This is a genomic window from Pseudomonas fluorescens (genome assembly GCF_001648775.1).
Taxonomy (GTDB): domain Bacteria; phylum Pseudomonadota; class Gammaproteobacteria; order Pseudomonadales; family Pseudomonadaceae; genus Aquipseudomonas; species Aquipseudomonas fluorescens_M.
Map to the genome: position 1 here is coordinate 286,889 of NZ_LVEJ01000023.1, position 57,362 is coordinate 344,250.

The following is a 57,362-nucleotide window of genomic DNA, read 5'->3' on the forward strand; positions in this document are numbered from 1 at the left end:
CGGCGGCAAACTCGCCGACAAAGGCATGGCCGCCACGCTGATCGGCGTGTTCATCGCCATGGCCGTGGTCTCCACCGTGCTGACCTGGACCAGCGTCGCGCTGATCCCCACCGAAATCACCCTGTTCCTCTGGGCCACCGCATGTTTCGCCGCCGTGCCGGCGCTGCAAGTCAATGTGGTGACCTTCGGCAAAGCCGCACCGAACCTGGTTTCGACCCTGAACATCGGCGCGTTCAACGTCGGTAACGCCCTCGGCGCCTGGGTCGGCGGCAGCGTCATCGCCCACGGCTACGGCCTGACCAGCGTGCCGCTCGCCGCTGCCGCGCTGGCCGTGCTCGCCCTGCTGGTGACCCTGATTACTTTCCGTCAGAACGGCAATGCCGATCTGGCCCCCGCTACTCACTGATTAACTTTCACTTACGAGGGTTGTAGACATGGCAACTATTTTTGATCCGATCAAACTCGGCGACGTCGAACTGGCTAACCGCATCATCATGGCCCCGCTGACCCGCTGCCGCGCCGACGAAGGCCGCGTACCGAACGCGCTGATGGCTGAATACTACGTACAGCGCGCTTCCGCCGGCCTGATCCTCAGCGAAGCCACTTCGGTAACGCCAATGGGTGTCGGCTACCCGGACACCCCGGGCATCTGGTCCAACGACCAAGTGCGCGGCTGGGCCAACGTGACCAAAGCGATTCACGCTGCCGGCGGCAAGATCTTCCTGCAACTGTGGCACGTCGGCCGGGTTTCTCATTCGTCGTATCTGAACGGTGAAGCGCCGGTGGCACCGAGCGCGATCCAGCCGAAAGGCCACGTCAGCCTGGTGCGCCCACTGGCCGACTACCCAACCCCACGTGCACTGGAAAGCGCTGAAATCGCCGACATCGTCGACGCCTACCGCACCGGTGCCGAAAACGCCAAGGCCGCCGGTTTCGACGGCGTGGAAATCCACGGCGCCAACGGTTACCTGCTCGACCAGTTCCTGCAAAGCAGCACCAACCAGCGCACCGACAACTACGGCGGCTCGCTGGAAAACCGTGCGCGCCTGCTGCTGGAAGTGACGGACGCCGCGATCGAAGTCTGGGGCGCTGGCCGTGTCGGTGTGCACCTGGCACCGCGCGCCGACTCCCACGACATGGGTGATGACAACCTGGCGGAAACCTTCACCTACGTCGCACGTGAACTGGGCAAACGCGGCATCGCGTTCATCTGCTCCCGTGAGAAAGAAGGCGCCGACAGCCTCGGCCCGCAACTGAAAGAAGCTTTTGGTGGCCCGTACATCGCCAACGAACGCTTCACCAAGGCCAGCGCCAACGAGTGGCTGGCCAGCGGCAAGGCTGACGCTGTGGCGTTCGGCGTGCCGTTCATTGCCAACCCGGATCTGCCGGCGCGTTTGCAGGCGGATGCGCCGTTGAATGATGCGCGTCCAGAGCTGTTCTATGCCAAGGGCCCGGTGGGTTATATCGACTATCCGACGCTGTAATAGGCAACACGCAGAAACGCGAAAGCCCCCGACTTGTGAGAGTTGGGGGCTTTTTTGTGTTCGGCGGGAGAGTGATTGTGCGGCTAAATACGTAGCCCCTCACCCCAGCCCTCTCCCAGGGGAGAGGGAGCCGATCGGGGGATGTTCGAAACCTGAGGTCGGCTGGATTTTTCAGGTCGGTGTATCTCGCAAGAACACCCCGGTCAGCCCCCTCTACCTCTGGGAGACGGTTAGGGTGAGGGCAAGCGGCTCACACTCATTCACACAGAAGACACAAATTCCCTACAAAATGCGTAGCTCGCTACGTTTAAACTCCCCGCCGCGAACGTATGGATCAGTGCAGGCCGATTGACATAACCTGTGCCAATTACGCATTTTGTTTCATTTGCGCAGGCTGGGGCTCAAGCGCAGCATATCCAACCCTGTATCGACCCAACGCTCGGCCTCGGCATGCAGCTCAAAGCTGTCCGGCGCCAGAAGCCATCCATACAGCAGGCCATCGATGTAAGCGTGAATGCTGATGGCCGCGCGGGCAGTGTCGAGATCTTCCGGCAACTGGCCGCGATTCACCGCATTACGCAGGGTCAGCCCGATGCGCTCATTGCATTCGAGACTGGCCACCCGGCGCTGCTGGCGCAAATCGCACATTTCATCGGTGAACTCGCACTTATGAAACAGAATTTCGTTGATACGCCGGGTTTTCGGGTCCAGCGCAACTTGATGAAACAAATGAATCAGCAATTTGCGCATGCAGCCCAGCGGATCAAGTTCGTCTTCGCTCTCGCTGGCCTTGGCCAACTCATCCAGCGGCTCGTGCAAGCTGTCGAGCATGGCCTGCACCAAATCGGCCTTGTTGCTGAAATGCCAATAGATGGCGCCGCGGGTGACGCCGGCCATTGTCGCAATGTCGGCCAAGGTCGTACGCGCAACGCCCCTTTCATAAAAGGCTTTCTCCGCCGCTTCCAGAATCTGGCTACGGGTTTCTTGAGCTTCCTCTTTGGTACGACGGACCATGGCAGTAAAACCTCAAACAGGATGTTTCAGGGATGGCTGAATATCCGCTGAATAAAGTGGGGGCGATCTCTCATGAATCGGCTCCCCGGCCTACAATTTCAAACCTTGCGACGAGTTTTGTAACAGGGTGGGTACGACGCCAAGGTGTTTACAAACAACCATGAACGTAAGTATATTCCTTAGCAAGCTACTTATCCACCCGGTACCCTTTTTTTACCCTTCCACACTTCTTGTGCGCTTTTCGCGCGCCTGACCCGAGGATCTTCATGCAATTCAAGCCAGCTGTTACCGCTCTGGTCACTGCCGTCGCCCTGGCATCGCTGCTCAGCGGATGTAAAAAGGAAGAAGCGGCACCGGCCGCTCCACCGCCTCAGGTCGGCGTCGTCACCCTGCAACCACAAGCGTTTACCCTCACCTCCGAACTGCCGGGCCGCACCAGTGCGTACCGCATCGCGGAAGTTCGACCGCAGGTCAACGGCATCATTCTCAAGCGTCTGTTCAAGGAAGGCGGCGATGTCAAAGCCGGCCAGCAGCTGTATCAGATCGATCCGTCGGTCTATGAAGCGACCCTGAAAAGCGCCGAAGCCAATCTGCGTTCGACCAAGTCGATCTCCGATCGCTACAAGCAATTGGTCGATGAGCAGGCCGTCAGCCGTCAGGAATACGACACGGCCGTGTCCAACCGCATGGAATCGGAAGCGTCCTTGCAGAGCGCGCAGATCAACGTGCGTTACACCAAGGTTTACGCGCCGATCTCCGGTCGCATTGGCCGCTCTTCGGTCACCGAAGGCGCACTGGTCAGCAATGGCCAGGCCGACGCGATGGCGACGATCCAGCAACTGGACCCGATCTACGTTGACGTTACCCAGTCTTCGGTTGAACTGCTGGAACTGCGCCGCGAGCTGGAAAGCGGCCGCCTGCAAAAATCCGGCGACAACGCCGCCGCGGTCAAACTGACCCTGGAAGACGGCAGCCAGTACAAGCTCGACGGTAAGCTGGAATTCTCCGAAGTCACGGTCGACCCGACTACCGGTTCGGTGACCCTGCGCGCAGTGTTCCCGAACCCGGATCACACCCTGTTGCCGGGCATGTTCGTCCGCGCCCAGTTGCAGGCCGGGGTCAACGCTGCCGCCATTCTGGCACCGCAGCAAGGCGTGACCCGTGACCTCAAAGGCACCCCGACCGCGCTGGTCGTTGGCGCCGATAACAAGGTCGAACTGCGTCAGCTCAAGGCCAGCCGCACGGTCGGCAGCCAGTGGTTGATCGAAGATGGCCTGAAGGCCGGCGATCGTCTGATTACCGAAGGCCTGCAATACGTGCGCCCAGGTGTTCAGGTGAACCCGACCGAAGCCACCAATGTCGCGAAAAAGAACCCGGCACCCGCTCAGGCAGCTGATAAAGCCTACGGCGGCAAAGGGGAGTAACTCATGTCAAAATTCTTCATCGACCGTCCGATTTTCGCCTGGGTAATTGCCCTGGTGATCATGTTGGTCGGGGCACTTTCGATCCTGAAATTGCCGATCAACCAATACCCGAGCATTGCGCCACCGGCCATTGCGATCTCCGTGACCTACCCGGGCGCCTCGGCGCAAACCGTGCAGGACACCGTGGTCCAGGTGATCGAGCAGCAGCTCAACGGTATCGACAACCTGCGTTATGTGTCCTCGGAAAGTAACTCCGACGGCAGCATGACCATCACCGCGACCTTCGAGCAAGGCACCAACTCCGACACCGCGCAGGTGCAGGTTCAGAACAAGCTGAACCTCGCCACCCCGCTGTTGCCGCAGGAAGTGCAGCAACAAGGTATCCGTGTCACCAAGGCAGTGAAAAACTTCCTCCTGGTGATCGGCGTGGTATCGCGTGACGGCAGCATGACCAAGGACGATCTGTCCAACTACATCGTGTCGAACATGCAGGACCCGATCTCGCGCACCGCCGGTGTCGGTGACTTCCAGGTCTTCGGTGCCCAGTACGCGATGCGCATCTGGCTCGACCCGGCCAAGTTGAACAAGTACAACCTGACCCCGGCGGATGTCAGCTCGGCGATCACCGCGCAGAACGTCCAGGTGTCTTCCGGTCAGCTCGGTGGTTTGCCGGCGCTGCCAGGCCAGCAACTCAACGCGACGATCATCGGCAAGACGCGTCTGCAGACTGCCGAGCAGTTCAAGGCGATTCTGCTGAAGGTCAATCAGGATGGCTCGCAAGTGCACATCGGTGATGTCGCCGATGTCGGTCTGGGTGGTGAGAACTCGACCATCTCGGCGCAGTTCAACGGCAAGCCGTCTTCCGGTCTTGCGGTAAAACTGGCCAACGGCGCCAACGCCCTCGACACCGCCAAAGCCCTGCGCAAGACGATTGACGAGCTCAAGCCGTTCTTCCCGGAAGGCATGGAAGTGGTGTTCCCGTACGACACCACGCCGGTGGTGACCGAATCGATCAAGGGTGTGGTTGAAACCCTGGTCGAAGCGATCGTGCTGGTGTTCCTGGTGATGTTCCTGTTCCTGCAGAACTTCCGCGCCACCGTCATCACCACGATGACTGTGCCGGTGGTATTGCTGGGGACGTTCGGCATCCTCGCCGCGTTCGGTTTCAGCATCAACACCCTGACCATGTTCGGTATGGTGCTGGCCATCGGCTTGCTGGTGGATGACGCCATCGTCGTGGTGGAAAACGTCGAGCGGGTGATGAGCGAAGAAGGCTTGTCACCGAAGGAAGCGACCAAGAAATCCATGGGCCAGATCCAGGGCGCACTGGTCGGTATCGCCCTGGTGCTGTCGGCCGTATTGCTGCCGATGGCGTTCTTCAGCGGTTCCACCGGTGTGATCTACAAGCAGTTCTCGATCACCATCGTTTCGGCCATGGCCCTGTCGGTGATGGTCGCACTGATCTTCACCCCGGCCCTTTGCGCGACCATGCTCAAAGCGATTCCGAAAGGTGAGCACGGCACGCCGAAGAAAGGTTTCTTTGGCTGGTTCAACCGGACCTTCGACAGTGGTGTCAGAAAGTACGAGCGCGGCGTTGGCAACATGCTGTCGCGCAAGGCTCCATACCTGCTGGCGTACCTGCTGATCGTGGTTGGCATGATCTGGCTGTTCACGCGCATTCCAACCGCGTTCCTGCCGGAAGAAGACCAGGGCGTTCTCTTCGCCCAGGTGCAGACCCCGGCCGGTTCCAGTGCTGAACGTACGCAAGTCGTGATCGACGAAATGCGTTCCTACCTGCTGGAGAAAGAGTCGGGCGCGGTCGCCTCGGTGTTCACCGTGAACGGCTTCAACTTCGCCGGTCGTGGGCAGAGCTCGGGTCTGGCGTTCATCATGCTCAAGCCGTGGGACGAGCGTGATGCGAGCAACAGCGTGTTTGCCCTGGCACAACGTGCGCAGCAGCACTTCTTCACCTTCCGCGACGCGATGGTGTTTGCCTTCGCCCCGCCAGCGGTACTGGAGTTGGGTAACGCCACCGGTTTCGACGTGTTCCTGCAAGACCGTGCCGGTATCGGTCACGACAAGCTGATGGAAGCGCGCAACCAGTTCCTCGGCATGGCCGCGCAAAGCAAGGTGCTCTACCAGGTGCGTCCGAACGGCCTGAACGATGAGCCGCAATACCACCTGGAAATCGACGATGCGAAAGCCCGCGCCCTCGGCGTGAGCATTTCCGACATCAACAGCACCCTGTCGATCTCCTTCGGTAGTAGCTACGTCAACGACTTCATCGACCGTGGTCGGGTGAAGAAGGTGTACGTGCAAGGTCAGGCCGGTGCTCGCATGAGCCCTGAAGACTTGAAGAAGTGGTACGTGCGCAACAGCGCCGGGACCATGGTGCCGTTCTCCGCATTCGCCAAGGGCGAGTGGATCTACGGCTCGCCGAAACTGGCGCGTTACAACGGTGTAGAAGCAATGGAGATCCTTGGTTCTCCGGCGCCGGGTTACTCCACCGGTGAAGCGATGGCCGAAGTCGAAGCGATTGCCAAGAAGCTGCCGGCCGGTGTCGGTATCTCCTGGACCGGTCTGTCCTATGAGGAACGTCTGTCGGGTTCGCAGGCGCCGGCGCTTTACGCGCTGTCGCTGCTGATGGTGTTCCTGTGTCTGGCGGCGCTGTACGAGAGCTGGTCGATTCCGATCGCCGTTATGCTCGTGGTACCGCTGGGGATCATCGGTGCGCTGCTGGCCACCAGCCTGCGCGGTCTGTCCAACGACGTGTACTTCCAGGTAGGTCTGTTGACGACCATCGGTCTGGCGGCTAAAAACGCCATTCTGATCGTCGAATTCGCCAAGGAACTGCATGAACAAGGGCGCAGCCTGCGCGATGCGGCGATCGAAGCGTGCCGCATGCGTCTGCGACCGATCATCATGACCTCGCTGGCCTTCGTCCTCGGTGTTGTACCGTTGGCGATCTCCACTGGCGCCGGTTCAGGCAGTCAACATGCGATCGGTACGGGCGTGATTGGCGGTATGCTCACGGCCACGATCCTGGCGATCTTCTGGGTCCCACTGTTCTTCGTTACGGTTTCGTCCATGGGCCAGCGTAAAATCGCTGACGAGGATGAAACGACTGAAACTCCTAAAGAGGCTGGCCAATGAGCAAGTCGCTACTCTCCATCGCAGTCGCCGCCTTCGTGCTGAGCGGTTGCTCGCTGATACCTGATTATCAGCAGCCTGAGGCTCCGGTCGCAGGCCAATACCCACAAGGGCCGGCGTACTCGCCGGCCCAGGCTCCGGCGCAGGCCGCTGCCGAGCAGGGCTGGAAGCAGTTTTTCCATGACCCGGCGCTGCAACAGCTGATCCAGGTGTCGCTGGAAAACAATCGCGACCTGCGTGTCGCGGCGCTGAACATCGACGCTTACGCGGCTCAATACCGCATCCAGCGTGCCGACCTGTTCCCGGCGGTTTCGGCCAATGCCAACGGCAGCCGTCAGCGGGTTCCGGCCCGTGCCTCGCAGACCGGTGATTCGACCATCACCAGCTCCTACTCGGCCACCGTCGGCATCAGCGCCTACGAACTCGACCTGTTCGGTCGCGTTCGCAGCCTGAGCGAGCAAGCGTTGCAACAATACTTCGCTACTGAAGAAGCGCGTCGCAGCACCCAGATCAGTCTGGTCGCCAGCGTTGCCAACGCTTATCTGACCTGGCAAGCGGACAAGGAACTGCTCAAGCTGACCCAAGACACCCTCGGTGCCTTCGAAGAAAGCTACAAGCTGACCAGCCGCAGCAACGAAGTCGGTGTCGCGTCGGCGCTGGATCTGGCGCAGTCGCGCACTTCGGTGGAAAACGCCCGTGCACAACTGGCGCGTTATACCCGCCAGGTCGCGCAGGACGAAAACAGCCTGACGCTGCTGCTCGGCACCGGTATTCCGGCCAATCTGCAAGCGGCCAAACCGCTGTCCGATGACCTGCTCAGCGACGTCCCGGCCGGTCTGCCTTCGGACCTGCTGCAACGTCGTCCGGACATTCTGCAAGCCGAGTACAACCTGAAAGCGGCCAACGCCAACATCGGCGCGGCCCGTGCTGCGTTCTTCCCGAGCATCAGCCTGACCGCCAACGCGGGCAGCCTGAGCCCGGACCTGTCCGGCCTGTTCAAGGGTGGTTCGGGGACGTGGCTGTTCCAGCCGCAGATCAACCTGCCGATCTTCAACGCCGGCAGCCTGCGCGCCAGCCTCGACGCCGCCAAGATCCAGAAGGACATTGGCGTGGCGAACTACGAGAAGTCCATTCAAACGGCCTTCCAGGAAGTCGCCGATGGCCTGGCCGCCCGCCAGACCTACACCGAGCAACTGCAAGCGCAGCGTGACTTCGTTCAGGCCAACCAGGATTACTACCGCCTGGCCGAACGTCGTTACCGCATCGGTGTCGACAGCAACCTGACCTTCCTCGATGCCCAGCGTCAGCTGTTCAGCGCGCAACAAGCGCTGATCACCGACCGCCTCGCGCAGCTGACCAGTGCGGTCAACCTGTACAAGGCCCTGGGCGGTGGCTGGAATGCGCAAACCGCGCAGAACGAACCGCTGAAAGAAGAAGCACCGAAGATGAAGTTGTTCTGATCATCTGCTGAATACAAGAAGCCCACCGCTTGGTGGGCTTTTTGTTGCCTGTTAGAAAGGTGTGTTGTCTGGGCTGGCCCTTTCGCGAGCAGGCTCGCTCCGACAGGGGAGCGCATTCCAAAGGTGGGAGCGAGCCTGCTCGCGAAGAGGCCCTCACAGACACCATAAAATCCAACTGAATCTTGCGTTCGATAATCGCCCAAAACCCGCTTTTGCCAATTGAATCCAAACATCCGCCCACCGCACCATTCGATCAACAAAACCAATAACAACAGGTTCGACACCATGCTCCCGCGCCCCGCTCCGTCCGGCTGATCGCCCCGCTTCACCCCCTGAACTCATCGCATTTCTGCACCGCAAAAAAACGGCCGCAGCGCCCCCGTTCGCCTTAAAAAAACAAGAGAGCCCCCCGCCATGACAACCTCCCCTGCGCCCTACGCATTCCCCGGCCTGATCGCCCTGGCCCTGGCTGGCGCGGCGCTGCCCGCTGCGGCTGAAGAAGCCGGTTTCATCGAAGGGGCGAAGGTCAACCTCAACCTGCGCAACTTCTACATCAACCGCAACTTCACCAACCCGACCAAGGCGCAGGGCAAGGCTGAAGAGTGGACGCAAAACTTCATCCTCGACGCCAAGTCCGGCTTCACCCAGGGCACCGTCGGTTTCGGTATGGACGTGCTCGGTCTGTATTCGGTGAAGCTCGATGGCGGCAAAGGCACGGGTGGCACGCAGTTGCTGCCGCTGGACCATGACGGCCGCCCGGCCGACAACTTCGGCCGCACCAACGTCGCCTTCAAGGCCAAGCTTTCCCAGACCGAAGTGAAGGTCGGCGAGTGGATGCCCGTGCTGCCGATCCTGCGTTCGGACGACGGTCGCTCGTTGCCGCAAACCTTCCGTGGCGGGCAGATCACCTCGAAGGAAATCGACGGCCTGACGCTCTACGGCGGCCAGTTCCGCGCCAACAGCCCACGTGACGACAGCAGCATGAGCGACATGTCGATGACCGGCAAAGCGGCGTTCACCTCTGATCGTTTCAACTTTCAGGGCGGTGAATACGTGTTCAACGAAAAACGCACACAAATCGGCCTGTGGAATGCTGAACTCAAAGACATCTACAGCCAGCAATACGTCAATCTGATCCACAGCCAGCCGCTCGGCGACTGGACGCTGGGCGCCAACCTCGGTTTCTTCTACGGCAAGGATGACGGCAGCGCCCGCGCCGGCGACCTCGACAACAAAACCTGGTCGGGCATGTTCTCCGCCAAATACGGCGGCAGCACCTTCTATGTCGGCCTGCAAAAACTCACCGGCGACAGCGCGTGGATGCGGGTCAACGGCACCAGTGGCGGTACTTTGGCCAACGACAGTTACAACGCCAGTTACGACAACGCGCAGGAACGCTCCTGGCAATTGCGCCATGACTACAACTTCGCCGCGCTCGGCATCCCCGGCCTGACCCTGATGAACCGCTATATCAGCGGCGACAACGTGCACACCGGGACCGTCACCGACGGCAAGGAATGGGGCCGCGAGTCGGAACTGGGCTACACCGTGCAGAGTGGCGCGCTGAAGGACCTGAACGTCAGATGGCGCAACTCGACCATGCGCCGGGACTTCAGCAACAACGAATTCGATGAGAACCGCTTGATCGTCAGCTACCCGATCAGCCTTCTCTGACCACCGACATTCCCCTCCTGTGGGAGCGAACCTGCTCGCGAAAGCGGTGCATCCGTCAACATCTCTGTTGGATGTGAAGCCGCCTTCGCGAGCAGGCTCGCTCGCACATTTGATCTCCTACCGGCAGTTAATTGCCATCCGTCAGGAGAAGTGGTGATTTGCCGGCCGGCGGGTAGAGTGGCAAAACCTGAAGGACTCAGGCGCTTCACCCTTCCCGCTTCCGTCGTCGTAGTCGGTCCTCATGTTGTGAACCAGGTTGTCATCGGAAGACACCGCCGATCACCGGAGGACCCCCTCATGATCTCTCGTCTCACCGCAGCACCCGACTGGGACGCCAAGGCGTACCAGCAGTTTTCCCGTCTCAGGCAACGCCCGGTCAATGAATTGCTCGACCGTGTCGACCTGCAAAACCCTCAACGCATTTACGACCTGGGCTGCGGCACCGGCATTGCCACGCAATTACTGGCCAAGCGTTGGCCAAGGGCGCAGTTGCTGGGCATCGACAGTTCCGCGCAGATGCTTGAAGAAGCACGGTGCCTGCCGATCAAGGCCTTATGGAAACAGTGCGACCTGCTCGACTGGCAACCTGAGCATTCGGCAGATTTGCTGTTCGCCGCCGCCGTGCTGCACTTTATCGACGGCCATCAGACGCTGCTGCCGCGCCTGCTCGGCCAGCTCAACCCGGGCGGTTGCCTGGCGGCGCACATGCCCGACTGGCGTGATGCGTTGTGGTATCGGCTGATGCTCGACACTCTCGAAGACGCCGGCCCGGGCGGCACGCCGTTGGGCACACCGCAACTGCGCCAGCGCATGGCGGCGCGGCCGTTGTTGGCGCTGGAGGATTACTACCGTTTGCTCGCGCCAATGACCACGTCGCTGGATATCTGGGAAACCGAGCAGTTGCAGGTGGTCGACGGCAAATCGCCGATTTATGACTGGGTGAAGGTCTCGGCGCTGCGGCCGGTGATGCAGGCGCTGGATTCAGCGGAGCAGGCGCGGTTTATCTATCACTATCTGATGCGGGTGCATAAGCATTATCCGCAGGAGGCGGATGGGCATACGTTGTTTGCGTTCAAGCGGATATTTATTGTCGCCAGGGTTTGAATGAGTTGTGCTGATTGATGTGCAACGGCGTCTGCCCCCTTCGCGAGCAAGCTCGCTCCCACATTGGAATGCGTTCCCCTGTGGGAGCGAGCTTGCTCGCGAAGATGTCAGCTCAGGCGCCGTCACTCCCGGGATTCGACACCCAACTCATCCCATACCGACTCGGCCAAATGAAACGTCGCATTCGCCGCCGGTATCCCGCAGTAGATCGCACTCTGCATGATCACTTCCTTGATCTCGCCCCGGCTCACCCCGTTATTCGCCGCCGCCCGCAAATGCAGTTTCAGTTCACCTTCGCGGTTCATGCCGATCAGCATCGCGATGGTGATCAGGCTGCGTGTGTGCCGAGGCAAGCCCGGACGTGTCCAGATATCGCCCCAGGCATGCCGGGTGATCATCTCCTGAAACTCCGAGTTGAACTCGGTCAACGTGGTCAGGCTGCGATCGACATGCGCATCACCGAGTACCGCGCGGCGCACTTGCATGCCGTCGTCGTAACGTTGTTTCTCGTCCACGAAAATCCCCTTATCAAGCCTTAAGAAACGCCAACACGCGATCGCTGAAAGCCGCGCCAGCCTGCACATTCGACAGATGCGCCGCATAGAACTCGGCGTACTCGGCACCGCGCACGTGTTCCTGAATGAAATGCCCACCGGACGGCGGCGTCACCGCATCTTCAGTGCCGGCAATCACCAGCAACGGCACATTGATCGACGCCAGTTGCTCACGGAAATCGGCATCACGCACCGCCGCGCAATTGGCCGCGTAACCTTCAGGCGAAGTCGCTGCGAGCATGTCAGTAATCTGCTTGGCAGTTGCTGGATGGGCTGCAGAAAAGTCCGGGGTAAACCAGCGGGCAATCGACGCATCGCGCAGCGCAACCATCGCCGCCGCGCCGTCACGCAGCACGGTTTCGATGCGTGGATTCCACACCGACGGATCGCCGATTTTTGCCGCCGTGTTGCAGACGATCAGCTTGTTCAACCGATGCCCGGCGTTGATCCCCAGCCATTGGCCGATCAAGCCGCCCATCGACAATCCGCAAAAATGCGCACGCTCAATGTGCAGCGCATCGAGCAAGCCGAGGACGTCGTGACCGAGTTGCTCGATGCTGTACGGCCCCGGCGTGACCAGCGATTGGCCGTGCCCGCGAGTGTCAAAACGCAGCACACGAAAGTGCTCGGTAAACGCCGGCATCTGTACGTCCCACATGTGCAGATCAGTGCCCAACGAATTGGACAACACCAGCACCGGCGCATCGACCGGGCCTTCAATTTGATAGTGCAGTTCGCCATCGGCGAGTTGAACGAAAGCCACAGCCCTCTCCTTTCAGACAGACAATGCGTTGTGTTCGGCCACCGCGCGCTCGACCCAGGTTTTGGCCTGACCGAGGTAATGGGCGGGGTTCAAAAGATCATCGAGTTCAGCGCTGCTCAACTCGGCGGTGACCTTGGGTTCGTCACCGAGCACGGCGCGCAAATGGCGTTGCTCGGCCACTGCGCGTTTGCAGCATTGTTCGAGCAGATGATGCGCGGTGTCGCGGCCGACCCGTTGCGCGAGCACAATGCTCACCGCTTCGGCGAGCACCAACCCTTGAGTCAAATCGAGGTTTCGGGCCATGCGCACGGCATCGACTTCCAGACACTCGGCGAGCAATTTCGCCTGTTGCAACGAACCGGAAACCAGGCAGCAAATCTCCGGCAGAGTTTCCCACTCGGCATGCCACAAGCCGAGGCTGCGTTCATGCTCTTGCGGCATCGCACTGAACAGCGTCGAAACCAGACCGGGCACACGTGTCGCTGCGCCAATCAACACCGCTGCGCCGACCGGATTGCGTTTGTGCGGCATGGTCGACGAGCCGCCCTTGCCCGGCGCTGAAGGTTCGAACACTTCCGCAGCTTCAGTCTGCATCAACAGGCTGATGTCGCGGCCGAATTTGCCGAGGCTGCCGGCGATCAAACCGAGCACCGCGCCGAACTCGACCACGCGATCACGCTGGGTGTGCCACGGTTGTTCGGGCAAGCTCAGTTGCAGTTCTTCGGCCAGCGCCTGGGCAATCGGCAAGGCCTGTTCGCCAAGTGCTGCGAGCGTGCCGGATGCGCCGCCGAATTGCAGCACCAGCAGACGCGGCTTGAGTTCGCGCAGACGCTGACGGCTGCGAGTCACCGCGCCCAACCACCCGGCGATTTTCATGCCGAGGGTGACCGGCGTCGCGTGCTGCAGCCAGGTACGCCCGGCCAGCGGCGTCGCAGCATGACGTTGTGCTTGAACAGCGAGAGAGTCAGCCAGTTGCGCCAGATCGCTTTCAATCAACTCCAGCGCCTGACGCAATTGCAGCACCAGCCCGGAATCCATCACGTCCTGACTGGTCGCGCCCAAATGCACATAACGCTCGGCTTCTGCGTCGCTGGCAGCAATCTGTTTGCCCAACGCCTTGACCAGCGGAATCGCCGAATTGCCGGCCGTGGCAATCGCCTCGCCCAGTGCCGCGAAGTCATACAGTCCCGCAGCGCACGCCGCCGCGATGGGCGCGACGGCAGACGCCGGAATCAAACCCACCCGTGCCTCGGCGCGGGCCAACGCGGCTTCAAAGTCGAGCATCGCCTGCACGCGGCCCTGATCGCAGAACACTTCGCGCATATCGCGGGCAGTGAAGTAGGCATCGAACAATTGATTGCCCGGTCGCTGAGTCATAAACAGTCCTTGCCGGCGCGGGCCATCACGGCCCGCGCGCATCGGGTTAGAGATCGTGGTGCAAGTACGCCGCCTGTTTCGGCAAGCGCAGGCTGAACAGGAACGCGATCGCCATCATGGCCGTCACGTACCAGTAGAAGGAGTTTTCCATGCCGATGTTCTTCAGGCTCAGCGCGACGAACTCCGCCGAACCGCCGAAGATTGCATTGGCCACCGCGTAGGCCAGACCAACGCCAAGGGCGCGCACCTCAGGCGGGAACATTTCGGCTTTCACCAGGCCGCTGATCGAGGTGTAGAAACTGACGATCGCCAGCGCCACGGTGATCAGCACAAATGCGAGGAACGGACTGCTGACGCTTTTCAGGCTCAACAGAATCGGCACGGTGAACAGCGTGCCGAGCGCGCCGAACCAGAGCATCGAATTACGTCGGCCGATCTTGTCGGCAAGCATGCCGAACAGTGGCTGCATGCACATATACAGGAACAGCGCGCCGGTCATGATGTAGCTGGCGGTCTTGGCGTGCATGCCGGCAGTGTTCACCAGGTACTTCTGCATGTAGGTGGTGAAGGTGTAGAAAATCAGCGAGCCACCGGCGGTGTAACCGAGCACGGTGATGAACGCGGCTTTGTGATCGCGAAACAGTGCGCTGATGCTGCCGGCGTCTTTGTGTCCGCGGGTTTCCTTGTTGGTGGTTTCTTTCAGCGAACGACGCAGGAACAGCGAAATCAGCGCCGCCACTGCGCCGACCACAAACGGAATCCGCCAGCCGTAGGCGCGCAGATCGTCTTCAGTGAGGAACTGTTGCAGGATTACCACCAGCGACACCGCCAACAGTTGCCCGCCGATCAGGGTCACGTACTGGAACGAGGCGAAAAATCCGCGCTGGCCCTTGAGCGCGACTTCGCTCATGTAAGTCGCGGTGGTGCCGTACTCGCCGCCGACCGACAGGCCTTGCAGCAAGCGTGCGAACAGCAGCAGCACCGGCGCCCAGACACCGATGTCCTTGTAGGTCGGCAGGCAGGCGATCAGCAACGAGCCAAAGCACATCATCAGAATCGAGATGAGCATCGAGTTCTTGCGCCCGTGCTTGTCCGCCACCCGGCCGAAAATCCAGCCACCGATCGGCCGCATCAGGAAACCGGCGGCGAACACGCCGGCGGTGTTGACCAGTTGCACCGTCGGGTTATCGGAAGGGAAAAACGCCGGGGCGAAATAGATCGCGCAAAAGGCGTAGACGTAGAAGTCGAACCATTCGACGAGGTTGCCGGACGAGGCGCCGACAATGGCAAAGATGCGCTTGCTGCGCTCTTCACCCGTGTAATGAGAGGTGGTGGTTGTCATTGTTTTTCACTCGATAGGGACAGTGAGAGTCTAGACATACTTTGCAACAGTCCCGTTCCACAGTTCCATCTGCAACACAGTTCTCCCCTGTGGGAGCGAGCCTGCTCGCGAAGAGGGAGTGTCAGACGACATTTATGTTGGCTGACCCACCGCTTTCGCGAGCAGGCTCGCTCCCACAGGGGATGGTGGTGATCTATTAATAATCGAAGAACACGGTCTCGGCGTCGGTGCCCTGCAAAATCACATTCCACTGGTAAACACCCGAGGCGTCCTTCTTCGCCAGCAACGTACTGCGGCGTTCAGCCGGGACGCATTCGAGCAACGGATCATCAACGTTGGCCGGCTCGCCCTCAAAGTAGATCCGCGTCAGCAAGTGCTTGACCAAGCCACGGGCGAACACCAACACCACCAGATGTGGCGCCTGGGTCGAGCCCTTCAAGCCTTCAACCGTACCCGGCTTGATCGTGGTGAAACGAAACCGCCCTTCAGCATCCACCGGCACCCTGCCAAAGCCTTCAAAATTCGGATCGAGCGGTTTGTCCTGCTCGTCTTCCGGGTGGTCATACTTGCCGGCAGCATTCGCTTGCCAGACTTCAAGCATGGCGTCGTTGACGACATCGCCATTGCCATCCACCACTTGCCCGGTGATCGCCACGCGCTCGCCGAGGGTTTGCTCGACGGTGAGGTCTTCGCGGTTCAGCCAGGTCAGGCCGATGTGGTAATACGGCCCGACGGTGTGGGACGTGGTCGCAGTCAGCGTCATCTTATTTCTCCATCGGCGTGGCTTCACGCCCGCGCAGCACGATGTCCCAGCGATAACCGAGGGCGTAGGACGGAATGGTTTTTTCCAGATCGAAACTGGCGATCAGGCGTTCCTTGGCCGAGGTGTCCGGCACGCAGTTGTAGATCGGGTCGTACGCCAGCAGCGGATCGCCCGGGAAGTACATTTGCGTGACCAGACGGGTGAGGATGCTCGGCCCGAACAGCGAAAAGTGGATATGCGCCGGGCGCCAGGCGTTGTGGTGGTTGCCCCACGGGTAGGCGCCGGGTTTGATGGTCTGGAACTGATACCAGCCGTCAGCATCGGTGACGGTGCGGCCGGTGCCGGTGAAGTTCGGGTCCAGCGGCGCGTCGTGCAGGTCGCGCTTGTGGTTGTAGCGGCCGGCGGCGTTGGCCTGCCAGATCTCCACGAGAATCCCCGGCACCGGCAGACCGTTTTCATCGAGCACGCGACCGTGAATGATGATGCGTTCGCCCTGTGGCTCGCCCTCATGCTGGGCAGTCAGGTCGTTGTCGGTGTCGCCGACACGCTCGGCGCCGATGGTCGGCCCGGTGATTTCCGACAGCGAGTGCGGCAGAAACACCAACGGCTTCGACGGCGAGCGCAGGTTGGTGGATTGATACGTCGGGTGCAGGTACTCAGGCTGAGTGCCTTCCTGCGGACGACGGTAACCAGGCTTGTCAGACATGTTGCTTTCCTCTGTTCTTTTTCGTCACGGCTTGCGTCAGACGCGTTCGATGGCCAGGGCCAGACCTTGGCCGACACCGACGCACATGGTCGCCAGACCTTTCTTGCCACCGGTCTTTTCCAGCTGATGCAGCGCGGTCAACACCAAACGCGCGCCGCTCATGCCCAGCGGGTGACCCAAGGCAATGGCGCCACCGTTCGGGTTGACCTGCGCGGCGTCATCCGCCAGGCCCAGTTCACGCAGCACCGCCAAACCCTGGCTGGCAAACGCTTCGTTGAGTTCGATCACGTCGAAATCGCTGACGGCTACGCCAAGGCGCTCGATCAATTTGCGTACCGCCGGCACCGGGCCGATGCCCATCACCCGAGGTGCGACTCCGGCGCTGGCCATGCCGAGCACTTTGGCGCGGGCGGTCAGACCGTGTTTTTTCACCGCTTCGGCAGAAGCCAGAATCAGCGCGGCGGCACCGTCGTTGACGCCGGAGGCATTGCCGGCGGTGACGGTTTTGTCCGGGCCGTTGACCGGCTTCAATTTTGTCAGCGCTTCAATCGTGGTGTCGGCGCGCGGATGCTCGTCCTGGCTGACCACGGTTTCGCCCTTCTTGTGCGCGATCCGTACTTCGACGATTTCTTCAGCGAAGTAGCCGGCAGCCTGCGCGGCGTCGGTGCGTTGCTGACTGCGCAGGGCAAACGCATCTTGGTCTTCGCGCGAGACTTTATAGTCGTCGGCAACGTTGTCAGCGGTCTGCGGCATCGCATCGACGCCATACTGCGCCTTCATCAACGGGTTGATGAAACGCCAGCCGATGGTGGTGTCTTCCAGTTTCATGTTGCGCGAAAACGCCGCGTCAGCCTTGCCCATCACGAACGGCGCGCGCGACATCGACTCGACACCCCCGGCAATCGCCAGCTCCATCTCGCCGCTGGCAATCGCACGGAACGCGGTGCCGATCGCGTCCATGCCCGAAGCGCAAAGGCGATTGAGGGTCACACCCGGCACCGTCTCCGGCAGGCCGGCCAGCAACAGCGCCATGCGCGCGACGTTGCGGTTGTCTTCGCCGGCCTGGTTGGCGCAGCCGAGGAAGACTTCGTCGATGGCGTTCCAGTCCACGGAGGGATTGCGTTCCATCAGGGCCTTGATCGGCACGGCGGCCAGGTCATCGGCGCGAACGGCGGACAGTCCGCCGCCAAAACGGCCGATCGGGGTGCGAATCGCGTCGCAGATATAAACGTCACGCATCATGCTTCTCCCGGTGCCTGGCCGTGGGCGGCGGCGGTGCGCGCTTCGAGGTCGCGCAGTGCGGTCAGTTCGACGTCGGTCGGCTCCGCGGTGGTTTCGACGTTGTCAGCAAAACGAATCGCCCAACCGGTGGCCGCCACCACTTGCTCGCGGGTCACGCCCGGGTGCAGTGCGCTGACCACAAATTCATGGGTGCCCGCTTCCGGTTCCATGATGCACAGGTCGGTGATGATCCCGACCGGCCCGGCGCCCGGCAGGCCCAGACGTTTGCGCGAATCGCCGCCCTCGCCGTGACCGACCGAGGTGATGAAATCGAGCTTGTCGACAAACGAGCGCGCCGACTGTTTAAGGATGATCAACACGCTTTTCGCCGAACCGGCAATCTCCGGCGCGCCACCGGCACCCGGCAGACGGACTTTCGGCGAGAAGTAATCGCCGACCACAGTGGTGTTGATGTTGCCGAAACGGTCGACCTGCGCGGCGCCGAGAAAACCGACGTCGATGCGCCCGCCCTGCAGCCAATAGCGAAAAATCTCACCGGTGGGTACCACGGTGTCAGCGGTTTCCGCCAGTTCGCCGTCACCGATGGACAGCGGCAGCACGCTCGGCTTGGCGCCAATCGGGCCCGATTCGTAGATCAGCACCACGTCGGGCGATGAGGTCAAGCGCGCGAGGTTGGCGGCTTTCGACGGCAGGCCGATGCCGACGAAGCACACCGAGCCGTTCTTCAGGCGACGGGCCGCGGCGACGGTCATCATTTCATTGGTGGTGTAAGTCATTACTTGGCCTCCGAAGCAGCGGCCAACTTGGCCTGGAACTCGCTGAAGTCAGCGCAGCCATGGATGTATTCGTTGATCCACGCGGTAAACGTCTGACGGTCGCGGGCGATCGGATCCCACGCCTGATAGAAACGATTGTCGCGCTCGTTGTAACCATGGGCGTAGGACGGATGCGCGCCACCGGGCACGTGGCAGACCGCGCTCAAGGCCCAGGTCGGCAACACGCAGGAGTTCATCGGTGCGTTGAGGTTATCGACGATTTCTTCGACGGTGACGATGCAGCGCTTGGCGGCCAGTGCGGCTTCTTTCTGCACACCGAGGATGCCCCACAGCAGCACGTTGCCCTGGCGGTCGGCTTTCTGTGCGTGGATCACGGTGACGTCCGGACGCACCGACGGTACGGCCGCCAACACTTCACCGGTGAACGGGCAGGTCACGGTTTTGATCAGCGGATTGACCTTCGGCAGGTCAGAACCGGCGTAGGCGCGCAGCACCGCGAACGGCAGGCCGGATGCGCCGGCGACGTAGGCATTGGCGAGGTCGGCGTGGCTGTGTTCTTCGATTTCCAGCGCGTGCGGCCACTGTTTCTCGACCGCGTCGCGCAGACGGTGCAGCGAACCCACGCCCGGGTTACCGCCCCAGGAGAAGATCAGTTTGCGTGCACAACCGGCACCGATCAGCTGGTCGTAGATCAGGTCGGGCGTCATCCGCACCAGCGTCAGATCTTTCTTGCCCTGACGAATGATTTCATGACCTGCGGCCGTAGGGATCAGGTGAGTGAAGCCTTCGAGCGCGACGGTGTCGCCGTCGTTGACGAATTGCTTCACCGCGTCGTGCAGCGAAAGGATCTCAGCCATGGAGCGGGCTCCCGTTTTTGTAATGAATCGCCAGTGATAAAAAGGCGCGAGGTTCAGCGCCGGAGTCACTGAAGATTAAGCCTGGGAAATGTGCCAAACAATCCGATAATCGACTGAGTGTTCGTTTATCGAACAGATTGTTATTTCCCTAACAATCAAGATCAAAGGCTTCGCCAGCAAGGCCGCTCCCACATTTTGAAATGCATTCCAATGTGGGAGCGAGCTTGCTCGCGAAGGGGCCAGAACATTCAAAGAAAATTCTGACAGTAGTACTCAAGTCGCATCCGCATGGCTGACCATACCTTTGATCAGCACCGCCGTGGTGGCCAACGCCGCCGGAATCACCAACGCCGTCAGCACCTGCTCGAAATTCCAGCCAAGCCCCAGCAACGTCGCGCCCATCCACGCCCCGAGAATCGCGCCGAAGCGACCAATTCCCAACATCCACGACACGCCGGTCGCCCGCCCCTGCGTCGGATAAAACCGCGCCGCCAGTGATGGCATCGCCGATTGCGCGCCGTTGACGCACATCCCCGCGACCAGTACCAAAGTCGCCAACAAGGTGATGTTGCCCAGGCTCTGCCCCACCGCGTAGGCAAACACCCCGGCCAGCAGGTAGAACGAGCCGATGACCTTGTGCGGATTGAAGCGATCCATTGCCCACCCTACCGCGACCGCACTCAACACCCCGCCGAACTGGAACAACGCACCAATGAACGCGGCTTGTTCCATGCTCGCGCCACTGTCGCGCATCAGCGTCGGCAGCCAACTGGTCAGCAGATAAACAATCACCAGGCCCATGAAATAAGTCAGCCAGAGCAGCAAAGTGCCGGTGCTGTAGGTGCCAGAGAAGATCACTGCGAACACATTGCGCGCCTTGACGGTTTTCTGTTCCGGCACGCTGAAGCTGGAGGCCTGAGCGACAGTGACCGGATCAATCGGCGCCAGAGTCTTGCGAATTTTGTCAGTGCCACGGTTACGCACGACCAGATAGCGCGCCGATTCCGGCAGCCAGAACAGCAGCACCACGGCGAGGATCAACGGCAGAATCCCGCCGATCATCAGCAGACTGTGCCAGCCGAACGCCGGAATCAGCTTGGCGGAAATAAACCCGCCGCCGGCCATGCCGAGGTTGAAACCGCAGAACATGCTGGTCACCAACAGCGATTTCTTGCGCTCCGGGGTGTATTCCGAGAGCAGCGTGGTGGCATTGGGCATCCCCGCGCCCAGACCCAGGCCAGTCAAGAATCGCAGTACCAGCAGTTGTTCAACGTTAGAGCTGTAGGCCGACGCCAGACTGAACGCACCGAACAAAACCACGGCGCCGACGAGGACGACTTTTCGCCCGAAGCGGTCAGCCAAAGGGCCGGAACCGAGTGCACCGAAAACCATGCCGATCAACGCGGCGCTCATCACCGGGCCAAGGCTGGCGCGGTCGATGCCCCAGTCCTGCGACAGCGCCGGGGCAATGAAACCCATCGCAGCGGTGTCGAGGCCATCGAGGAATACGATCAGGAAACACAGAATCACCACCCGCCACTGATAGCGCGAGATCGGTTGGGCATTGATGAAGGTCTGCACGTCGAGGCATTGACCTACAGCGGACTGAGGCTGGTTCATTATTTTTATTCCACGCAAAAAACGCAGTCGAACGGCGACCGGCCACAGCGCGGCACGGTCACAAGAATAGAAGGTCTGGATCAGGCGTTGCGGTGAACCCGGCAACAGGGGATGGGGCTGAGACAGTCGGGGAGCGTGCGCATGGTGAGTTGCCTCTTGTCATTATTATGGGAGTCAAACATCCGGCGGGCTCATTCACAATCTGCGCCGGATGACGCTGCCGCGACATTAATGATCCGGGGGTTTTAGCGTCAATTCGATAAACGCAACACTGTGCGTTTATCGAACAGCTTCATCAGGCGAACAGTTGCGCACTGAGGTCGCGGCTGGCGCTGAGCAGGCCCGGCAGGAAGCGCTGCTCAAGCTCGGTGCGGCTGACACGACCGGCGTGGGTGCTGACGTTGAGCGCCGCGACCACTTGGCCCGAGGCGTCATAGACCGGCACGGCAATCGAGCGCAGGCCCTGTTCCAGTTCCTGATCGACAATGCACCAGCCCTGCTGCCGCACTTCTTGCAGGCATTCGAGCAACGCCTCGGGGGTGTGAATCGTGCGGCTGGTCTTGGCCACCAGTTCCGCGTGGTCGAGGTATTCACCCAGCGACGTATCGTCGAGCGCCGCCAGCAGGATGCGCCCCATCGACGTGCAATAGGCCGGCAGGCGTCCGCCCACCGACAGGTCCACCGAAATCAACCGCTGTGTGGTCGCCGAGCGAGCGATATAGAGTATGTCGTCACCCTCGAGCGTGGCCATGTTGCAGGCTTCGTGCAGTTGCTCACTCATGCGGTCCAGGTAGGGCTGGGCGGAAACGGCCAGCGGCGTCGACGACAGATAAGCGTGGCCGAGGGTCAGCACTTTCGGCAGCAATGAATAGGTGCGGCCGTCGGTCGTGGCGTAGCCGAGTTTGATCAACGTGTGTAGGCAACGGCGCACGGCAGCGCGGGGAATTTCCGTGCGGTGGCTGATCTGCGCGATGGTCAGGTGCCGTTTGCGCTCCTGGAATGCCTGCACCACCGCCAGACCACGGGCCAGTGAGGTCATGAAATCCGGATCGCCGGTCAGCGCCTGAATCCGCTTGGCCGGCGAGGCGACGATAGGCGGCGCCACGGAGGTGAAGGAGTTGCGCATTTGATCGTTCATTTATTGTCCTTTTATCCGGCACGGATCAACGGCTATACAAACGGCTCGCGGGCAGATGCACAAGCATCCTGCCAGCAACATTGGGCGATTATCGAACGCTCGACCGATTATCGCAATTGCGTCGATGGTTGCCCTTTCCCTCCGTTGCAGACGCGCGTTCAACTTTGCAAGACGGTTTAGTTGATCGACTAAATGGCGCCAAAAACACAACGCGACCAAGTAAACGTTTGCCTGCATTTGAACTACTCATGAAAGTTGCGAGTAACAAAACAATCACACATCCGGAACCGTTTTTAACTTGGCAAAGATAGTCATTCCTGAATCGACCGCTATAATGCGTTCAGTGGGACCGCGTTTTTAAACGCTGCGGTCGCCACCTGCTGACGCGATGTCCATCGCCGACAGCCCGGCCAGCGCCTGATGCTCATCATTCATGCAACACCAGCGCTGGCTAAACAGGACCCTGAAGCTGCGTCAGTTTTAATCTGGTGCTGCAGCCGCCTGTAACACGGAAGTCTTGATCGCCCCGCCGATGTCGTCGATGCCTGTTCAGGCGTTGCGCTTGGGTCGGGTTCGTTCAATTGATTCGTTGCAGTGCGTTTCACCAGACATTTATCTCAACTCATACAGGTAGCACTGTGACGAAAGACGAACTGCGCGCGGAACTTGAGCGCCAGGAACAACGTTACAAGGAAGTTTACGGCGGGGAAGTCACCACCTACGCCGCGCAACCCGAACCGGAACGCAAGGCATGGCGCAAACGCCCTACCGTTCAGGATCAGGTCTTCAAGCAAGAAATCGAAAAGATCGAAAAGGAACTCAAAGCCGAAGAGCCGTGAGCCACGGTTTTTGAAGCTTTCGAGGGTTCGCGTCCGCACCGGTTACAAGCGCGGTGTCAGGAGCAAGCCTTGCGCGCCCGCTACCCGCGGGCAGCGGCGATCCCCTGCTCAGCAGGCATCAGGGACGCTTCCTACACGTTTCACAGATATTTCAGACAAGCGTTTGAGCCTTTGTCGCGGCCATAAAAATGGTCGCCAAAAAAGTATTTTTCTATACAAATCAAACAGTTGAAAAACCCTGCGTCACGCTTGGTTTTAATGCGCTGCAACAAATTAAATCGAAGAAGTGTGTAACCGATGAGCAGGTAGGGGATCGATTTCCAGTCTTTTCTGGCATAATCGCGCCCCCTTACGACCGGGTCAGAAAACCTTCATGATCGATTTATTCAGCGGACTGGATGCTTGGGTGCTTGTGAGCCTCTTGCTCGCCCTGACGTTTGTCCTCGCCTTCGAGTTCATCAATGGATTTCATGACACCGCTAACGCGGTAGCCACTGTTATCTACACCAAAGCCATGCCGCCTCACCTGGCGGTGTTCTTTTCCGGTGTGTTCAATTTCCTCGGCGTGCTGCTGGGCGGCGTTGGCGTGGCGTATGCCATTGTCCATTTGCTGCCGGTTGAGCTGCTGATCAATGTGAACACCGGCCATGGTCTGGCGATGGTGTTCTCGTTGCTCGCCGCGGCAATCGCCTGGAACCTGGGCACCTGGTACTTCGGTATCCCGGCTTCCAGCTCGCACACGCTGATCGGTTCGATCCTCGGTGTCGGCCTGGCCAACGCCCTGATCAACGACATTCCGTTGGCCGATGGTGTGAACTGGCAGAAAGCGATCGATATCGGCGCCTCGCTGGTGTTCTCGCCGATGGCCGGCTTCCTGATCGCCGCGCTGATCCTGATCGGCCTGAAGTGGTGGCGTCCGCTGTCGAAGATGCACAAGACACCGGAACAGCGCCGCAAGATCGACGACAAGAAGCATCCGCCGTTCTGGAACCGTCTGGTCCTGGTGATCTCGGCCATGGCCGTGAGCTTCGTGCACGGTTCCAACGATGGCCAGAAAGGCATCGGCCTGATCATGTTGGTGTTAATCGGTATCGTCCCGGCGCAGTTCGTCCTCGACCTGAACAGCACCACCTATCAGATCGAACGCACCCGCGATGCGACCCTGCACCTGAGCCAGTTCTACCAGCGCAATGCCGATTCGCTGGGTGAATTCCTGGCCCTGGGCAAAAGCGTTGAAGGCGACCTGCCGGAGAAATTCCGCTGCAACCCGCAGCAGACCGAACCGACCATCAGCGCCCTGCTGCACACCCTTAAAGGCGTAGCGGACTACCACTCATTGTCGTCGGATAGCCGCATCGAAGTGCGTCGTTACCTGCTCTGCCTGGACGACACCGCGAAGAAGGTTGGCAAGCTGCCTGGCCTGGAAGCCCGTGAAAAGGCTGACCTCGACAAGCTGCGCAAAGACCTGACCACCACCACTGAATACGCGCCGTTCTGGGTGATTCTGGCGGTCGCACTGGCCCTGGGCCTGGGCACCATGGTCGGCTGGAAACGTGTGGTACTGACCATTGGCGAGAAGATCGGCAAGCAAGGCATGACCTATTCCCAGGGCATGTCGGCGCAGATCACCACTGCCAGTTTGATCGGTATGGCCAACATCTTCAGCCTGCCGGTGTCGACCACTCACGTGCTGTCTTCGGGCGTGGCGGGCACCATGGTCGCTAACAAGAGCGGCCTGCAGGGTGGCACGGTGCGCACCATTCTGTTGGCGTGGGTGCTGACCTTGCCGGCAACTGTGGCGCTGTCGGCTGGTTTGTTCTGGCTGGCGTCGAAGGCGCTGGGTAGCTGATAGATAGCGGCACTTGAGAAAGGCGCGATTCGAGAGGATCGCGCCTTTTTTTGTGTTTGGGGGTTGGGATTGGGATTGGGATTGGGGGCATATCCGTTTTTGCGGGTGCTGCCGCTGGCGGTTTCGCTCTTACAGCGACTCACTTTTCCAGACGCCGGAGTGCCGGCCCAGCGAAAAGTAAGCAAAAGGCTTGGCCCCTGGCGTACGGCACTTCGCTGAGGCTCAGTGTTCCCTCGCTACGGTGTCCATCCGGGGGCATCGCCTACGGTTGGCTTCGCTGCACCTCCTCTCGATGTATGCGGCTACGCCGCACGGCGCTGCGCGCCTACCCCCCGGATGAACACCTTCGCTCGGCCTGCCGATAGGGGCTGAAGATCAAAAGCCGGAGCCAGATCAAGAGCAAATGCCAGATCAAGAGCCCCTCACCCTAGCCCTCTCCCGGAGGGAGAGGGGACTGATCGAGGTGTTTGGGGGAGATACGCCGACGTGCGATACCGCGTTGAACTCAGATTTTGAAGCTTTGAAGCAAGAGCCCCTCACCCTAACCCTCTCCCGGAGGGAGAGGGGACTGACCGAGGTGTTTGGGCGAGCTGCACCGACTGGCGATACCGAGTTGAATGCACATTTAGAAAAGCCCACCATCGGCTCCCTCTCCCTCGGGAGAGGGCTGGGGTGAGGGGCAAACCCACCACAAAAACAAAAGCCATGCGCGCCCCGCTTTTCACCACTCAATAGGCCGAGTGTCAGCTCGCCTGCTCTTGATCTTGATCCACGGGCGACGTCGGAAGGCTGAGCGGAGGGATTGATCCGGGGGTGGGAGCGCAGCGACCGTTTGGCGCAGCCAAATGCATCGAGAGGAGGTGCAGCGCAGCAAACCGGAGGCGATGCCCCCGGATCAATCCCGCAGCGAAGGAACCCCGAGCCCCAGCGAGCGGGCCGGACGTAGGAGCAAGCGTTTTTTGCTTACTTTTTTTGGCGTTTGAAAAAAAGTGAGTCGCCGTAAGGGCGAAACCGCCAGTGGCAACACCCGAAAAAACGGATATACACCCAACCCCCCAAGAACATGGTCGGCCCAAAGGCCGCCAAGTCACAAAAAAAAGGGGCAACCGAAGTCGCCCCAAAATGCCTTGCGTGCTCAACAATCCAGAAGAATCACTTCTTGCGCTTATTCGCATCCTTCCAGATAAAAAATCCAAACCCTGCAAAAAACAGAACCATGAGACCTACAGTCAGGACCCCGGCAAACACCACGTTATCGAAAAACATGACTGGCCTCCTGGCCCCTGCTCTGCTGCGATGGGACTAAGTTACCAAACACACAGGCGCACAAATTGACCGGGATCAATACCAGCAACGAAGGGGAGTAAAGGAGGAAAATTAAATGACCTGCATCAACGATGCAGGGGGAGATCAACGCTTTTTCGGCTTGTTTTTCGACTTTTTCCTGGTTTTTCCCAACGGCATTGCCTGCTCGAAGGCCTGACGCACTTCGTTCAGGCGCTTCTCGTTAAGGTCATGCACGCGTTTGGCGCGCTCAGTGCTGAGGTCGATCAGTTTGTCGTCTTGGCTCATAACGTTCAGTACATCGCTTGAGAGATCACAACTGCCGCATCACCGGCAGGACTGCGCCAATAATGCGGCCTGGCGCGAGCGCTGACCAGCCACTGGCGTAACGGTTGTTCAACAATTGATGTACCACTGGCCGGATTTCCCCGCACAATCGGCGCCCTGCACCCAACCCCGAGGATGTCTGCCGTGTCGTTGCATCAGGATCTGCCACCGCTGCTGACCCTGCGTGCCTTTGAGGCCGTGGCGCGGCATTTGAGCTTTATCAAGGCTGCCGATGAATTGTCGGTCACGCAAAGTGCGATCAGCCATCAAGTGCAGAGACTCGAAGCCTTTCTTGACCTGCGCTTGTTTGTACGGCGCACCCGCGCGATTGATCTGACGCCCGCAGGCACAGCGTATTACCGGCAAATCGAACCCGCCCTCAGCGCCATCGCCGCGGCCACCCGGCAACTGCGCGCGGAACAGCCGACCTCGCTGCGCATCGGTCTGCTCGCCTCGTTTGCCACCCTGTGGCTGGCGCCGCGACTGGCTGATTTCAACGCAAAACACCCGCAGATCCACGTCGAACTGTGGCCGGCTGTGCAACTGGCCGATGTCGATGGCGGCGAAGTCGATCTGGCGATCCGCTATGGCAAGGGTGGCTGGCCGAAAGTCCAGGCCCGGCGCTTCATGAGCGAAACCCTGACACCGGTGTGCAGCCCGGCCTTCAAGGCCAGTGGCGTAAAAAACGGGCCGCTGCTGATGGCCAAGTCGCACCAGCCGTTCGAATGGATCGACTGGCAACACCACAGCGGCATCGATCTGACGCATGCCCCGAGTGTCATGCTCCACGACTACAACATCGTCGTTGAGGCCGCCGTCGCCGGTCAGGGCATTGCCATGGGCAGGCAACGCCTGATCGAGCGCCGGCTCAGGGAAGGCGCACTGGTGCCGGCCTTCGACACGCCGCCGCTGGTGGGCGATATCGGTTATTGGCTGGTCACCGCCGAGCACACGCCAAACCCGGCAGTGACCAGTTTCACCCGCTGGCTGGAGGTCACGGCCGACGTATGAGCGATTTCGATTCGTCGGATTAAATCTATCCGTTTGTCGCCCCCGGCGCGCCGCGACATGCTCAAGCCTTCATTCCGGAGGACTTGCCATGACCGACTCTCTCAGCCAACGCGTGCAGCAACTGGGCCTGCGCCTGCCTACTCCAAGCCAGCCGATTGCCAACTACGTCAATCACGTGGTCAGCCAGAATCAATTATTCATTTCCGGGCAGATCCCGCTGCTCGACGGCAAACCGGCGTTCCTCGGCCGACTCGGTGAAGCGCTCAGCGACGACGAAGGCGTGCAAGCCGCAGAGCTGGCGGCCCTGGGTTTGCTGGCCCAGCTCAGTGACGCACTGGGCGATGACCTGACGAAACTGGTGCGGATCATTCGCTTGGGTGTGTTCATCGCCAGCACCGCTGATTTCCAGCGCCAAGGCGTGGTCGCCAACGGCGCCTCGAACCTGTTGGTCAACGCCCTCGGCGACAAAGGCAAACACGTGCGCACCGCCGTCGGTGTGGCGAGCCTGCCGGCTGGTGTGGCGGTGGAAATCGATGCCATTTTCGAGCTGCAACCGTGAACATCGCCGATGTCATGACCCTGCGCAACGCCACGCCCGGCTGCGCGCAGGTCATCCACTTCAACCATGCCGGCGCCTCGCTGCCGAGCCAAGCCACGCTGGATAGCGTGATTGCGCAACTGCAACGCGAAGCACACGAAGGGCCGATGGAGATTGCCGACGGCCAGGTGCAACAACGCGCCCGAATCGCCGCCGCAGCCTTGCTCAACGCCCAGCCTGAGGACATCGCGTTCGCCAGCAGTGGCTCGGCGGCGTGGAGCCAGGCGTTCAATGCGTTGCCGGCCTGGCAACCGGGTGACCGGATACTCGTCGGGCGCCATGAATGGGCCGGCAATCTGGCCTGCATCGCGGAAGCGGTGAAGGCCGGCGCGCGGCTGGAAGTGATTCCTTGCGATAACCACGGCGCGGTCGATCCACGGGCGTTGGCCCAGATGATCGACGCCGATGTGCGCCTGATTGCCCTGACCTGGCTGCCGGCCAATGGTGGCCTGATCAACCCGGCGGCCGAGATCGGCGAGGTTGCGCAGCGCCACGGCATCCCCTACTTCATCGACGCCGGTCAGGCACTGGGGCAGTTGCCCTGCGACGTTCAGGCGTTGCGCTGCGATGTGCTCAAGGGTGCCGGACGCAAATTTCTGCGGGGCCCGCGCGGCACCGCGCTGATGTATATCCGCCCGGCATTTCTGCAGCGTTTGTTGCCGCTGCAACGCGATGTATTGTCGGCGCCGTGGGACGGCCAGCGCTTTGCCTTGCGCCATGACGCCCGACGTTTCGAAACCAGTGAAGTGTCGCTGGCGTTGCTCGCCGGACTGGCCAATGCCCTGGAGGAGCATAACCGGATCGGCGCGGAAGCGATTCGTCGGCGCATCGAACATCTCAGCCGATTGTTGCGCCAGCGCCTGCCAGCGGTTCCCGGGCTGACCTTGCGCGACCTCGGCGCGGCGCACCGACAATCCGCGCTGATCGCCTTCACGCTCGAAGGTTGGGACAGTCTGGCGTTAAAACAGGCGCTGGCCACACGGCGCATCAACATTGGCGCCAACGGCATCGCCTACACCCCGCTGGACATGCACGCCCGAGGGCTGCACAGCATCGCGCGGGTGGCGGTGAGTTATTTCAACACGGAAGAGGAAATCGACGGATTGCTGGCCAATCTGCTGGAACTGGCCGGGCAGCCTCAGATTTCGATATCGACCCACAAGCCCTGACGCGGCTGGTCTTCCATCAGCGGCACCACCGGCACGGTGTTGTCGGCATTGAGTTCGGTGCCGGGCACCGCCAGGTGTTCTTCCGGGTCTTCGTCGGCTTCGCGGCGGCGGCGATCACGCTCCTGTTGGCGACGCTGTTCTTCGCGCGCCAGCAGTCGGTCCTCTTCCGGATCGCGCTTTTGCAGGTCGATCGTGCTTTCGTTGGAGCTTTCCTGCACCGGCACCACCGGAGGAATATCCGGCCGCTGGCGGATCGGATCCTGCTGGGAAGTGATCGGCACAGCGCTCAGGGGGAGCATCGGTGGCAACATATAAGGGGTCTCCTGTCAGCAGGCTATCGGCTTGGGCGATGATGGCTTGAGCCGCCGGTCGCAAACTTGTGACCGGGTTGGCACTCACAGGTGCCCTGCTCCTTGGTAAAACCGACGCATGACCTAATCTTCCCTGTGCAGTTAAAAGCCGGGTGCGACTCCTAATCCTTTGGCCTCGGGCCCTCATTCCGTTAAGATAGCCCGCTTTTTCAAGGTGGGAGTCAGGCAGCATGGCGCAGCAGTATCAACCGGGGCAACGCTGGATCAGTGACAGCGAAGCAGAGCTTGGTTTAGGCACCGTTCTGGCACAGGACGGCCGCTTGTTGACCGTGCTTTACCCGGCCACTGGCGAAACCCGCCAGTACGCGCTACGGAATGCGCCCCTGACCCGCGTGCGGTTCTCGCCGGGTGACAGCATCACCCACTTCGAAGGCTGGAAGATGACCGTGCAGCAAGTCGACGACGTCGACGGGCTGATGGTTTATCACGGTCTCAACGGGCAGAACGAAGCCGTCACCCTGCCGGAAACCCAACTGTCGAACTTCATTCAATTCCGTCTGGCCAGCGACCGTCTGTTCGCCGGGCAGATCGACCCGTTGGCGTGGTTCTCGCTGCGTTACAACACCCTCGAACACACCAGCCGCCAGTTGCAATCGTCGCTCTGGGGCCTGGGTGGCGTTCGCGCTCAGCCAATCGCACACCAATTGCACATCGCCCGCGAAGTCGCCGACCGTATCGCGCCGCGCGTACTGCTGGCGGACGAAGTGGGTCTGGGTAAAACCATCGAAGCCGGTCTGGTGATCCATCGCCAACTGCTCTCGGGCCGCGCCAACCGCGTGCTGATCCTCGTCCCGGAAAACCTCCAGCACCAGTGGCTGGTGGAGATGCGCCGCCGCTTCAACCTGCAGGTCGCGCTGTTCGACGAAGAGCGCTTTATCGAAAGCGATGCCGCCAACCCGTTCGAAGACACCCAACTGGCGCTGGTGGCGCTGGAATGGCTGGTCGACGACGAGAAGGCCCAGGACGCATTGTTCGCCGCCGGTTGGGACTTGCTGGTCGTCGACGAAGCGCACCATTTGGTCTGGCACGAAGAAAAGGCCAGCGCCGAATACTCGCTGGTCGAGCAACTCGCCGAAGTCATCCCCGGCGTGCTGCTGCTCACCGCCACCCCGGAACAACTCGGTCAGGACAGCCACTTCGCCCGTCTGCGCCTGCTCGATCCGAACCGTTTCCATGACCTGGCCGCGTTCCGCGCCGAGAGCGACAACTATCGCCCGGTGGCCGAAGCCGTTCAGGAACTGCTCGACAAAGGCCGTCTCTCGGCCAAAGCGCACAAGACCATTCAGGGTTTCCTCGGCAACGAAGGCGAAGCCCTGCTGACCGCGGTCAACGATGGCGACACCGAGGCCAGCGCGCGCCTCGTGCGCGAATTGCTCGACCGCCACGGCACCGGTCGCGTGCTGTTCCGTAACACCCGCGCCGCCGTGCAAGGGTTCCCGCAGCGCAAACTGCACCCGTACCCGCTGCCGTGCCCGGACGAATACCTCGAACTGCCGCTGGGCGATCACGCCGAGCTGTACCCGGAAGTCAGCTTCCAGGCGCAGCCGGACGCCAGCGAAGAAGAGCGTTGGTGGAAATTCGACCCGCGCGTCGAATGGCTGATCGATCAGCTGAAAATGCTCAAGCGCACCAAAGTGCTGGTGATCTGTGCCCACGCCGAAACCGCGATGGACCTGGAAGACGCCCTGCGCGTGCGTTCCGGCATCCCGGCCACGGTGTTCCACGAAGGCATGAACATCCTTGAGCGTGACCGCGCCGCCGCTTACTTCGCCGACGAAGAATTCGGCGCACAAGTGCTGATCTGCTCGGAAATCGGCAGTGAAGGTCGCAACTTCCAGTTCGCTCATCACCTGGTGCTGTTCGATCTGCCGTCGCACCCGGACTTGCTCGAGCAGCGTATCGGTCGTCTCGACCGGATCGGCCAGAAGCACATCATCGAACTGCACGTGCCGTACCTGGAAACCAGCCCGCAAGAGCGCCTGTTCCAGTGGTACCACGAAGCACTCAACGCGTTCCTCAACACCTGCCCGACCGGCAACGCCTTGCAGCACCAGTTCGGCCCACGCCTGCTGCCGCTGCTCGAAGAAGCCGACGACAGCGAGTGGCAAGCGCTGATCGACGAAGCGCGCACCGAGCGCGAGCGTCTCGAAGCCGAGCTGCACACCGGTCGTGACCGTCTGCTGGAGCTCAACTCCGGTGGTGCTGGCGAAGGTGAAGCGCTGGTCGAGGACATCCTTGAGCAAGACGATCAGTTCGCCCTGCCGATCTACATGGAAACCCTGTTCGACGCGTTCGGCATCGACAGCGAAGACCATTCGGAAAACGCCCTGATCCTCAAGCCGAGCGAGAAGATGCTCGACGCCAGTTTCCCGCTGGGCGACGACGAAGGCGTGACCATCACCTACGACCGCAACCAGGCGCTGTCGCGCGAAGACATGCAGTTCATCACCTGGGAACACCCGATGGTGCAGGGCGGCATGGACCTGGTGCTGTCCGGTTCGATGGGCAACACCGCCGTCGCGCTGATCAAGAACAAGGCGCTGAAGCCGGGCACCGTGCTGCTGGAACTGCTGTATGTCAGCGAAGTGGTGGCGCCGCGTTCGCTGCAACTGGGCCGTTACCTGCCGCCGGCCGCCCTGCGCTGCCTGCTCGATGCCAACGGCAACGACCTGTCGGCTCGCGTCTCGTTTGAAACCTTGAACGATCAACTGGAAAGCGTGCCGCGTGCCAGCGCCAACAAGTTCATCCAGGCCCAGCGTGATCAGCTGACGCCACGGATCAATGCCGGTGAGGACAAGATCGCCCCGCGTCACGCCGAGCGCGTGGCCGAGGCCCGTCGCCGTCTGGCGGCCGACACCGACGAAGAACTGGCGCGCCTGACAGCGTTGCAAGCGGTCAACCCGACCGTGCGTGACAGTGAACTGGTGGCGTTGCGTGAACAGCGCGAGCAGGGTCTGGCGATGCTGGATAAAGCGGCGTTGCGTCTGGAAGCGATTCGGGTGTTGGTGGCGGGCTAAACCGCCCTGCTCCAGTGCTAAAAACAAGAAGGCCCGCAGTGATGCGGGCCTTTTTATTTGCCTGTTATTCATTAGTTGATGCTGATGGCTCCTTCGCGAGCAAGCTCGCTCCCACAGGGATTGTGTTCACGCTGGAGATCCACTGTGGGAGCGAGCTTGCTCGCGAAGACGGCTATGCAGTCGCTACTGCAACTTCTGGCTCAACCACAGCAACCAAACCTTCCTTCATCCGCTGCGCATCGCGCACAAAACACCGCGCCGCCAGAAACAGAAACACCATGGTCAAAAACAGCGCCACCGGAATCAGGTACATCGCATCATGCAGCCCGACCGCCTTGAACGCCTCGGTCATCTGCTCAGCCCCCGCCGACATCATCGCCGTGTGCGCGAAATGGTCGGACAAACCACCGACCACCACCGGCCCCAAACCGCCACCGAGCAAATACAATCCGGCAAAGAACAACGCCATCGCCGTCGCCCGCAAACGCGGTTCGACCACGTCCTGAATCGCCGTGTACACGCAGGTGTAGAAGTTATAGGCAAACAGCCAACCGACACTGAACACCGCGACAAACACACCGATCTCGATACGCCCGGCATGCAGCGCCCACGCCGTGCACAGCGTCGAGATAATCAGGCTGAACGCCGCAAACAACAGCCGCCCATTGGCCACGCGCTGGTGAATCTTGTCGGCAATCCAGCCGCCCAACGTCAAACCCACCAGCCCGGTCACGCCGACAATCACACCCGTGGCCACCGCCGCTTCCTGCAGTGGCATAAGGAAGTAGCGCTGCAGCATCGGCACCAGAAACGAGTTGCAGGCATAGGTGGCGAAGTTGAAGCACAACCCGGCCATCACCAGCCACAGGAAGGTCGGCACCGCGAGAATTCGCCGGATCGGCTTGTCGACCTTCTCCTGGGAAACCTGCACGGTTTCCGCCGCGCCGCGCTTCGGCTCTTTAATGAAGAACATGAAGATCGCCAGGATCAGCCCCGGCACCGCTGCAATGAAGAACGGCGCGCGCCAGCTGTCGAAGGCCTTGACCATCGCACCGATGGTAAAGAACGCCAGCAACAGGCCCAGCGGCAAGCCGAGCATGAAAATGCCCATCGCCCGCGCTCGCCGATGCGCCGGAAACAGATCGCCAATCAGCGAATTGGCCGCCGGTGCGTAACTGGCCTCGCCGATGCCGATGCCCATGCGCACGATCAGAAAGCTCCAGAAACTGCCGACAAGACCGTTGACGGCGGTCAGCGCACTCCACGTCGCCAGGCCCCAGCCCATCAGTTTGCTGCGCGAACCGGTGTCGGCCATCCGCCCTAAAGGCAAGCCGGCAATGGCGTAAACAATGGTGAACGCGGTGCCGACGATCCCCAACTGAAAGTCACTGAGGTGCCACTCCATGCGGATCGGTTCAATGATGATTGCCGGAATGGTGCGGTCGAAGAAGTTGAACAGGTTGGCGAGGAACAGCAGGAACAGAATGCGCCAGGCATTCGCCGCTTGGGTCGAGTTCTGCATGGGTCCGTCTCTTTTATTGTTATAGGGCTTCACTGCCAACGCATCCGAGCCCGGAACCTGCAATCTAGTCAGCCCGTCGGAAGCTGTCTGTGATCATTCGTCTGCCTGATATAGGCTCATGCCACTGTAACGAAACGTAAGCCCTTGATAAGTCTGCAATCCCCGAAAAACCGGGGCTTTTGCCGCAAAATCCTGCCACAAAAAAATACTTTCGCGCCCCCCTTCCCAAGTCCGTGGCGAAGCCTAGAATAGCCGCCGGATCCGTCCGGATCTCCCGATCAATCCCTTTGATACCCCCGTCCATGTCCGAAGCCAGTCCGTGTCTGAATTGCGGTGCCTGCTGTTCCCATTTTCGCGTGTCGTTCTTTTGGGGTGAGTGCGCTTCCTCCGGTGGCACGGTGCCCGATGAACTGGTCACGCAGATCAGTCCCAGTCGCGTGGCGATGAACGGCACCGACTGTAAATCGCCGCGTTGCACGGCGTTGGTCGGCGAAGTCGGCAGCGAAGTGAAGTGCTCGATTTATGAATTGCGCTCCAGCCCCTGCCGCGAATTCGAATCGTCATGGGAAAACGGCGAACAGAATGTCGATTGCGATAAGGCCCGCGCGCGTTTCGGCTTGCCGCCTCTGCAACCGGACTGGGCGCAAATCCCTTTCGAACAGATCGCTTGAGCCTTTAGCGCCAATCGCTATGACGCTAATGCCGAAATCATTAGCGCCAATGTGCCACTACCCCTTCCACAGCAAAAACCGCCTCTATACTCCAGTCATTCGCCTGCGTTGACGCGCAGTAAGGACGACTTCAGAGATGGGGCATGCTATGGAGTGGCTTGGTTTGCAGTTTGTTACCGAGCTGCCGGAGAGCGGGCAGGTCATTCTCGATTGCACACATAATCCCTTGCTGGTACTGGTGGCCTATCTGGTCGCCTGCGCCGCGAGTTTTGCCACCCTCGATATGGCCGAGCGTGTGGGCCATGCCGAAGACCCACGTTCGCAGCGACTGTGGCGCTGGATCGGCGCGACCTGTCTGGCCGGCGGCATCTGGGCCATGCATTTCATCGGCATGCTGGCATTCCAGGCACCGATCGACATCCAGTACGACCTGCCCATCACCCTGTTTTCCCTGCTGATCGCCCTGCTCGCCTCGTGGCTGGCCATGCACACGCTGAGCGAAGCGCAACCGAGCCTGATGCAATATCTGAAGACCGCCATCGTCATTGGCATGGGTATCGCCGGCATGCATTACGTTGGCATGGCCGCCATGCAATCAAGCGCCACCGCGTACTACCAACCGTCGCTGTTCGTGCTATCGATTGCGATCGCCATCGGCGCCAGTTTCGCTGCGTTGTGGGTGGCAGGTTATTTGCGCGAAGGCAGCGGTCTGGTGCATCAGATGCTCAAGTACGCCGCGGCATTGATCCTCGGAGCCGGTATTTTCAGCATGCATTTCACCGGCATGGCCGCTCTGCAACTGATACTGCCCGAAGGCAGCGTGCCGACGCTGGCGGTCAAGGCCAGCCACATGCAGTTGGGCCTGACTGTCGCGCTGATCGCCTTGCTGATTCTGGGCAGTGCAATCAGCGCGGCGCTGGCCGACAAGAAACTGCAGAACAAGGAGCACGACCTGCGGCGGGTCAACGCCTTGCTCAGTCAACTCGATCAGGCGCGCATGTCACTGCAACAAGTGGCCAACTATGACGCGCTGACCAACCTGATCAACCGTCGTGGTTTCAACCAGATCTTCGCCGAGAAACTCAGCCAGAAAACCAGCGAAGGCGGCATGCTCGCGGTGATGTTTCTCGACATCGATCACTTCAAGCGGATCAACGACAGCCTCGGCCATGACGCCGGTGACGAACTGCTCAAGGTCATCGCCAATCACATCAAAGGCTCGGTGCGCAGCCATGAAGACGTGGTCGCGCGTTTCGGCGGCGACGAGTTCTGCATCCTCATCAGCCTGCGTGAGCGTGAAGAAGCCCGCAACATGGCCCAGCGCATCATGCTCAAGATGAAAGAGCCGATCGAGCTGGCCGGCCGCCGCATGGTGATGACCACCAGCATCGGCATCAGCCTGTTTCCGGAAGACGGCACCACCTGCGAAGAACTGCTCAAGCACGCCGATCTGGCGCTGTATCAGTCCAAGGGCGCGGGCCGTAACGGCTTGCACTTTTTCAGTTCCAACCTCAAGACCCGCGCCAGTTTCGAGCTGCAACTGGAGGAAGAACTTCGCCATGCGCTGCGCGAAGAAAACGGCCTGACCCTCTATTACCAGCCGATCTTCGAATTGAAAACCGGCCGCGTGACCAAGCTTGAAGCGCTGATTCGCTGGCGCCATCCGGTGCACGGTTTGCTGACCCCGGACCGTTTCATCAGCATCGCCGAAAACAACGGCCTGATCGCCGAACTGGACAACTGGGTGCTGCGCCGGGCCTGCAAGGACCTCGGTGAGTTGTCACGGCATGGCTGCGAAGAACTGAAAATTGCCTGGAACTGCTCGCCGCTCAACCTCGCCCGGGAAGAACTCGCCAGCGAAATCGAAAATGCCTTGCGCTGCGCCGGGGTTGCGCCGGAACGGCTGGAACTGGAGGTCACGGAAAACGCCTTGATGGGCAACATCGCCAACACGCTGGTGTTGCTGCGGCAGATTCGCGCCCTCGGCGTTTCACTGTCGATCGATGATTTCGGCACCGGCTATTCGTCGCTCGCCTACCTCAAACGTCTGCCGCTCAACACGTTGAAAATCGACCGCTCGTTCATCCTCGACATCCCTAAAGCCACCGCCGACATGGAGATTGTTCAGGCGATCATCGTCATGGCGCACACCCTGCATCTACAGGTGGTCACCGAAGGCGTGGAAAGCCTGGAGCAATACGAATTCCTTGAACGCTCGGGCTGCGACTTCATTCAGGGTTACCTGCTCAGCCGCCCGGTGCCGCTGGACGAACTGCGCCCGGTGCTGGAAGAAATCAATCAGCGCAAGCATTCACACGCGGTCAATCCGTTGATTCTGGCGCGCGGTACATTTGCACCAGTGTCGCTGGATCCTGCGCCAAAAAGCCCTGCGCCCCATGCAGGCGCATCAATTGTGCGGCCAATCCGCTGATCGGTGTCGCCGAGCCTTGTTCGCGAGAAAATTTCACTGCCGTATCAAGATCCTTGAGCAAGGTGCGCACGTGCCACTTGATCGGTTCGAAACGGCTTTCGGCCATTTGCGGGGCGAGGATCTGCAACGGTTTCGAATCGGCAAAACCACCGGCCAACGCTTCGGCGATCAGACTCGCATCAACGCCCGCCTGCTCGGCCAGCGCCACCACTTCGGCGATGACCAGCGCATTGCAGGCGACGATCATCTGGTTGCAGGCCTTGGTCACCTGGCCTGCGCCGACGCCGCCCATGTGCGTGACACGCTGACCGAGGTTGAGCAGCACTGCACGCACGCGTTCAAGATCTGCTACTTCGCCACCGACCATGATCGCCAGGCTACCGGCCTCGGCACCGACCACGCCGCCGGACACCGGTGAATCCAGCCAGGCCATGCCGGTTTTCTCCAGCAGTTCGGCGGCCATTTCGCGCGTGGCCGTCGGTTCCAGGCTGGAAAAATCCACCAGCAACTGGGCTTTTTTTGCACCTTCGGCGACACCGTGCGGGCCGAACACGACTTCGCGCACCACCGCCGTGTCGGCCAGACACAACATCACCACGTCGGCGTGTGTGCACAGTTGCGCAGGGCTTGCGACCTGTCGGGCACCGGCTTCGACCAGTGGCGCGCACTTGGCCGGGTTGCGGTTCCACACGGTCAGCGGATAACCCGCGGCCAACAGACGCCGGCACATGGGCAGGCCCATCAGACCGATTCCGGCGAACCCCAACGAAGGTAGCGTTGACATCATTTTGCCTCTTTTCGATTAAAGATCGCCGAATAATGGCCGATTCATCAACGATCAGGAAAGGATTCCCCCCAGCGACAGTCAGGCCAAAACCCTGACGCTCGGGCTCAATTCGCGCACATAAAAGACGCGAGATCTTATTCCGTGAGGTTCGCAGGCAACTGGCCCGCGAGCCAACCAGTCCAGGTATATGGCGCACAATGACTTCTAAAAACAATCCCGCCACTGCGGTATCCGATCTGACTTTGAGCCCCGCCGCCAACAGCCCGTCATCGTCGAAGCCATTGGTCCCGTCGCGCCCGCTGTCGACCCAGCAATACCTGTACTTCACCGAAACCAATACCGACCGCATCCTCGACAACCTCGACGGCCTGCGTGATCTGGTGTTCCCGCGTCCGCCGCACCTGGAAGGCGACAACGAACAGCACAACGACCAGGAATTCCCCTCGGTGTGCCTGATCGGCCTCGGTCGTTGCGGCTCCAACATCGCCCTCGACGTCGCGGAGCTGGTGTACAACGCACGCAAGTTCTACCTCAACGAATTCAACAACGAAGACCGTGCGGCGGATCGCCGACTGGCCGACAAGGGCTACAGCCCGGCGCAGTGGATCAAGAACAACTTGCGCATCGGCCCGAACAAATCGACCAAACCGGTGTTTCTGGTCGAACCGCTGGTGATGCTCGGCGACCTCGACAAGGACATCGCCGGGCGCATCCGTTTCTCGCGCAAGGGCGAGAAAAGCGGCTTCCTGCGCGACTACAGCAAAATGAAGATCATGGACTTGTCCGAAGTCCACGCCGGTGGCGCCGGTAACGCGCCGATCCTCGGCCAGTACCTGGCGAAGATCATCCTCAACAAGGACACCCAGCGCTTCTCCAGCCCTGACTGGAAAATGATCCACTCGTACCTGATCGACAGCTGCGGCATCAAGGCCAACCAGTCGCGCCTGTACTTCTCGATCTTCAGTGCCGGCGGCGGTACCGGTTCAGGCATGGCTTCGGAATTCGGCCTGGCCCAGCAGCACTCGTACATGAACAAGACCTTCGACACCAAGCCGATGGACGAGCATGACGGCAAGAGCGGTCATTCGTTCGTCTTCGAACCGATCTTCACCAGCGGCATCTGCGTGCTGCCGAACATTTCCGATCACCGCAGCGAAATGTCCGAGGCGCTGCACATCAACGCCGGTCGCCTCTTGTGCAAATACCTCTCGGAAGAATGGGATTTCTCTTACAACTTCGCTAATGAAGACAGCAGCGAAGCTAGCGTCATGGGCCGTATCCGCCCGTGGAACGCGATGATGCTGATTTCCAACGACATCATGCGTTACGCCGAAGAGAGCGATGACGGCAACATCCAGAACATTGATGTCAATGCGATGGAAAAGCACGCCAACCAGTACATCTCGCAGCAGATATTCAACATTCTGACCGCGCAGGCAGTCACCACTGACTACGACCAGAACTACTTCCGTCGCGCCGGCATCGACATCGGCGAAACCATTCGCCTCGACGCCAACGACCTGTTCATGAGTCTGGCCGGCCCGGTGGCGATTGCCTACGCCGAATCGGTGGTGCCGGAAACCCCGCCGCCGAGCAGCGACAAATTCAAGGTGTTCGACAAAGAGCCGCAGCGTCTGAACATCGACGACCTGTTCTTCCGCTCGATCGACCTGCCGCACTTCAACAAAGTGACGCAGGCGATCGAAGGCATCAGCCTGTTGCCGATCGAGTCCAAGCGTTATCGCGCGTCGCTTGAGCAGTACAAGAATTCCGGCTACGACGCCGCCGCGCTGCACGACCTGCACTTCTTCAAGAACTGCTCGTCGGTGGTCTCGATCGTTTCGCTGCCGAAAGACTACAAGCTGTCGTACATGGACCTGAACCGGTTGAAGACCCACCTCAACAGCCTGTTCCCCAACACCACGCTCAAGCGTTACGCGCTGGTGATCGGTGCCTCGGCCAACCTGTCGCTGACCACTCTGATCGCGAAGAGCCCGTGCCTGTCGGACGACTTCCTGACCTTGATCGTGGCGTTCATCAAGCGCTGCTTCGCGAAGAACCCGTACCGTTTCGACGAGACCCTGGACAACTCGATTCTCGACTTCATCATCAATGAAGAATTCGACGAAGACCGCATCGATGATCTGCTCAACGAGTTCGAGAACCCGGCGAAGATCCTCGACACCAACTGGTACGCGATCAAACCGATGTACGAGAAGAAGTACCGCGAGCTGATCAACGACAAAGAGAAGTTTGTCTCGATCAACGACATTCGCCTGTCGCGCGATTGCGTGAAAAAGTCGATCAAGTACCTGCGCGAGATCTACCGTCACCGGATTGGCAAGACCAAGGTTATTTCGCTGAATAACCATACCGGGAAGTCGTTCACGGTCTGATCCAGGACCGAGTCGCCCCCTTCGCGAGCAAGCTCGCTCCCACATTTGGAATGCATTCCCCTGTGGGAGCGAGCTTGCTCGCGAAGGGGCCGGCACATTCACTGAAGATTTCAGCCTTTCCAATATCCAGAAACAATTAAGCAGCCGTTAGGCTGCTTACTAAACTGTTCCCGTTACGTTTACGTCACCGTGAGGCCGCCCGCGCTTGGGGTGTTTCTCTACGGCAACGTGCCATCACGCTACTCCGCTACACACTTTTTGCTGATGACCCGCCGCACCATCAAGGTGCAGCGTCAGAAGCGCCTGCCCTTTCCTGGATCAGAATCCACGGCGAAACCACCACTGCCCAGAGCTGCGGATCGCGTTCGAAAAGATCCAGCGCCCGCGTTTCAGACAGCTTGGCGACCTTGTCTTCGGCCAGCCAGGCAGCGACTTTCTCGCCTTCGTCTGACGCTACGGCCTCGGCAGCGGCGATCAAATCAAGCGTAGGGTCGACCCACAATAGGGCACCCTTGGCGAAGAACGGCTCCAACTCTTTCCAGGTAATAGATGCGGTTTCACCAAGCAGCTTGGCATAGAGGGTGCTAGGTTCTTGATTCATGGGAACTGTCCGGAAAAGAAATCGACGCGAATGATAACGTCGGTGGTCCGCCAGAAAAACCCGGTTGCAAATGGCTGCACCGAACGAAAAGAGCAGGAACGCCAGGGAATGCTGCTGATTGGGCTATATGCCCACGAACGTCCCGCCGCAATTCTGTCTTTTTCATTCAAAAATGCGACACCCACAAGTTTTGCCCCTCGGCGCCTGCTTCCCAGGCTAACAACCGGCGCTCTACACTGTACCGGTACAGTTGCCGGGGGCATTTCCGGAGGGTATCGCAAAGATATCTGACCCGGTTCTGCTGCTACGGCGCCAGAACTCAAAAAAAATTACAACAGTAAGAGTGGAGCACTATGACTAAGGCTACTAAGCAGATTTCCAAACTGTTTGCCGCTATGGTTCTGGCCGGGGTTGCCAGCCATTCGTTCGCAGCTGACACCATCAAAATCGGTATCGCCGGTCCTAAAACCGGTCCAGTAGCCCAGTACGGCGACATGCAGTTCAGTGGCGCAAAAATGGCCATCGAACAAATCAACGCCAAGGGCGGCGTCGACGGCAAGAAACTCGAAGCCGTTGAATACGACGATGCCTGCGATCCGAAACAAGCGGTAGCGGTCGCGAACAAGGTCGTCAACGACGGCGTCAAGTTCGTCGTCGGTCACCTGTGCTCCAGCTCCACTCAACCGGCTTCGGACATCTACGAAGACGAAGGCGTGATCATGATCACCCCGGCTGCCACCAGCCCGGACATCACCGCCCGTGGTTACAAAATGGTCTTCCGTACCATCGGTCTGGACAGCGCCCAGGGCCCTGCCGCCGGTAACTACATTGCCGATCACGTGAAACCGAAAATCGTTGCCGTGCTGCACGACAAGCAACAATACGGTGAAGGCATCGCCACTGCCGTCAAATCGACCCTTGAGAAGAAAGGCGTGAAAGTCGCCGTGTTCGAAGGCGTCAACGCCGGCGACAAGGACTTCTCCTCGATCATCGCCAAACTCAAGCAAGCCAACGTCGACTTCGTTTACTACGGCGGCTACCACCCGGAACTGGGCCTGATCCTGCGTCAGGCGGCTGAAAAAGGCCTGAAAGCCAAGTTCATGGGTCCGGAAGGCGTGGGTAACGACTCGATTTCGCAGATCGCCAAAGACGCTTCCGAAGGTCTGCTGGTGACCCTGCCGAAATCCTTCGACCAGGATCCAGCCAACATCGCCCTGGCAGACGCCTTCAAGGCGAAGAAAGAAGACCCGAGCGGCCCGTTCGTGTTCCCTTCCTACTCGGCGGTTGAAGTGATTGCCGGCGGTATCACCGCAGCCAAATCCGAAGACCCTGCCAAAGTGGCCGAAGCCATTCACGCCGGCACCTTCAAAACCCCGACTGGCGACCTGAGCTTCGACGCCAAGGGCGACCTGAAGGACTTCAAATTTGTGGTTTACGAGTGGCACTTCGGCAAACCAAAAACTGAAGTGTCGCCTCAGTAAGGCGCGCCCTGACTGACTGCCAATAAAGCCCACGGCGTGCCGTGGGCTTTGTTTTACGAATGTATGGGCCGCGCTGGCGTGATCCGCCAGTCTCCCCACCTGAAAATCTCAAAACCGTCATCAGCGGTTCGCTGGCAAAACCCGGATTCGAAGTGGATAGAGATCCACGGGGCCGGGCGGGAAAATGACTCCACCAGTGAAATGCGTATCAGGTTTTTAGGAGCGTTGTAATGCCTGACCTCTATCACTTCTTCCAGCAGCTGGTTAATGGCCTGACCATTGGCAGCACGTATGCCCTGATTGCCATCGGCTATACGATGGTTTACGGCATCATTGGAATGATCAACTTCGCCCACGGCGAGGTGTACATGATCGGTTCCTACGTGGCGTTCATCGCCATCGCCGGGCTGGCCATGATGGGAATCGACAACGTCCCGCTGTTGATGACCGCAGCCTTCATCGCGAGCATCGTTGTCACCAGTTCCTATGGTTACAGCATCGAACGGATCGCCTACCGCCCCCTGCGCGGCAGCAACCGTCTGATCCCGCTGATCTCCGCCATCGGTATGTCGATCTTCCTGCAGAACACGGTTCTGCTGGCGCAAGACTCCAAGGACAAATCCATCCCCAACCTGATCCCCGGGAACATTTCCTTCGGGCCAGGTGGCGCACATGAAGTGCTGATTTCCTACATGCAAATCGTGGTGTTCGTGGTGACCCTGGTCGCCATGCTCGGCCTGACGCTGTTCATCTCCCGCTCTCGCCTGGGTCGCGCCTGCCGCGCCTGCGCCGAAGACATCAAGATGGCCAACCTGCTCGGCATCAACACCAACAACATCATCGCCCTGACCTTCGTCATTGGTGCTGCACTGGCGGCCATCGCGGCCGTGCTGCTGAGCATGCAATACGGCGTGATCAACCCGAACGCCGGTTTCCTCGTCGGTCTCAAAGCCTTCACCGCAGCGGTACTGGGCGGCATCGGCAGCATCCCCGGCGCCATGCTCGGCGGGTTGGTGCTTGGGGTGGCGGAAGCGTTTGGTGCCGATATCTTCGGCGACCAGTACAAGGACGTCGTGGCTTTCGGCTTGTTGGTTCTGGTGCTGTTGTTCCGTCCGACCGGCATTCTGGGCCGTCCGGAGGTTGAGAAAGTATGACTAGGAATCTTAAACAGGCACTGTTCAGTGCCTTGCTGGTGTGGGCCGTGGCCTACCCGGTACTCGGTCTGAAACTGACCATCGTCGGCATCAACCTTGAAGTGCACAACACCAGCCCGATGATTCTGGCGACCATCGCCATCTGCTCGGTGCTGATGTTCCTGCGGGTGCTGTTCAACCAGCAGATCAGCAAGGCGTGGAACTCCTCGCCGGGCCTGCCGTTGATCCCGGCCAAGGCCAGCAACTTCCTGACCCTGCCGACCACGCAACGCTACTTCATCATTGCGCTGATCATCGGTGCGCTGGTGTGGCCGTTCTTCGGCTCGCGTGGCGCGGTGGACATCGCGACGCTGATCCTGATCTACGTGATGCTTGGCCTGGGCCTGAACATCGTCGTTGGTCTGGCCGGTCTGCTCGACCTCGGTTACGTCGGCTTCTACGCCGTCGGCGCCTACAGCTACGCGCTGCTGTCGCACTACTACGGCCTGAGCTTCTGGATCTGCCTGCCGATTGCCGGCCTGATGGCGGCCACGTTCGGCTTCCTGCTGGGCTTCCCGGTGTTGCGTTTGCGCGGTGACTATCTGGCGATCGTGACCCTCGGCTTCGGCGAGATCATCCGTCTGTTCCTGCGTAACCTGACCGACATCACGGGCGGTCCGAACGGCATCAGCAACATCGAGAAACCGACGTTCTTCGGCCTGACCTTCGAGCGTAAAGCGGCGGAAGGCATGCAGACTTTCCACGAATACTTCGGCCTCGAATACAACTCGATCAACAAGGTGATTTTCCTTTACCTGGTTGCGTTGTTGCTGGCGCTGGCAGCGCTGTTCATCATTAACCGTCTGCTGCGCATGCCGATCGGCCGTGCGTGGGAAGCGCTGCGTGAAGATGAAATCGCTTGCCGGGCACTAGGGCTGAATCCGACGATCATCAAACTGTCGGCGTTCACTCTGGGCGCAAGCTTCGCCGGTTTCGCCGGTAGCTTCTTCGCCGCCCGTCAGGGTCTGGTGACCCCGGAGTCGTTCACCTTCATCGAGTCGGCGATCATCCTCGCCATTGTCGTGCTGGGTGGCATGGGCTCGCAGTTGGGTGTGATTCTGGCGGCCGTGGTGATGATCCTGTTGCCGGAAATGATGCGTGAATTCAGCGAGTACCGCATGTTGATGTTCGGTGCGCTGATGGTGTTGATGATGATCTGGCGTCCACAAGGTCTGCTGCCGATGCAACGACCAGAACTTAAACTGAGAGCGGAGATGCGAAAATGAGCCGCTCAATCCTTAAAGTCGAAAACCTGAGCATGCGCTTCGGCGGCTTGCTGGCGGTCAACGGCGTGGCCCTGACCGTCAAAGAGAAACAAGTGGTTGCACTGATCGGCCCGAACGGCGCCGGCAAGACCACCGTGTTCAACTGCCTGACCGGTTTCTATCAGCCAACTGGCGGTAGCATCCTGTTGGATGGCGAGCCGATTCAAGGCCTGCCGGGCCACAAGATCGCGCTCAAAGGCGTGGTGCGTACCTTCCAGAACGTGCGCCTGTTCAAGGACATGACGGCGGTCGAGAACCTGTTGATCGCCCAGCACCGTCACTTGAACACGAACTTCCTGGCCGGTCTGTTCAAGACCCCGGCGTTCCGTAAAAGCGAACGCGAGGCCATGGAGTTTGCCGAGTACTGGCTGGAAAAGGTCAACCTCAAAGAGTTCGCCAACCGTACCGCCGGCACCCTGGCCTACGGTCAGCAACGGCGTCTGGAAATCGCTCGCTGCATGATGACCCGTCCGCGGATCCTCATGCTCGACGAACCGGCTGCCGGCCTCAATCCGAAGGAAACCGAAGACCTCAAGGCGCTGATCAGTGTGCTGCGTGAAGAGCACAACGTCACCGTGCTGCTGATCGAACACGACATGAAACTGGTCATGAGCATTTCCGACCACATCGTCGTGATCAACCAGGGCACGCCTCTGGCTGACGGCACGCCGGAACAGATCCGCGACAATCCTGAAGTGATCAAAGCCTACCTGGGGGAAGCGTAAATGCTGCAGTTCGAAAACGTTTCCACCTTCTACGGCAAGATCCAGGCCCTGCACAGCGTCAACGTCGAAGTCCGTCAGGGCGAGATCGTGACCCTGATCGGCGCCAACGGTGCCGGCAAGTCCACGCTGCTGATGACGCTCTGCGGTTCGCCGCAGGCGCACAGCGGCAGCATCCGCTACATGGGTGAGGAACTGGTCGGCCAGGACTCGTCGCAGATCATGCGCAAAAGCATCGCGGTAGTGCCGGAAGGTCGTCGGGTGTTCGCCCGTCTGACCGTTGAAGAAAACCTCTCCATGGGCGGTTTCTTCACCGACAAGGGCGACTATCAGGAACAGATGGACAAGGTGCTCGGCCTGTTCCCGCGCCTGAAAGAGCGCTTCAACCAGCGCGGCGGCACCATGTCCGGCGGCGAACAGCAAATGCTCGCCATCGGCCGTGCGCTGATGAGCAAGCCCAAACTGTTGCTGCTCGACGAGCCATCGCTGGGCCTGGCACCGATTATCATCCAGCAGATTTTCGACATCATCGAAATGCTGCGCAAGGACGGTGTGACGGTGTTCCTGGTCGAGCAGAACGCCAACCAGGCGCTGAAAATCGCCGACCGCGCGTACGTTCTGGAGAACGGCCGCGTGGTCATGCAAGGCACCGGTGAAGCGCTGCTGACCGACCCGAAAGTACGCGAGGCGTACCTCGGCGGTTGATGCGTTTCAGCTAACAAAAAAACGGCCTTCGGGCCGTTTTTTGTGTTCGCGTCACTACGTTACACCCTCGCAACTTTTCACATAAGCGATCGCTTGCCCTACCGTCTTGATTTTTTCAGCCTCATCATCCGGCATTTCTATGCTGAACTCATCTTCCAGTCCCATCTGCAGCTCAACGACTGTCAATGAGTCAGCCCCCAGATCATCAACAAAATTGTCGTCTGAATTCAACTGCGCTGCTGACCGGCCCAAATGCTCAGCAATTATATGCTTAACTCTTTCCGCGATATCGGCCATGTTGAGTCCCTCACCCGTGTTGGTTAGACGCTGCCATCTCCACTACAAGACTGAATATACTCATCATAAAAATCTTTCCAACTGTCATAAATGACAGTTTTTAATCACCGTTCGCGATAAAGATTATTCATTTTCTCTGTATAGAAGCTGCCGCAGCATGCGGCAGCTCCTGAGCATCGACGATCAATACGGATTGCAATGCTGCGCCACCGCCGTCGCCTGATCGGCATAAGACCGTGCCGGCTCAAGGTTCCACTCCGGCTTGTTGCGCACAGGCTTGCCGTCGTAGGTGGCTGCGAGGTGGCAGACCATCTGCCGACGCAGTGACCCGCCGTTGACGCTGTACTGCCGCCACTGCTGGTCGTCTTTGTGTTTGTTGTACAACTCGGCAAACATCCGGTCGGTCTGATCATCCTTGATCGCCCGCCCGCACGCGGTCGGCACCACCGAGAGCGACCAGGTGTTCGGCCCCAGTTTCGGATCTGGCCGTTGTACCCAGGTGCTCGACTCGATGTACTTCTCACAGAACTGCGGCGTCGCTGGCGTCGCGGTCTGGATGCACGAGAAAGAGGCCTTGGCCACTGGCGTTTTCGGGAAGTCGATCTTGATGATGTTGCGGTCCTTGCCGGTCCTGGCCTTGTAGTCGCGTTGATTGGCCATCGCATCGTTCAAGCCGCGCTGATCGCTGTAGAAAAACGCCAGAACCGGCAACTCGTCAGTCTTCGGGTTGCCCAGACGCAGTTCCGTCTGGGTTTGAAACTCACGGCTGTTGATGACCTTGCGCGCGCCCATGAAGTTGCGAAAGGCGTCGACCCGCTCCTTGCTGCTCATCGGATTGCGCATGTTGAAGCCGCATTGCAACTGGTCCTGTTGCCGATTGTTGTTGTATTGGGTGAAGTGCGCGACCCAGGCATTCGGAGTGGCGATCGGTGGTTTCATCGCCTGACAAACCGCTTCGGCCGGCGCGGTGTTTTTGTTGTCGCCACAGCCGCGGTCATTGCGAAAATCGGTCCAGGCGTCATTGGGAAAGGCGCAGTAAACATGCACCGGCGTTTCCGGGTCGCGCACCAGATCCCTTGGCGTGATGAGATAGCCGTTCTGCGTGCTCATGCCGGGGTCTTCGTAACTGATGCCGTCGGCGCGCATGAACGAAGCGGCGAACGTGCCCAGCTCCACGGCTTTCGGGCTGGGATTCCATACATCCCATTTCTGCCCTTTGGCCGGGTCGGCCCGGTGCGTACCGCGCACCAGCAACCCGGAACAGTCGGATGCGGGGTCCTGGCCACAACTGTCGACGGTCTTGTTGTACAACGTTTCGACCTTTTTAAGCGTCTCGTCACATGACTCTGCATACGCCCAGGTGGCCTGCACCAGCAGGGGCAACATCAGCAATGGCGCGATCCTGTTCAACCGTTTGTTCATGGCTTGCATCTCCTTGATTAGCCAAACACACCTTCAACGCGGGACCGGATTGCAGCCCGCCGCCCGAGTCTCGCTGTCCGACAAGGCCGGGCGAAACGGCTCGAGATTCCATGGCGTCTTGGCGCGGTAATTGACCAGGACGCAGCTCAATTGCTGACGCATGCTGCCGACGGATTTTTCATTGTCGCGCCAGTGGCTGTCGGCGCCTTTGAGGGCGAACAGCTGCTCGTACATCACCCCGAGTTGCGCGTTGGGCAATGCGCGACCTGCCGCCGTGGGCACCACACTCAAGCTCCACTCATCCTTGCGCGTGCCGGGGTCGTAACGTTTGATCCAGTTGGCCGAGGCGATGTAGTCGGGCGCAGGTGCAGCAGGTGTGGGCTGAACTCCACCCGCCATCATTGGCTCGATCGCCTGATCAGCAGCGACATAACTGAAGCGCTGCTCCGCAGGCTTGGTGAAGTCCAGGCGCAGGATTGGCACGCTGTAACCTTGCGCGTGGAGTTTCTTCTGAAAGTTGCGAGCGCTGTTCAAGCCGTTCTCCGGTTTCGGTGGCGCCTGATCACCGCGCGTGGCGAAGTTCTGCGTGCTGTTGACGTTGTAGATAAAGGCGTCGATGTACTTCATGTTTTCGCTGCCATCGTTGGTCGCGGTGGCGTTCTTCAACATGAACTCGTTGACCTGCGCACTGAAGGCAAAAGGGTCTTTGTTGGTGGTGTTGGGCCGCGACTCGTGCACCCGGATCATCGCGCTCCAGTCACTGGGTTTTTCCGCGTTCCATGAGCACTGGCCATATTGGATCGGCCCCTTCATCAACCCGGTGTACTTCTGCGTCCACTGCTCGGCGGTGCTGACCCCGGCTTCGGCGCAGGTGCCATAGGCCAGCGCGGCATTGCGATTGTTCATCGCACCTTGAGCGGCGCGCGGCGGCTCACGGCTGTCGAAGAAACCGCAGCCATACCACTTGCGCTCGGGCCCGGTGCCGCCATCGAAGGCGTAGATACAGGTGAACCCCTGCTCTTTGACCGGCAGCTTCAGCGCCGCTGCATCGGTGGGCGTGCGCAAGATGAAACCGGCCGGATGAATGAGGATGCGCGTGCTCAGGTCCTTGCGGATCCACGAATAGGAAGTCGCGCCAATCCTGATCGCGTACGGGCTGTAATCCCAAGGATTGAAGGGCCCGTCGTTGACCATGCGCAAGGTCACGCCGCTGCAATAGTAGAGGCCGCGCGCGGCACCGGTGTCGGGCTCCTGGCAAGCCTCTTTGAGGGTGTTGTAGTTGAAGTTGATGCGCTTGAGGGTGTCCTGCGGATCGGAAACTGTCTGGGCAGTCGCCGCACTGAACCACAAGGGAAATGCGCAGGCCAGGGCAAAAGATAACGTCCGGCGCGATAGCGCAGCGGAGTCTGAGCGATCCTTTTTCATGAGATACCGTCCTGGTAAATCGGCCCGGGCAAAGGGGCCTTCGAGTTGACTATAGAACAGCCTCGGCAGTCCGGCGGGACAGAACACAAAGCCAGCCTGCAGGTTATTTAAAAATAATTTGCGCAGCGCTGTAACGCACCGCAGTGAGCTTTCTCTAGTGGGGTAAGCAAGCAAAAACCGCTTGTAAAAACCCTGACCAAGACTGGAGAAACATCATGACTGCTACCACTCGCACCCTGTCCGCCACTGCCCTGGTTCTGGCCCTCGGTTCTGCCCTGAGCATCGCCGCCGTCTCCACCGCCCACGCCGCCGACGACATGGAAAAATGCTTCGGCGTGGCCATGAAAGGTCATAACGATTGCGCCGCCGGTGCAGGCACCACATGTGCTGGCACTTCGAAAATGGACTACCAGGCAAACGCCTGGAAACTCGTACCGAAAGGCAGCTGCGCCACCACTGAGAGCAAGACCTCGCCGACCGGTTTCGGCCAGATGGAAGCGTTCAAAGCCAAGTCCTGATCTTTGGTCTGCCTGAGTGACGATCATGTTTAACGCCAGCCCCCCTGCCCTTCCCGCCACTCAGGCAGCCCTGCGCGAGCTCCCGCCCCGTGCCGGGCTGGGGCTCAAGACCGGGCACTTTCGTGAAGTGCTCGATTCACAACCGGACATCGGTTTCTTCGAAGTACACGCCGAAAACTACATGGTCGCCGGCGGCCCGTTTCATCATTTTCTCGGTTTGATCCGCGAGCAGTATCCGCTGTCGCTGCACGGTGTCGGGTTGTCCATCGGCGCTGAAGGGCCGCTGGATCAGCAGCACCTCAAGCGCCTGGCCGAGCTGATTCAGCGCTATCAACCGCACTCTTTTTCCGAACACCTGGCATGGTCGAGCCACGGCCCGGTGTTTCTCAATGACCTGCTGCCACTGGCCTATGACACGCCGACGCTGAAGCGCGTCTGCGAGCATATCGATCAGGTACAAAACACCCTCAAACGCCCCCTGCTGCTGGAGAACCCGGCGACCTATCTGGCGTTTCAGCGCTCGACCCTCGATGAGGCAGATTTCATCGCCGAAGTCATCCGCCGCAGCGGCTGTGGCCTGTTGCTGGACGTCAACAATGTCTACGTTTCCTGCGTGAACCATCAACGCGATCCGTTGGCGTATCTCGATGCCCTGCCGCTGCACGCGGTGGGCGAGATTCATCTGGCCGGGTTTGCCGAAGACGCCGACAGCCGCGGTGACCGCTTGTTGATTGACGATCACGGCGCGCCGATTGATCAAGCGGTCTGGGCGTTGTACCAACAGGTGCTGGCTCGCATCGGCCCGGTGGCGACGTTGATCGAACGCGACAATCAAGTGCCGGCGTTCAACATTCTGTTGGCCGAGGCGCGTCAGGCCGATGAGTTGCTAAGCGCTGCCGGGGGCTGGTCATGAGCACACAACGCGCGTTCGCCGCTGCCCTCCTCGACACTCAGTTGCCCTGCCCGGAAGGTCTGTGCAGCGCCAACGGTGCCGACCCGGCCAGTCGCTTTGCGGTGTATCGCAATAACGTCCAAAGCTCCTTGATCAACGCACTCGCCGACAGCTACCCCGTGGTCGAGCAACTGGTCGGTACCGATTTTTTCCGCGCCATGGCGGCGTTATTCATCCACGACAACCCGCCAGCCAGCCCATTGCTGAGCCAGTTCGGCGAGGGTTTCGCCGAGTTTATCGAAAGGTTCGAGCCGGCTCGCAGCGTGCCCTATCTGGCCGATGTCGCACGTCTTGAGCAATTGCGCACTCGCGCCTATCACGCCGCCGACGCCAGCACCGTGCGCGCCGAGCAAATCACTGCGGCGTTGACCGCCGCTCAAGGCTTGAGCGAATTGCGCTTCGAACTGCATCCGTCCCTGCATCTGCTCGACTCGGCCTATGCCGTGGTGGCGATCTGGGCTGCACATCAACGCGACGCGTCGCTGGCCGGCATCGACCTCGACCAAGGGCAGTACGCCTTGATCCTGCGCAATGGCCTGGAGGTCGAGGTGTTTGCCCTTGAGCACGGCGCCAGCGTGTTTATCCGTCAGCTGATCGACGGCCGGCCACTGCTCGCAGCGGCCGAAAACAGCCCGCCGTTCGACCTCAGCCAAACCCTGGCCTTACTGATCGCGCACAACGCGATCAGCCATATACACAACAAGGAATTGCCATGAACACGCTCATCACCCGCGCCATCACGTTGCTGGAACAAATCCCGCACAGCCTGATCGCCTTTATCGCGCGTTTTTCGATTGCGGCGGTGTTCTGGAAGTCCGGGCAGACCAAGGTCGAGGGACTGGCCATCGACTTGCTCGACGGCACTTTTCAGCTCGGTTGGCCACGTCTGGCCGACTCGACGATTCCACTGTTTAAAAGCGAATACCACGTGCCCCTGCTGTCGCCGGAACTCGCCGCGCACCTGGCGGCGTTCGCCGAACACTTCTTTCCGGTGCTGATACTGATCGGCTTCGCCACACGGTTTTCGGCGTTGGCGTTGTTGGGCATGACGCTGACCATTCAGCTGTTTGTGTATCCGGATGCCTATCCGACTCACGGCACCTGGGCGGCGGTGTTGCTGTATCTGATGGCGACCGGCCCGGGCAAGTTGTCGATCGATCACCTGATCGCCCGCCGCTTCGCAAAATAAGCAACATCCGTGTGGGCTCAGCGCTGGAGACGATCCAGCGCCTCGCCGCTGCGCTTGAACCAGCCGATCAAATAATCCGCCAGCACCTGCGTGCGTTTCGGCAGTCCGCCCTGATACGGATGCACCAGGTACATCGGCATGCGTCGGGTCTGAAAATCGCGCAGCAACCAGCGCAAGCGTCCGTCTGCCAATTCCGCTTGCAGCAGATACGAAGGCAACCGCGCAATCCCGGCGCCCGCCAGTGCGGCTTTCTTGAGCAAGCTGTAGTGGTTGCTGGCGAACGGCCCCGATACCCGCACCCGCATCAATTCATGCTGCTGGTGATACAGCCATTCTTCGCGACCGCTGTAGTGGCTGTTGAGCAGACAGCGATGTTCGGCCAGCGCCTGTGGCGTCAGCGGCTCACCGAAGCGCTCGAGATAGGCCGGGCTGGCGCAGGTCATTTCCTGCCAGGCCAGCAACGGTTTGGCCACCAGTCGCTCGTCATTGGCCACCTCACTGCGGATCGCCAGATCAAAGCCGTCCCGTGACAGCTCGCGGTAACTGTTATTCAACTCAAGCTCGATCTGCACCTCGGGGTACTGCTGCGAAAACTCCAGCAGCAGCCCATCGAAGAAGGTTTCCCCCAGCGACACCGGCACCGTCATTCGCACCGGCCCGGCCATATCGTCTTTCAGCCGCGCCAGGGCCTGACGCGCCCGTTCCACCTGGACGACAAGCGCCTGGGCTTGCGGCAACAACGCCGCGCCGGCAGCAGTCAGGCTCAAGCGCCGGGTGGTGCGTTGCAGCAACACCACGGCAAATCGCGCTTCCAGTTGGCTGATGCGTTTGGACAGCTGGCCCTTGCTGCAGCCCAATTGCTGCGCCGCCAAGGTGAAACTCCCCGCTTCGATCAACACAGCGAACGCCGCCAGATCATCCATTTCGCTCATGGATTGTTTCCATTTGAAAACCAAAGGTTGCCCATTAGCGCGCTTATCCGCAGAAAAAACCACTCTAGACTGAAACCTCGTTCAATCACTTGAGGCACAGCACGATGAAGATTCTGTTGATAGGCGCTGGCGGCACCATCGGTTCGGCCGTGGACAAAGAGCTTTCGCAACGCCACGAAGTCATCCGTATCGGCCGCAGCAGCGGTGACTTGCAGGTGGATATCAGCGACAGCGCGTCGATCCACAAGCTGTTCGAGCAAACCGGCAAGTTCGATGCACTGGTCTGCGCTGCCGGCAACGTCACCTTCGCAGCGTTGGCTGAGATGACTGAAGACAGTTTTGCCCTCGGCCTCAAAGACAAACTGATGGGCCAGGTCAATCTGCTGTTGATCGGCCGCGAGTTCGCCAACGACGGCGCCTCGTTCACCTTCACCACCGGCGTGCTCAGCCACGATCCGATTCGCAGCGGTGCATCGGCCGCGCTGGTCAACGGTGCGCTGGACAGCTTCGTGCGCGCCGCCGCCATCGAGTTGCCGCGCGGCTTGCGCGTGAACTCGATCAGCCCGACCGTACTGCTCGAAGCCATGGGCAGCTACGCCCCGTATTTCCGTGGTTACAAACCTGTGCCTGCGGCGGATGTGGCATTGGCCTATGCGAAAAGTGTCGAAGGCCTGCAGACAGGTCAGACATTTCACGTGGGCTAAGCCCTTGTGATGAACGGTCAGGCTGCGTAACGTGGCGGCACTTGTCTGGAGAGCCGAAGATGCGTGTTGCCCGTTCGTTAGTCGTTGTTGCCCTGCTGCCGTTGTTTGCCGCTTGCCAGTTGTTCGACGGCCAGCGAGAAAGTGCCTCGCACATCGGGCAGACGCGGATGCAGGGGCAACTGACCGCCGCTGACGGCAAACTGGTGTTCCAGCCATGCCAGGAGCAGCGCCAACTCATCGTCAATGACATCGGTGGCACCAGCATCCTGCAAGAAGCCGCGACCCTCGCCGACGAGCAGGGCAAGCTGTTTGCCGATGTGCGCGGCAAGGTCGCCGGTGACCGCCTCGACCTGACTCAGCTGTACCGCGTCGAACGCTCCGGCACCGCTTGCGATGATCCCAATTTCAAACTGCTGATCCTGCGCGCCACCGGCCATGGCCCGGAATGGAACGTCAAGGTCAGCGGCAAAGGCATGGTCATCGACCGCGACGGCCAGCCGCCACTTGCCGTGCCTTATGTTGAAGAGCAACTGGGCGACGGCCGCTTCAATCTGAGCAGCGAAGCCAATAACCAACGCATCGAACTGTGGGTCGCGCCGCAGCGCTGCGTCGACAGCAGCACCGGCAGCGTGCAGCACATGAGCGCCGAGTTGCGCATCGACGGCCAGGTGCAACGCGGTTGCGGGTATTTCGGCGGTTCGCGCAACGACTGAGCGTTTTAGCCTCACCGGATCCGGCCTTTGCGGCTTATAATCGCGGCCTTCAAACGCCCTGGCGCAGTTGTGCGCCCCGCGAACCCGGATCCTCGCCATGTTACGAATCACTGAACTCAAGCTGCCAATCGACCATCCCGAAGAAGACCTGCGCCCTGCCATCGTGCAGCGCCTGGGCATCGCCAGCGATGATTTGCTCGATTTCACCTTGTTCAAGCGCAGCTACGACGCGCGCAAAAAGTCCTCCGAACTGTGCTTCATCTACACCATCGACCTCAGCGTGCGCGACGAGGCCAAGGTGTTGGGCAAGTTCGCCGAAGACCGTAACGTCAACGTGGCGCCGGATGTCAGCTACAAATTCGTCGGCCAGGCGCCAAGCGACCTGAGCCAGCGCCCGATCGTCGTCGGTTTCGGCCCGTGCGGCATCTTCGCCGGCCTGCTGCTGGCACAAATGGGCTTCAAGCCGATCGTCCTCGAACGCGGCACCGAAGTGCGTCAGCGCACCAAGGACACCTGGGGCCTGTGGCGTAAAAGCGTGCTCAACCCCGAGTCCAACGTGCAGTTCGGCGAAGGCGGCGCGGGCACGTTCTCCGACGGCAAGCTGTACAGCCAGATCAAGGATCCGAAGTTCCTTGGCCGCAAAGTCCTGCACGAGTTCGTCAAGGCCGGCGCCCCGGAAGAAATCCTCTACGTCAGCAAGCCGCACATTGGTACGTTCCGTCTGACCGGCATGGTTGAAAACATGCGCGAGCAGATCCGCGAACTCGGCGGCGAAGTGCGCTTCCAGGAACGCGTCACCGACGTGCTGATCGAAGATGGCCAACTGGTCGGCGTACAACTGGCCAGCGGCGAAACCCTGCATTCGAAACATGTGGTTCTGGCCCTCGGCCACAGCGCCCGCGACACCTTCCGCATGCTCCACAGCCGTGGCGTGTTCATGGAAGCCAAGCCGTTTTCGGTGGGTTTCCGTATCGAACACCCACAATCGCTGATCGACCGCGCGCGTCTGGGCAAATACGCCGGCCATCCGAAACTGGGCGCCGCCGACTACAAACTGGTGCACCACGCCAAGAACGGCCGTTCGGTCTACAGCTTCTGCATGTGCCCGGGCGGCACCGTGGTGGCGGCGACTTCCGAGCCGAACCGCGTGGTCACCAACGGCATGAGCCAGTACTCGCGTAACGAGCGCAACGCCAACTCCGGCATCGTCGTTGGCATTACCCCGGAAGTCGATTATCCCGGCGGCCCGTTGGCGGGGATCGAGTTGCAGGAGCGTCTGGAGTCTCACGCGTTCATCCTTGGCGGCAGCGATTACAAAGCACCGGCGCAGTTGGTGGGCGACTTCATCAACGACATTCCTTCGACCGAACTGGGCGAAGTCGAGCCGTCTTACAAACCGGGCGTGGCGCTGGGCGATCTGTCCCTGGCATTGCCGGAATTTGCGATTGAAGCGATTCGTGAAGCGCTGCCGGCGTTCGAGAAGCAGATTCGCGGTTACTCGCTGCACGATGCAGTGTTGACCGGGATCGAGACGCGCACTTCGTCGCCGCTGCGCATTACGCGGAACGAGACGCTGCAGAGCATGAACGTGAAAGGCCTGTTCCCGGCCGGTGAAGGCGCGGGTTATGCGGGCGGGATTCTGTCGGCGGGTGTGGACGGGATTCGCATCGCAGAAGCCGTGGCGCGCGATATCCTCGGCCTCGAAGCCTGATCAGCATTAGCTGACCCAATACAAAACCCTGTGGGAGCGAGCCTGCTCGCGAAAGCGGTATTTCAGACAACAATGATGTTGAATGAGATGCCCCCTTCGCGAGCAGGCTCGCTCCCACATTGGTTTTTGTATTCAGCTTCAGATATTGGCGCGCAGGATTGAAGTCGGCAGCGGCTCACCGCGCTCGGCACTCGCTGCCACTGCGTCGATCAACCCACTCAACTCATACCCCTGCGCCTGCAACCAATCCTGATCGTAATACGTGTCGGCATATCGCTCGCCGCCATCGCACAGAATCGCCACGATCGACCCCGACTCCCCCGCCGCTTTCATCTGCTGCGCCGCCATCAGCGCACCAATCAGATTGGTCCCGCTCGACCCGCCGACATGCCGTCCCAGACGCTGCGCCAGATAATGCATGGCCGCCAGCGACAAGGCATCGGGCACCTTGACCATCGCATCGATCACCTTGGGCAGAAACGACGCTTCAACGCGCGGCCGGCCAATGCCTTCAATGCGCGAGCCGCAATCCAGGCGCAGACTCGCATCACCGGTCTGGTAAAAATCGAAGAACACCGAACGCTCGGCATCGGCGCACAACACGCGGGTGCAATGCTGGCGATAGCGCACGTAACGGCCGAGCGTCGCGGTGGTGCCGCCGGTGCCGGGGCTGGAAATCAGCCAGCTCGGTTCCGGGTGTTTCTCGTAGCGCATCTGCTGGAAAATCGATTCGGCGATGTTGTTGTTCGCGCGCCAGTCGGTGGCGCGTTCGGCGTAGGTGAACTGGTCGATGAAGTGGCCGCCATGCTCGC

51 protein-coding genes (2 of these 51 running past the window's edge) are annotated in these 57,362 nt (G+C 60.2%); 28 read left to right on the forward strand and 23 right to left on the reverse strand.

Translation table 11 applies throughout. The features are described 5' to 3' along the window. Both A8O26_RS21450 and A8O26_RS21455 read left to right on the forward strand, forming a co-directional pair. On the forward strand, positions 1–406 hold the final stretch of the coding sequence (locus tag A8O26_RS21450; RefSeq protein ID WP_064119748.1) for an MFS transporter. The gene continues 761 nt to the left of window position 1, outside the view; 406 of the gene's 1,167 nt are visible here — the last part of the coding sequence; its start codon lies beyond the left edge, outside the window; its stop codon occupies positions 404–406. A gap of 28 nt (positions 407–434) precedes the next feature. Continuing rightward, positions 435–1,484, forward strand: a complete 1,050-nt coding sequence (locus A8O26_RS21455; protein ID WP_064119749.1) for an alkene reductase — start codon at positions 435–437, stop codon at positions 1,482–1,484. Between the two features lie 381 nt (positions 1,485–1,865). Here A8O26_RS21455 and emhR read toward each other — a convergent pair whose 3' ends face one another. Then, entirely contained in the window at positions 1,866–2,498 is a 633-nt protein-coding gene (emhR, locus tag A8O26_RS21460; RefSeq protein ID WP_038358223.1) for an efflux system transcriptional repressor EmhR, read from the reverse strand. A 266-nt stretch (positions 2,499–2,764) separates the two neighbouring features. On the opposite strand from emhR, the gene A8O26_RS21465 reads away from it, so the two are divergent. The 5 genes from A8O26_RS21465 (at position 2,765) to A8O26_RS21485 (ending at position 11,310) form a co-directional block, all read left to right on the forward strand. Continuing rightward, a complete protein-coding gene (locus tag A8O26_RS21465; protein ID WP_064119750.1) occupies positions 2,765–3,922 on the forward strand; it encodes an efflux RND transporter periplasmic adaptor subunit in 1,158 nt (385 codons plus the stop codon). Between the two features lie 3 nt (positions 3,923–3,925). After that, positions 3,926–7,075, forward strand: a complete 3,150-nt coding sequence (gene emhB / locus A8O26_RS21470; RefSeq protein WP_064119751.1) for an efflux RND transporter permease subunit EmhB — start codon at positions 3,926–3,928, stop codon at positions 7,073–7,075. Then, a complete protein-coding gene (emhC, locus tag A8O26_RS21475) occupies positions 7,072–8,532 on the forward strand; it encodes an efflux RND transporter outer membrane subunit EmhC (protein ID WP_064119752.1) in 1,461 nt (486 codons plus the stop codon). Before emhB ends, emhC begins: the two co-directional genes overlap by 4 nt. Before the next feature lie 414 nt (positions 8,533–8,946). After that, positions 8,947–10,206, forward strand: coding sequence for an OprD family porin (locus A8O26_RS21480; protein WP_064119753.1), 1,260 nt, complete (start codon positions 8,947–8,949; stop codon positions 10,204–10,206). Between the two features lie 297 nt (positions 10,207–10,503). Beyond that, a complete protein-coding gene (locus A8O26_RS21485; protein WP_064119754.1) occupies positions 10,504–11,310 on the forward strand; it encodes a methyltransferase domain-containing protein in 807 nt (268 codons plus the stop codon). A 122-nt stretch (positions 11,311–11,432) separates the two neighbouring features. Here A8O26_RS21485 and pcaC read toward each other — a convergent pair whose 3' ends face one another. The 11 genes from pcaC to pcaR all read right to left on the reverse strand — a co-directional run bounded on the left by pcaC (position 11,433) and on the right by pcaR (position 22,448). Next, the gene (gene pcaC, locus A8O26_RS21490; RefSeq protein WP_025110738.1) at positions 11,433–11,825 is read right to left on the reverse strand and encodes a 4-carboxymuconolactone decarboxylase; all 393 of its coding nucleotides are present in this window, start codon (positions 11,823–11,825) and stop codon (positions 11,433–11,435) included. Between the two features lie 13 nt (positions 11,826–11,838). After that, positions 11,839–12,627: a 3-oxoadipate enol-lactonase gene (gene pcaD / locus A8O26_RS21495; RefSeq protein WP_064119755.1), complete on the reverse strand. Its 789-nt coding sequence runs from the start codon at positions 12,625–12,627 to the stop codon at positions 11,839–11,841. 12 nt (positions 12,628–12,639) lie between these two features. Further along, positions 12,640–14,004: a 3-carboxy-cis,cis-muconate cycloisomerase gene (locus A8O26_RS21500; protein ID WP_064119756.1), complete on the reverse strand. Its 1,365-nt coding sequence runs from the start codon at positions 14,002–14,004 to the stop codon at positions 12,640–12,642. A 46-nt stretch (positions 14,005–14,050) separates the two neighbouring features. After that, positions 14,051–15,346 carry an MFS family transporter gene (locus tag A8O26_RS21505; RefSeq protein ID WP_064119757.1) on the reverse strand — a complete coding sequence of 432 codons (1,296 nt, stop codon included), beginning with the start codon at positions 15,344–15,346 and terminating at the stop codon, positions 14,051–14,053. Positions 15,347–15,542: 196 nt separating this feature from the next. Beyond that, positions 15,543–16,109 carry a protocatechuate 3,4-dioxygenase subunit alpha gene (gene pcaG, locus A8O26_RS21510; protein WP_064119758.1) on the reverse strand — a complete coding sequence of 189 codons (567 nt, stop codon included), beginning with the start codon at positions 16,107–16,109 and terminating at the stop codon, positions 15,543–15,545. A gap of 1 nt (position 16,110) precedes the next feature. After that, positions 16,111–16,815 carry a protocatechuate 3,4-dioxygenase subunit beta gene (gene pcaH / locus A8O26_RS21515; protein ID WP_008080089.1) on the reverse strand — a complete coding sequence of 235 codons (705 nt, stop codon included), beginning with the start codon at positions 16,813–16,815 and terminating at the stop codon, positions 16,111–16,113. Positions 16,816–16,851: 36 nt separating this feature from the next. Further along, positions 16,852–18,057, reverse strand: a complete 1,206-nt coding sequence (pcaF, locus tag A8O26_RS21520) for a 3-oxoadipyl-CoA thiolase (protein ID WP_172828187.1) — start codon at positions 18,055–18,057, stop codon at positions 16,852–16,854. After that, the gene (locus tag A8O26_RS21525; RefSeq protein WP_064119760.1) at positions 18,054–18,833 is read right to left on the reverse strand and encodes a CoA-transferase subunit beta; all 780 of its coding nucleotides are present in this window, start codon (positions 18,831–18,833) and stop codon (positions 18,054–18,056) included. The genes pcaF and A8O26_RS21525 overlap by 4 nt, the downstream gene beginning before the upstream one ends. Then, positions 18,833–19,690 carry a CoA transferase subunit A gene (locus tag A8O26_RS21530; protein WP_064119761.1) on the reverse strand — a complete coding sequence of 286 codons (858 nt, stop codon included), beginning with the start codon at positions 19,688–19,690 and terminating at the stop codon, positions 18,833–18,835. Before A8O26_RS21530 ends, A8O26_RS21525 begins: the two co-directional genes overlap by 1 nt. 273 nt (positions 19,691–19,963) lie before the next feature. Beyond that, positions 19,964–21,310, reverse strand: a complete 1,347-nt coding sequence (locus A8O26_RS21535; protein ID WP_064119762.1) for an MFS transporter — start codon at positions 21,308–21,310, stop codon at positions 19,964–19,966. Between the two features lie 295 nt (positions 21,311–21,605). Continuing rightward, positions 21,606–22,448, reverse strand: coding sequence for a pca regulon transcriptional regulator PcaR (gene pcaR / locus A8O26_RS21540; RefSeq protein WP_008080069.1), 843 nt, complete (start codon positions 22,446–22,448; stop codon positions 21,606–21,608). Between the two features lie 638 nt (positions 22,449–23,086). Here pcaR and A8O26_RS21545 point away from each other — a divergent pair. Together A8O26_RS21545 and A8O26_RS21550 are read left to right on the forward strand one after the other, a co-directional pair. Next, on the forward strand, positions 23,087–23,287 hold the full coding sequence (locus A8O26_RS21545; protein ID WP_008080067.1) for a hypothetical protein: 201 nt from the start codon (positions 23,087–23,089) through the stop codon (positions 23,285–23,287). 373 nt (positions 23,288–23,660) lie between these two features. Next, complete coding sequence (locus A8O26_RS21550) at positions 23,661–25,136, forward strand: inorganic phosphate transporter (RefSeq protein WP_064119763.1); 1,476 nt, start codon at positions 23,661–23,663, stop codon at positions 25,134–25,136. A gap of 1,152 nt (positions 25,137–26,288) precedes the next feature. Here the strand turns inward: A8O26_RS21550 and ccoM are convergent. Continuing rightward, the gene (ccoM, locus tag A8O26_RS30470; protein WP_003222396.1) at positions 26,289–26,402 is read right to left on the reverse strand and encodes a cytochrome c oxidase subunit CcoM; all 114 of its coding nucleotides are present in this window, start codon (positions 26,400–26,402) and stop codon (positions 26,289–26,291) included. Between the two features lie 144 nt (positions 26,403–26,546). After that, a complete protein-coding gene (locus tag A8O26_RS29985; RefSeq protein ID WP_172828188.1) occupies positions 26,547–26,708 on the reverse strand; it encodes a hypothetical protein in 162 nt (53 codons plus the stop codon). Positions 26,709–26,891: 183 nt separating this feature from the next. Here A8O26_RS29985 and A8O26_RS21560 point away from each other — a divergent pair, with 183 nt between their 5' ends. The 3 genes from A8O26_RS21560 (at position 26,892) to A8O26_RS21570 (ending at position 29,525) form a co-directional block, all read left to right on the forward strand. Beyond that, on the forward strand, positions 26,892–27,758 hold the full coding sequence (locus A8O26_RS21560; RefSeq protein ID WP_064119765.1) for a LysR substrate-binding domain-containing protein: 867 nt from the start codon (positions 26,892–26,894) through the stop codon (positions 27,756–27,758). A gap of 88 nt (positions 27,759–27,846) precedes the next feature. Then, positions 27,847–28,317, forward strand: a complete 471-nt coding sequence (locus A8O26_RS21565; RefSeq protein ID WP_064119766.1) for a RidA family protein — start codon at positions 27,847–27,849, stop codon at positions 28,315–28,317. A gap of 14 nt (positions 28,318–28,331) precedes the next feature. After that, positions 28,332–29,525, forward strand: a complete 1,194-nt coding sequence (locus A8O26_RS21570) for an aminotransferase class V-fold PLP-dependent enzyme (protein ID WP_064119806.1) — start codon at positions 28,332–28,334, stop codon at positions 29,523–29,525. On the opposite strand, the gene A8O26_RS21575 is transcribed toward A8O26_RS21570, so the two are convergent. Next, positions 29,495–29,836: a hypothetical protein gene (locus A8O26_RS21575; protein ID WP_003222394.1), complete on the reverse strand. Its 342-nt coding sequence runs from the start codon at positions 29,834–29,836 to the stop codon at positions 29,495–29,497. The two genes, A8O26_RS21570 and A8O26_RS21575, sit on opposite strands and share 31 nt — an antisense overlap. 230 nt (positions 29,837–30,066) lie before the next feature. Between A8O26_RS21575 and rapA the strand changes: the two genes are divergently transcribed. Then, positions 30,067–32,913 (forward strand): RNA polymerase-associated protein RapA, encoded by a 2,847-nt coding sequence (gene rapA / locus A8O26_RS21580; RefSeq protein WP_064119767.1) that lies wholly within the window; start codon positions 30,067–30,069, stop codon positions 32,911–32,913. A 172-nt stretch (positions 32,914–33,085) separates the two neighbouring features. Here the strand turns inward: rapA and A8O26_RS21585 are convergent, their stop codons facing one another. Next, positions 33,086–34,435: a spinster family MFS transporter gene (locus A8O26_RS21585; RefSeq protein WP_064119768.1), complete on the reverse strand. Its 1,350-nt coding sequence runs from the start codon at positions 34,433–34,435 to the stop codon at positions 33,086–33,088. 302 nt (positions 34,436–34,737) lie between these two features. On the opposite strand from A8O26_RS21585, the gene A8O26_RS21595 reads away from it, so the two are divergent. Together A8O26_RS21595 and A8O26_RS21600 are read left to right on the forward strand one after the other, a co-directional pair. Continuing rightward, positions 34,738–35,106, forward strand: a complete 369-nt coding sequence (locus A8O26_RS21595; RefSeq protein ID WP_064119770.1) for a YkgJ family cysteine cluster protein — start codon at positions 34,738–34,740, stop codon at positions 35,104–35,106. A gap of 148 nt (positions 35,107–35,254) precedes the next feature. Beyond that, positions 35,255–37,537, forward strand: coding sequence for a putative bifunctional diguanylate cyclase/phosphodiesterase (locus A8O26_RS21600; RefSeq protein WP_064119771.1), 2,283 nt, complete (start codon positions 35,255–35,257; stop codon positions 37,535–37,537). Here the strand turns inward: A8O26_RS21600 and A8O26_RS29525 are convergent. Then, entirely contained in the window at positions 37,428–38,324 is an 897-nt protein-coding gene (locus tag A8O26_RS29525) for an NAD(P)-dependent oxidoreductase (RefSeq protein ID WP_172828189.1), read from the reverse strand. The genes A8O26_RS21600 and A8O26_RS29525 overlap by 110 nt on opposite strands. A 197-nt stretch (positions 38,325–38,521) precedes the next feature. On the opposite strand from A8O26_RS29525, the gene A8O26_RS21610 reads away from it, so the two are divergent. After that, positions 38,522–40,720, forward strand: coding sequence for a hypothetical protein (locus A8O26_RS21610; RefSeq protein WP_064119773.1), 2,199 nt, complete (start codon positions 38,522–38,524; stop codon positions 40,718–40,720). A gap of 280 nt (positions 40,721–41,000) precedes the next feature. On the opposite strand, the gene A8O26_RS21615 is transcribed toward A8O26_RS21610, so the two are convergent. Then, positions 41,001–41,321 (reverse strand): DUF2288 domain-containing protein, encoded by a 321-nt coding sequence (locus tag A8O26_RS21615; protein WP_064119774.1) that lies wholly within the window; start codon positions 41,319–41,321, stop codon positions 41,001–41,003. A gap of 353 nt (positions 41,322–41,674) precedes the next feature. Between A8O26_RS21615 and A8O26_RS21620 the strand changes: the two genes are divergently transcribed. From A8O26_RS21620 to A8O26_RS21640, 5 genes are all read left to right on the forward strand, one after another. Further along, positions 41,675–42,802 carry a branched-chain amino acid ABC transporter substrate-binding protein gene (locus A8O26_RS21620; protein WP_064119775.1) on the forward strand — a complete coding sequence of 376 codons (1,128 nt, stop codon included), beginning with the start codon at positions 41,675–41,677 and terminating at the stop codon, positions 42,800–42,802. A 230-nt stretch (positions 42,803–43,032) separates the two neighbouring features. Continuing rightward, entirely contained in the window at positions 43,033–43,956 is a 924-nt protein-coding gene (gene livH, locus A8O26_RS21625) for a high-affinity branched-chain amino acid ABC transporter permease LivH (RefSeq protein ID WP_034154997.1), read from the forward strand. After that, positions 43,953–45,221, forward strand: coding sequence for a high-affinity branched-chain amino acid ABC transporter permease LivM (locus A8O26_RS21630; RefSeq protein WP_064119776.1), 1,269 nt, complete (start codon positions 43,953–43,955; stop codon positions 45,219–45,221). The genes livH and A8O26_RS21630 overlap by 4 nt, the downstream gene beginning before the upstream one ends. Further along, a complete protein-coding gene (gene livG / locus A8O26_RS21635; protein ID WP_064119777.1) occupies positions 45,218–45,985 on the forward strand; it encodes a high-affinity branched-chain amino acid ABC transporter ATP-binding protein LivG in 768 nt (255 codons plus the stop codon). The genes A8O26_RS21630 and livG overlap by 4 nt, the downstream gene beginning before the upstream one ends. Further along, positions 45,986–46,687, forward strand: coding sequence for an ABC transporter ATP-binding protein (locus A8O26_RS21640; RefSeq protein ID WP_008082262.1), 702 nt, complete (start codon positions 45,986–45,988; stop codon positions 46,685–46,687). It abuts the gene before it with no gap. 54 nt (positions 46,688–46,741) lie between these two features. On the opposite strand, the gene A8O26_RS21645 is transcribed toward A8O26_RS21640, so the two are convergent. The 3 genes from A8O26_RS21645 to A8O26_RS21655 form a co-directional block, all read right to left on the reverse strand. Further along, a complete protein-coding gene (locus tag A8O26_RS21645; protein WP_064119778.1) occupies positions 46,742–46,984 on the reverse strand; it encodes an acyl carrier protein in 243 nt (80 codons plus the stop codon). Positions 46,985–47,167: 183 nt separating this feature from the next. Beyond that, positions 47,168–48,406 (reverse strand): DUF2599 domain-containing protein, encoded by a 1,239-nt coding sequence (locus A8O26_RS21650; protein WP_064119779.1) that lies wholly within the window; start codon positions 48,404–48,406, stop codon positions 47,168–47,170. A gap of 33 nt (positions 48,407–48,439) precedes the next feature. Then, positions 48,440–49,831: a DUF2599 domain-containing protein gene (locus tag A8O26_RS21655; RefSeq protein ID WP_064119780.1), complete on the reverse strand. Its 1,392-nt coding sequence runs from the start codon at positions 49,829–49,831 to the stop codon at positions 48,440–48,442. Positions 49,832–50,046: 215 nt separating this feature from the next. Here A8O26_RS21655 and A8O26_RS21660 point away from each other — a divergent pair, with 215 nt between their 5' ends. From A8O26_RS21660 to A8O26_RS21675, 4 genes are read left to right on the forward strand one after another with little or no spacing between them, the layout of a single operon-like run. Next, positions 50,047–50,349 carry a BufA1 family periplasmic bufferin-type metallophore gene (locus A8O26_RS21660; RefSeq protein ID WP_064119781.1) on the forward strand — a complete coding sequence of 101 codons (303 nt, stop codon included), beginning with the start codon at positions 50,047–50,049 and terminating at the stop codon, positions 50,347–50,349. Between the two features lie 25 nt (positions 50,350–50,374). Beyond that, positions 50,375–51,262: an MNIO family bufferin maturase gene (bufB, locus tag A8O26_RS21665; protein WP_064119782.1), complete on the forward strand. Its 888-nt coding sequence runs from the start codon at positions 50,375–50,377 to the stop codon at positions 51,260–51,262. Next, entirely contained in the window at positions 51,259–52,017 is a 759-nt protein-coding gene (locus tag A8O26_RS21670) for an HvfC/BufC N-terminal domain-containing protein (protein WP_064119783.1), read from the forward strand. The genes bufB and A8O26_RS21670 overlap by 4 nt, the downstream gene beginning before the upstream one ends. Further along, complete coding sequence (locus tag A8O26_RS21675; RefSeq protein ID WP_064119784.1) at positions 52,014–52,490, forward strand: DoxX family protein; 477 nt, start codon at positions 52,014–52,016, stop codon at positions 52,488–52,490. The genes A8O26_RS21670 and A8O26_RS21675 overlap by 4 nt, the downstream gene beginning before the upstream one ends. Before the next feature lie 17 nt (positions 52,491–52,507). Here A8O26_RS21675 and A8O26_RS21680 read toward each other — a convergent pair whose 3' ends face one another. Beyond that, complete coding sequence (locus tag A8O26_RS21680; RefSeq protein ID WP_064119785.1) at positions 52,508–53,422, reverse strand: LysR family transcriptional regulator; 915 nt, start codon at positions 53,420–53,422, stop codon at positions 52,508–52,510. 104 nt (positions 53,423–53,526) lie between these two features. On the opposite strand from A8O26_RS21680, the gene A8O26_RS21685 reads away from it, so the two are divergent. The 3 genes from A8O26_RS21685 to A8O26_RS21695 all read left to right on the forward strand — a co-directional run bounded on the left by A8O26_RS21685 (position 53,527) and on the right by A8O26_RS21695 (position 56,550). After that, positions 53,527–54,126 (forward strand): short chain dehydrogenase, encoded by a 600-nt coding sequence (locus A8O26_RS21685; RefSeq protein ID WP_064119786.1) that lies wholly within the window; start codon positions 53,527–53,529, stop codon positions 54,124–54,126. A gap of 59 nt (positions 54,127–54,185) precedes the next feature. Then, positions 54,186–54,839 carry a COG3650 family protein gene (locus A8O26_RS21690; protein ID WP_064119787.1) on the forward strand — a complete coding sequence of 218 codons (654 nt, stop codon included), beginning with the start codon at positions 54,186–54,188 and terminating at the stop codon, positions 54,837–54,839. Between the two features lie 97 nt (positions 54,840–54,936). Then, the gene (locus A8O26_RS21695) at positions 54,937–56,550 is read left to right on the forward strand and encodes an NAD(P)/FAD-dependent oxidoreductase (RefSeq protein WP_064119788.1); all 1,614 of its coding nucleotides are present in this window, start codon (positions 54,937–54,939) and stop codon (positions 56,548–56,550) included. Positions 56,551–56,688: 138 nt separating this feature from the next. Here the strand turns inward: A8O26_RS21695 and A8O26_RS21700 are convergent, their stop codons facing one another. Then, positions 56,689–57,362: the 3' portion of a PLP-dependent cysteine synthase family protein gene (locus A8O26_RS21700; protein WP_064119789.1), read on the reverse strand. 421 nt of this gene lie beyond the right edge of the window; 674 of the gene's 1,095 nt are visible here — the last part of the coding sequence; the start codon falls outside the window, past its right edge; its stop codon occupies positions 56,689–56,691.

Excerpts from the sequence above, each read along its gene's own strand:
- A8O26_RS29985 (WP_172828188.1), bottom strand. The coding sequence starts at position 26,708 with ATGAGCCAAGACGACAAACTGATCGACCTCAGCACTGAGCGCGCCAAA.
- emhR (WP_038358223.1), bottom strand. The coding sequence starts at position 2,498 with ATGGTCCGTCGTACCAAAGAGGAAGCTCAAGAAACCCGTAGCCAGATT.
- A8O26_RS21505 (WP_064119757.1), bottom strand. The coding sequence starts at position 15,346 with ATGACAACCACCACCTCTCATTACACGGGTGAAGAGCGCAGCAAGCGC.
- A8O26_RS21570 (WP_064119806.1), top strand. The coding sequence starts at position 28,332 with ATGACCCTGCGCAACGCCACGCCCGGCTGCGCGCAGGTCATCCACTTC.
- A8O26_RS21585 (WP_064119768.1), bottom strand. The coding sequence starts at position 34,435 with ATGCAGAACTCGACCCAAGCGGCGAATGCCTGGCGCATTCTGTTCCTG.
- A8O26_RS21685 (WP_064119786.1), top strand. The coding sequence starts at position 53,527 with ATGAAGATTCTGTTGATAGGCGCTGGCGGCACCATCGGTTCGGCCGTG.
- emhB (WP_064119751.1), top strand. The coding sequence starts at position 3,926 with ATGTCAAAATTCTTCATCGACCGTCCGATTTTCGCCTGGGTAATTGCC.
- pcaH (WP_008080089.1), bottom strand. The coding sequence starts at position 16,815 with ATGTCTGACAAGCCTGGTTACCGTCGTCCGCAGGAAGGCACTCAGCCT.
- pcaF (WP_172828187.1), bottom strand. The coding sequence starts at position 18,057 with ATGATGCGTGACGTTTATATCTGCGACGCGATTCGCACCCCGATCGGC.
- A8O26_RS21535 (WP_064119762.1), bottom strand. The coding sequence starts at position 21,310 with ATGAACCAGCCTCAGTCCGCTGTAGGTCAATGCCTCGACGTGCAGACC.
- A8O26_RS21480 (WP_064119753.1), top strand. The coding sequence starts at position 8,947 with ATGACAACCTCCCCTGCGCCCTACGCATTCCCCGGCCTGATCGCCCTG.
- A8O26_RS21530 (WP_064119761.1), bottom strand. The coding sequence starts at position 19,690 with ATGGCTGAGATCCTTTCGCTGCACGACGCGGTGAAGCAATTCGTCAAC.
- pcaR (WP_008080069.1), bottom strand. The coding sequence starts at position 22,448 with ATGAACGATCAAATGCGCAACTCCTTCACCTCCGTGGCGCCGCCTATC.
- A8O26_RS21640 (WP_008082262.1), top strand. The coding sequence starts at position 45,986 with ATGCTGCAGTTCGAAAACGTTTCCACCTTCTACGGCAAGATCCAGGCC.
- pcaG (WP_064119758.1), bottom strand. The coding sequence starts at position 16,109 with ATGACGCTGACTGCGACCACGTCCCACACCGTCGGGCCGTATTACCAC.
- A8O26_RS21575 (WP_003222394.1), bottom strand. The coding sequence starts at position 29,836 with ATGTTGCCACCGATGCTCCCCCTGAGCGCTGTGCCGATCACTTCCCAG.
- A8O26_RS21680 (WP_064119785.1), bottom strand. The coding sequence starts at position 53,422 with ATGAGCGAAATGGATGATCTGGCGGCGTTCGCTGTGTTGATCGAAGCG.
- A8O26_RS21455 (WP_064119749.1), top strand. The coding sequence starts at position 435 with ATGGCAACTATTTTTGATCCGATCAAACTCGGCGACGTCGAACTGGCT.
- A8O26_RS21500 (WP_064119756.1), bottom strand. The coding sequence starts at position 14,004 with ATGACTCAGCGACCGGGCAATCAATTGTTCGATGCCTACTTCACTGCC.
- A8O26_RS21465 (WP_064119750.1), top strand. The coding sequence starts at position 2,765 with ATGCAATTCAAGCCAGCTGTTACCGCTCTGGTCACTGCCGTCGCCCTG.
- bufB (WP_064119782.1), top strand. The coding sequence starts at position 50,375 with ATGTTTAACGCCAGCCCCCCTGCCCTTCCCGCCACTCAGGCAGCCCTG.
- ccoM (WP_003222396.1), bottom strand. The coding sequence starts at position 26,402 with ATGTTTTTCGATAACGTGGTGTTTGCCGGGGTCCTGACTGTAGGTCTC.
- A8O26_RS21670 (WP_064119783.1), top strand. The coding sequence starts at position 51,259 with ATGAGCACACAACGCGCGTTCGCCGCTGCCCTCCTCGACACTCAGTTG.
- A8O26_RS21525 (WP_064119760.1), bottom strand. The coding sequence starts at position 18,833 with ATGACTTACACCACCAATGAAATGATGACCGTCGCCGCGGCCCGTCGC.
- A8O26_RS21485 (WP_064119754.1), top strand. The coding sequence starts at position 10,504 with ATGATCTCTCGTCTCACCGCAGCACCCGACTGGGACGCCAAGGCGTAC.
- A8O26_RS21630 (WP_064119776.1), top strand. The coding sequence starts at position 43,953 with ATGACTAGGAATCTTAAACAGGCACTGTTCAGTGCCTTGCTGGTGTGG.
- A8O26_RS21650 (WP_064119779.1), bottom strand. The coding sequence starts at position 48,406 with ATGAACAAACGGTTGAACAGGATCGCGCCATTGCTGATGTTGCCCCTG.
- A8O26_RS21565 (WP_064119766.1), top strand. The coding sequence starts at position 27,847 with ATGACCGACTCTCTCAGCCAACGCGTGCAGCAACTGGGCCTGCGCCTG.
- A8O26_RS21595 (WP_064119770.1), top strand. The coding sequence starts at position 34,738 with ATGTCCGAAGCCAGTCCGTGTCTGAATTGCGGTGCCTGCTGTTCCCAT.
- livH (WP_034154997.1), top strand. The coding sequence starts at position 43,033 with ATGCCTGACCTCTATCACTTCTTCCAGCAGCTGGTTAATGGCCTGACC.
- A8O26_RS21615 (WP_064119774.1), bottom strand. The coding sequence starts at position 41,321 with ATGAATCAAGAACCTAGCACCCTCTATGCCAAGCTGCTTGGTGAAACC.
- A8O26_RS21620 (WP_064119775.1), top strand. The coding sequence starts at position 41,675 with ATGACTAAGGCTACTAAGCAGATTTCCAAACTGTTTGCCGCTATGGTT.
- A8O26_RS21645 (WP_064119778.1), bottom strand. The coding sequence starts at position 46,984 with ATGGCCGATATCGCGGAAAGAGTTAAGCATATAATTGCTGAGCATTTG.
- livG (WP_064119777.1), top strand. The coding sequence starts at position 45,218 with ATGAGCCGCTCAATCCTTAAAGTCGAAAACCTGAGCATGCGCTTCGGC.
- emhC (WP_064119752.1), top strand. The coding sequence starts at position 7,072 with ATGAGCAAGTCGCTACTCTCCATCGCAGTCGCCGCCTTCGTGCTGAGC.
- A8O26_RS21660 (WP_064119781.1), top strand. The coding sequence starts at position 50,047 with ATGACTGCTACCACTCGCACCCTGTCCGCCACTGCCCTGGTTCTGGCC.
- A8O26_RS21600 (WP_064119771.1), top strand. The coding sequence starts at position 35,255 with ATGGAGTGGCTTGGTTTGCAGTTTGTTACCGAGCTGCCGGAGAGCGGG.
- A8O26_RS21655 (WP_064119780.1), bottom strand. The coding sequence starts at position 49,831 with ATGAAAAAGGATCGCTCAGACTCCGCTGCGCTATCGCGCCGGACGTTA.
- rapA (WP_064119767.1), top strand. The coding sequence starts at position 30,067 with ATGGCGCAGCAGTATCAACCGGGGCAACGCTGGATCAGTGACAGCGAA.
- A8O26_RS29525 (WP_172828189.1), bottom strand. The coding sequence starts at position 38,324 with ATGATGTCAACGCTACCTTCGTTGGGGTTCGCCGGAATCGGTCTGATG.
- A8O26_RS21675 (WP_064119784.1), top strand. The coding sequence starts at position 52,014 with ATGAACACGCTCATCACCCGCGCCATCACGTTGCTGGAACAAATCCCG.
- A8O26_RS21610 (WP_064119773.1), top strand. The coding sequence starts at position 38,522 with ATGACTTCTAAAAACAATCCCGCCACTGCGGTATCCGATCTGACTTTG.
- A8O26_RS21695 (WP_064119788.1), top strand. The coding sequence starts at position 54,937 with ATGTTACGAATCACTGAACTCAAGCTGCCAATCGACCATCCCGAAGAA.
- A8O26_RS21690 (WP_064119787.1), top strand. The coding sequence starts at position 54,186 with ATGCGTGTTGCCCGTTCGTTAGTCGTTGTTGCCCTGCTGCCGTTGTTT.
- A8O26_RS21550 (WP_064119763.1), top strand. The coding sequence starts at position 23,661 with ATGATCGATTTATTCAGCGGACTGGATGCTTGGGTGCTTGTGAGCCTC.